Genomic DNA, 57,671 nt, shown 5'->3' on the forward strand with positions numbered 1-57,671 from the left:
AGAAGCAAAGAAGAACAAACACACTGCATAAGAAATGCGACCAACAATTTGATCGCATCATCTTATACATTTTTAATTATTTTACGTGTCTACTTGACAGGTGTCGGTTCAATTTTAGATGCTTTTTTTTAATGGCTTCTTCTTACACTTCTCAGCAATCTTTTTATCATATAAATTTTTTGCCTCTTTAATAACTTCATCATCGATTGTATACTTACATGTTCTTTCAAGTACCTCTAGTAAAATTACTTCGGGTAAACACGTAATCATTATATGCCTCCTTTGTTAATTTAAGTTAGTTATCTTGAACTTTATCTTTTGTTTTCTAATAATATATTAGATTAATATAAATATGCCCATCATAAATATTGTATCAGTTAATTGTAAAGATTGTGTTATCAACTTGTTTAGAATTAGTTAACATAGATTGAAAATAGCTGAAGATTTTAATCCTGCGCTATAATTATTTTTACTTTAAATTTATTGAAGTTATTTACATGGCTTTTAGTTATATTGGAGTCTGTTATAATATAATCAATTTTGTCAAGCGAAGCTATATTGATTGTGACATCCTTACCAAATTTTCTACTGTCAGCTGCTACAAATACTTCCTTTGATCTTTCTATAATAGTCTTTCTTATAACTGCTTCCTGCATGTTAAAATCAGAAATACCATTTTCGACTGTAATTCCACCAGCGCAAATAAAACTCTTTTGGATATTAAGTTGTGAAAAATTAAAGATATAGTCATAAGATACAATAGACCTCTCATTGTGTCGTACCTTTCCACCAATTATAATAATCTCATGTTCACTATTTAATAGTTGGTTTAAAACTGGAATGGAGTTAGTTATTATTGTTAATCTTTTTTTGTTTATAATGTGTTTTGCGATATGAAATGTAGTTGAACCGCTGTCAATAAATATACAATCGCCATCATTTATAAACTCACTGCATTTCTTGCCAATAGATTCCTTTTGAAGTAATTTATTAATCATTCTATTTTCCATAGTTGGCTCACCAAATGTTGGGTCTTTAAGTCTTGCCCCTCCATATACCTTCTCGATTTTATTCTGCTTTTCTAAAATAGATAAGTCGCGCCTAACTGTTTCAATAGATATGTCAAATTCAGAAATAAATTCAGAAATTGTAACCACGTCTTTAGTTGAAAGTAATTCTAAAAATTTATTTTGTCTTTCAATTGGTAGCATAATATCACCCTATCTTTGTTTTCTTTATTAGTATATAAATAATTTACCATAAATGATGACAATATACAAGAAAGTGTTAATAAATATATAAAGAAATTGTCATTGATATCTACAAAGTATGTCAAGATATGGTGAAGATATAATAAACACATAGTAAAGTTTACACATTCTTAACCTGTTCATAATATGGATTAACCTTTAAGACTGTATACTAAAGTTACAAAGAACTTAAAGGAAAAACATTTTGGAGGTGCACCAAATGCTAGAGCTCAGAAATATAACAAAGCAGTTCGATGGTAAAGTGATTTTGGATGGAATAAATTTAAAAATAGAAGATGGTGAGATTATTTCAATGCTTGGCCCAAGTGGGAGTGGTAAAACTACATTACTTAATATAATCCTAGGAATAACTACCATGGATAGTGGCTCTATTATATTTAATGATGTAGACATAAGTAATGTATCAATGAAAGAACGTGGATTTAATATTGTTTTTCAAGATTATGCACTATTTCCAAATCTAAATGCTTATAAAAACATTATATACGGTCTAAAGAATAAACCTAATTTAGTCAGTAGCGAGGAGCTTTACGAACTTATAGATTTTTTAGAGTTAAAACCTCATTTATACAAAAAAATACATGAGTTATCTGGTGGACAGAAACAAAGAGTAGCCTTAGCAAGAACGCTTGCAATAAAACCTAAGATACTACTTCTAGATGAACCACTGAGTGCTCTTGACGGAGTCATAAAGGAAACAATTAAGGAGAAAATCAAGGCTATTACTAAAGAATTTAAGCTCACAACTATTATAGTAACTCATGATCCAGAAGAAGCTTTAACTATGGCTGATAAGGTGCTCATTATTGATAAAGGTAAGATTTCACAATATGGGTCACCGTGGGAAGTAATACATGAACCTAAAAATAATTTTGTGGAAGAATTTATATTGCGACAATTAAAAATAAAAAAAGATAACATTTATAATTTATTTGGAGATAACTATGCATAGAAAAAAAATAGAAACTAAGGTTATTTTTATTATGATTGGTTTGTTATTTGTAACTTTTCTTTTTACACCGTTACTTATACTTCTAATGAATTCACTTAAAAGTGAAAATGGAATAGGATTTTCTAACTATTATTTTATCATTAATAACAAAGAGTTCTTAATAGCAATAGGCCATAGTATTAAGGTGTCGGTGATTACATCTATAATAACAACATCTTTGGCTTTCACTTTAGCGTACGGAGTAAACTGCACAAAAATATTCAGTCCTATAAAAAACATGATAAAAATAGGGATTTCAGTTCCTATGCTCCTGCCAACTATAACTTATGGTTTTGCAATAATTTATTCTTTTGGCAAGCAAGGGCTCCTTACTAAACTATTTGGGAGAGAGTTATTTCAAATCTATGGATTTAATGGGCTTTTAGTAGGATATGTAATATATACACTACCCTCTGCATTTCTTCTTATAAATAATTCTTTTGAGTACATTGATAAAAAATTTATTATTGTATCAAAACTTATGGGTGATAATTTTTTTAGAAGTTTTATAAATACAATCTTTCGTCCTTTAATAGGAACCTTAGGAGGAGCTTTTGTACTAAGTTTCATTTTAAGCTTTACAGATTTTGGTATACCAGCTTCTGTAGGTGGCACATATAGTGTGATTTCGACCCAGCTTTATGAGGTAATGCTAGGATCAATACCTAATTTTAATGGTGGAGCCGCAATAGCTATACTTATGCTTATACCCGCAGTTTTTGGAGTGCTTCTTCTAAATTACCTTGAGAAGTTTAATTTTAACTATGATAAATTTACTAAAATAGAATCCATTAAAAATAAGTTTCGTGATATTTCCTTTTTTATAGTATCAATTACTATAGTTGTAGGGATTATGTTAATATTTTTAGTAATGTTTATAGCACCTTTTGTTAAAAACTACCCTTATGATATGAGTTTTACTTCAAAGTTATTTAAAGATACTGCCTTGTCCAGTGATATTTTAGATGTATACCAAAACTCATTTTTAGTGGCCATTGCTTCAGCTATAATTGGCACGATAACTTGTTATAGTGCTGCTATAATTAGTGTACGCTGCAATATGAATAAAAACGTTAAGTTGACGATGGACATATTTTCAATGATAACTAATACAGTACCAGGTATGGTTCTTGGACTTTCATACCTAATGCTTTTTAATAAAAGTGATTTAAAAGGAACCTTCGCTATAATAATAATTTGTAATATAGTGCATTTCTTTACAACACCTTACCTCATGGCTAAGAACTCCTTATCAAAAATGAATCCTATGTGGGAAACAACTGGAGAACTAATGGGCGATAGCTGGGTAAAAACTATAATTCGAGTGATTATTCCTAATTCAAAAGTAACTATAGTAGAAATGTTTGGATATTATTTTATAAATTCTATGGTTACAATTAGCGCTATTATTTTTCTTGTTACTGCAAGAACTTCGCTTTTGACAAGCAAAATTAACGAACTTCAACATTTTCAAGATTTTAATAAAGTATTTGTATTATCAATACTTATATTTATAACTAATTTATTTATTAAACTTGGATGTACTTTAGTCAATAAAAAAATAGCTATACAGAAATAAAAATATATGAAAATAAAAGGAGATTATTATGAAAAAGTTATCTAAAATCCTCACTATTTCTTTAATGGTATGTTCTATGTTAGTTACACTTATAGGTTGTAGTCCTAAAAGTGCCCAAAAGGTTGTTATTTATACTAATGCAGATGAGGAGGCTGTAGCATCTATACAAAAAAGTTTAAATTCATCAGGATATGAAGGGAAGTATGTACTTCAGACTCAGGGAACATCTGAACTTGGTGGAAAATTAATGGCTGAGGGTGATGAAATTGAGGCTAATTTAGTAACAATGAGTTCTTATTTTATAGACAGTGCACAAAAAAAGAATGATATGTTTGAAAACTTAACTTTTGATCTTAAAACAGTAGAAAAGTATCCAAGTTATAGTGCACCAATACTTGCTAATACTGGTGCAATATTCGTTAATACAAAGGTTATAAAAGAGAAGGGTCTTGTTATGCCAAAATCTATAAAAGATTTAACTAAAGATGAATATAAAGGTTTAGTATCAATTCCTAATATAATGAATTCATCAACAGCGTGGCTTCTTATTCAAGCTATTATAAGTGAATATGGAGAAAATGAAGGTAAAATAGTCCTACAAAAACTTATTGTTAATTGTGGACCACATATTGAAACTTCAGGATCAGGTCCAATTAAAAAAGTCAGGGTAGGTGAAGTCGCTGTTGGTTTTGGTCTTAGACATCAAGCTGTAGCAGATAAAACTTCTGGAAAAGCTATTGATTATATTGATCCAATAGAGGGTAATTATTCACTTACAGAATCGATTGCTGTTGTTAAAAAGGAAGATACAGCTACAACAAAACTTGCAATGGAAATGGCAAAGGTTATAGTAACAAAAGCAAGACCTGAACTTATTAAAAATTATCCTGTAGCACTTTACGAAGGTGAAACTATAGATGATTTAAATAAACCAGAAAATTCTAAGAAGTTTGAAAAGCCATTAACAGTAGAATTACTTAAGGAACATCAAGAATTCTTTAAAGCTTCAAAATAAGTAATAGGGAGGGAAAATCGTTATGGAAAATTATAAACTGTTAACTCCAGGGCCACTTACAACCACAAAAACAGTTAAAGAGGAAATGCTCTTTGACCGGTGCACCTGGGATGATGAATATAAAGTAATAACTCAAAAGATTAGAGCGGAGCTTCTTGAAATAGCAGTAGCTTCTCCTAATTTATACACAACAGTGCTTATGCAAGGTAGTGGAAGTTTTGGGGTTGAGGCAGTGCTGCATTCAGCTATTGGCAAAGAAGATAAATGTCTAATAATTACTAATGGAAATTATGGAGAAAGAATTGTAACTATGGCAAAATGTATTGGAATTAACTATACTACCTATAGCGTAGAATATGATACTGTGCCTAAATCTTATGAAATAAGAGAAATATTAAGTAGAGACAAGGATATAACTCATGTTGCTATGGTCCATGTAGAAACTACAACAGGGATAATAAATCCAATTGATGATATAGCAAAGTTATGCAGAGAATATGATAAAACTTTTATACTTGATGCAATGAGTAGTTTTGGTGGAATACAAATTAATGTTGAGGAGCTAGGTATAGATTACTTGATTAGTAGCGCAAATAAATGTATTCAGGGCGTTCCAGGATTTTCATTTATTATAGCTAAAATTGAAAAAATTTCAAAGTGTAAAGGCAATTCAAAAAGTTTATCATTAGACCTTTATGATCAATGGATAAATATGGACAAGGATGGAAAGTGGAGATATACTTCTCCAACACATGTTGTTGCTGCTTTTTCAAAGGCTCTAGATGAGCTGCGAGGAGAGGGTGGGGTAGCTAGCAGAAATAAACGTTATAAAGATAACAATAACCTCTTAAGAAGAAAACTCGCAGCTATGGGTTTAAATTCATATATAAATGAAGAACTTCAATCACCTATTATAACTACTTTTCTTTTTCCAAGTGAAAATTTTAATTTTAGCAGTTTTTATAATTATGTGAAAGAGAGGGGATTTGTTCTATACCCTGGTAAGTTGACAAGAGTTGATAGTTTCAGAATTGGTAATATTGGTGAAATATATGAAGAGGATATTGAAATAGTATGTCATATAATTGATGAATATATAAGTGGGGGTAAATATGAATAGAGTAGAAGGAGTTATATTTGATTGGGCAGGAACCACCGTTGATTTTGGATGTGTTGCACCAGTAAATATATTTTTAAAAATATTTAAAGAATCTGGAATAGAAATAACTATGGATGAGGCTAGAGAGCCTATGGGAATGCTTAAAAGGGATCACATAAAGGCTATTTTAGAGATGAAAAGAATAAAGGAATTGTGGGAAGTAAAATATAATAGAGAGTTTAATGAAAAAGATATTGATGAATTGTATAGTTCGTTTAAACCACTACTTATAGCTTCCTTAAGTAAGTATACTAATCCAATTCCAGAAGTTATAGACACGGTAGAAATATTAAGAAATAATGGGATCAAAATTGGATCAACTACAGGATATACAGATGATATGATGAGTATAGTTAAAGATGGAGCTAAAGATAATGGTTATGAGCCAGATTTTTGTGTAACACCAGATTCTACAAATTCTATTGGTAGGCCATATCCGTACATGATATTTAGAAATATTGAAGCATTAAATCTATCAGCTTCATGGAAAGTGGTGAAGGTAGGAGATACAATATCAGATATTAAAGAAGGAATAAATGCAGGAGTTTGGTCTGTAGGAGTTGCTGTTGGAAGTTCACAGATGGGACTCAGTTATGACGAATTTAATACACTTAATGAGAATGAGAAGAATGAAGTAATAAAAAATACCCAGGAAAGCTTTTTAAAAGTTGGTGCAAATTTTACTATAAAAACTATGAGTGAACTTCCAGATTTAATCAAGAAAATTAACATCTTAATATCTGAAGGCAAGAGACCAAATGAAAAATAATGTGGGTCTAAATCGTGAAGGTGATGTTAATAATAGTTTAAATAGAGAAAACTGGATTAATGCTCTTGATAATAAAAGTAAAGATGTTTTAGAGGATGATGAATCTGTATTTATGAAACAATCTATGTCCACGCCATGTATGAATGTAATTGTAAATGCCCAGGGGTGTTACATAGAGGATATGTCTGGGAAAAAATATTTAGACTTCCATGGTAATAGTATTCACCAAGTGGGTTATAAGAATGAATATGTTATAGATGCCGTTAAAAAACAAATGGATGAGTTACCATTCATACCTAGAAGATATACTAATGATATTGTAATTAGGGCTGCCGCTGCACTTGTAAATAAGACTACTTCAAAAGATTATAAGGTATTATTCACCCCCTCTGGAACTGCAGCTGTAGGAATTGCACTTAAAGTTGCAAGAGTTTCAACGGGAAGACATAAAGTTATATCTATGTGGGAATCTTTTCATGGAGCAGGACTTGACTCTATTTCAGTTGGAGGGGAGTATGCTTTTAGGAAAGACATGGGTCCACTTATGCCTGGATGTATAAGGGCCATCCCCTATAATGGATATAGAAATCTTATTGGAAATACGGGTAGCAAAGATATTGCTAAGTTTTGCTTTGACTATATTGAATACATAATAAAGAATGAAGGGGATATAGGAGCAATATTATTAGAACCAATTAGAGCTACCGATACGCATATACCCCCTAAAAGTTATTTTAAGCAGCTTAGGGCATTATGTGATAATTATGGCATAATGTTAATCTTTGATGAAATTCCAACGGCACTTGGGAGAAGTGGAACATTTTACGTGCATCAAAATTTTGATGTAGAACCTGATATTCTTGTCCTCGGAAAGGGGCTTGGCGGAGGAATAATACCTCAAGCTGCTGTACTTGTAAAATCAAAGTATGATAGTGCGGGGGATATCTCTTTAGGACATTATACTCATGAAAAACCAGCAGTAGGATGTGCAGCCATTTGCGCTACTATAGATTTTATTGATGAAAACAATCTTCTAGAGAATTGCAATCAAATATCAAAGTATGTGAGAGATAAGGCGAATTCGCTATATAATACTCATGAGTGCATAGGAGAAGTTCGAATTTGTGGTTTATTAATTACGTTTGAATTTGTGAAAAATAGAGAATCAAAGGAAAAATATGAAGAACTTGCAGAAAAGTTGTTATATAAATCGCTCCAACTGGGCTTATCTTTTAAGGTATCAGCAGGAAATTGTATAACTTGGCATCCACCTCTAATAGTCACGAAGAACGAGATTGATATAGCTTTTAATATTTTTGAGAAGGCCATTAATTTAAGCTTAAATATATAAAATTCATGTTTACATTAAAAAGCATCCGATAATCGGATGTTTTTTAATGTAAACATACAGAAAACTTAACACAATGTTAATACAATATTAACGAATTGGTTATATTATGTATATAGATAATACATTATTAGGGGGATGTCTATATGTCTGATGAGTTAAGAAGAATTATTAGCAATAATAATTTAAGAAGTGTTTTTCAACCAATAGTTTCATTACAAACGGGGGATGTTATTGGCTACGAGGCATTAACAAGAGGGCCTGTTGATAGTAAATATATTAACCCGGAAATTCTTTTTGATGACGCCAAAACCCATGACCTGCTTTGGGATTTAGAAATTTTATGTAGATCAAATGCAATAAAGGCATATAGCAAGTTTATTTCTGATAAACTCCTGTTTGTAAATATAGATCCTGCTGTTTTAAAAGATGAACATTTTATTAAAGGATTTACTAAAGAAATATTAACGGAGCATAATATTAGCCCTATGTCCCTTATATTTGAAATTACTGAAAAAACTTCAATTGATAGTTATAAAAATTTTAATGAAGTAATAAATTATTACAAGAGTCAAGGATATAAGATAGCTATAGATGATGTAGGTACAGGTTATTCTGGACTTACAACAATTGCAAAGACAAGACCCAATTATATCAAAATGGATATGAGTTTGATAACAAATGTAACTAGGGATAGTTTCAAAAAAGCAATAATTAAATCATTTGTTGAATTTGCCAATACTACCAACACTAAGATTATTGCTGAAGGAATTGAAGAGGTCAGTGATCTTTATACTCTAATTGAAATAGGAGTTCATTATGGGCAAGGATTTCTAATAAATAAGCCAGCAGCGGACTTATTAGAAACACCTGAAATAATAAAAAAAAGAATTGTTGATAAAAATACAAGCCTTAAAAAATATAGATTTAGTTCAAGTTCAAATGTTGAAATTGGAGTAATTGCAAGGCAAGATTATTCAGTGCTACCAACAACAACATGTAGTGAATTAGACAAACTATTTAAGAGTAACCCGAATATAAAAGGAATGCCAATAGTTAGTAGTAATAATTTAATACTTGGTATAGTTATGCATTCGAATTTTTACTCTAAGGTTGGAACTCAATACGGATGGTCCATATATATGAAGAGACCGATACATCTAATTATGGATTCAAATCCACTCATTGTTGATTATTATACTCCAATGGATAAAGTATCTAAAATCGTTATTTCAAGGGAAGAGGATAAGTTATACGATTATATAATCGTAGAAAAGGATAGTAGATATTATGGAATTGTTCCTGTAATTTCATTACTTGAAAAAACAATGGAGTTTGAGGTTAATGTAGCGAAATATTCCAATCCTTTAACAGGATTACCAGGAAATGTAGTTATAGAAGATTCAATATCTAAATTAATTTTAGGTGATAAGAAATTTACTCTATTATATTTTGATCTAAATGATTTTAAACCTTTTAATGATACATATGGATTTGAGAACGGAGATAGAATTTTATCATTTACAGCAAGTGTTATTCAGAAACATACTTGTCTCTATAAGAACAGTTTTTTAGGGCATATTGGTGGAGATGATTTTGTTGCAATAATTCAAGGACATGACGCAAGTAATCTGTGCCAAGATATAATAAATGAATTTGATGATAATATATCAAATTTCTATAATGAAGAAGATAAGAAAAACGGATATATACAATCATTTAACAGAAATAATAATGAAGAAAATTATCCAATAATGAGTTTATCGATAGCAGTAGTTATGGACAAAGATAAGTCCTATACAAGTATATATGAATTAACTGAAGACGCAGCGAAAATCAAGAAAAAGTGTAAAGTAGAATCAAAAAAGATAATGAAAAGTTGTTTTTTAATATGATAATTGATTTACAGAGCTATTCCTACATATTTTACAAAGTAACAACTTTATGATATAATACAGGTTGTTACTTGAAAAACATTAGGAGGATTATAATTTGATTGAATTTAAAAATGTAAGCAAAAGTTTTAACGGTAGAAAGATATTAAAAGACATTAACATTACGGTGCAAGATAAGGAACTAGTTGTTTTCATTGGACCTAGTGGTTGTGGAAAAACTACAACTCTTAAAATGATTAATAAATTAATAACTCCATCAACAGGAGAAATACTAATTGATGGTATGCAACTTGCAGATAAAAACACTATAAAGCTAAGACGTAATATGGGTTACGTTATACAACAAGCAGGCCTTCTTCCTCATTTAACTATAGGAGACAATATTGGATTAATTCCATCTATTGAAAAGATGCCAAAGGATATACTAGCTGCTAAAGTAATTGAATTATTAAATTTAGTAGGTCTTGATCCTGAGATATATACAGATAAATACCCTAATCAGTTAAGTGGTGGAGAGCAACAAAGAGTAGGTGTTGCTAGGGCTCTTGTAATGGATCCAGATGTAATACTTATGGACGAGCCTTTTAGTGCACTTGACCCTATAACCAAAACTCAACTACAAGATGAGATATTTAATATTCAACAAAATGTTAAGAAAACTATAATATTTGTAACTCATGATATGGATGAGGCATTAAAACTCGCGGATAAGATCTGTATTATGAATGGTGGAGATGTGGTTCAGTTTGATACTCCAGAGGAAATATTAAAAAATCCTATTAATGACTTTGTACGTGATTTTGTAGGTAAAAACAGAATATGGAATCAGCCAGAACTCATTAAAGCAAAAGATATTATGATAGCAACTCCTGTTAAATCAGTTGGAGAGCGAACAATTCTTCAAGCAATTGAAATAATGAAATCTAAAAATGTTGATAGTTTACTTATAGTAGATAAAGCAAATATTTTATGTGGACTTATTACTCTAAAACATATTAGGACAACTCTTAGGGGAAATCCAGATAAAACTATAAAGATAAAAGATATAATGAAAAAGGAACTTATAACAGTTAATCAAGAGGACTCAATTATTGATATATTAGAAGTTATAAAGAAAGAAGATATAAATTTTGTACCAGTATTAGATGATGAAAATAAACTGTCAGGACTCCTCACAAAGTCGAGCCTTTTATCTATATTAAGTGACCAGTTTATAGATATGGAGGTAGATGTTAATGAATAGTTTTATGAATTTTGTAATTGAACGAAAAGATGAAATATTAACTAGATTTATGGAACATATACAGCTTACAATATTTGCGATTGTGATTGCTATAGCAATTGCTATCCCACTTGGAATACTTATAGTTAGGTTTAGAAAACTTTCAACACCAGTTATTGGATTTGCAAATGTTGTACAATCAGTTCCAAGTCTTGCATTACTTGGATTCTTAATACCATTACTTGGAATTGGAAGTAAACCAGCAATTATTATGGTAGTTATGTATTCACTCCTACCAATAGTAAAAAATACATTTACGGGACTCACTAATATAAATCCTGCACTAATTGAAGCTGCGGATGGTATGGGACTTACCAATACTCAAGTTTTACTTAAAGTACGTTTCCCGCTAGCTATGCCAATCATTATGTCAGGTATTAGAATATCTTCAGTTACAGCAGTAGGACTTATGACTATAGCTGCATTTATAGGAGCTGGAGGACTAGGATATCTTGTATTCTCAGGTGTCCAAACTGTTAACAATAATATGATTTTAGCAGGGGCTATTCCTGCTTGCGTTCTTGCTATATTCCTTGACTTTATTATAGGTAAAGTAGAAAATATAGTAGTTCCTGAGGGGATAAAAGATACTCATGTTAATAAAAACACTAAAAATAAAACGATTTTTGGAAGTAAAAAATTTAAAATATGGACTTCAGTAGTAGTTCTTGTAGTTATTTTATCCTCAGTAGGTATAAGCTTTTTTGGAAATAAAACTTCAATAACTATAGGATCTAAAAACTTTAATGAACAATTAATACTTGGAGATATGCTTGCATCACTAATAGAAGAAAAAACAGACCTTAAAGTTGAGAGAAAACTCAATTTAGGTGGAACTAATGTAGTGTATAGTGCTATGCAATCTGGAGATGTAGATATGTATGTAGAATATACTGGCACAGTTCTTGTAAATATACTAAAACAACCCGGGCTTACAGATACAGATAAAGTTTATAATAAGATAAAAAAGGATCTTTTAGCTAGAGATAATATAGAAGTATTGAATGATATGGGATTCAATAATGGTTATGTTATAGGAGTGAAAAAAGATTTTGCTAAAAAACATAATTTAGAGACTATTTCTGATTTAGCAAAAATAAGTCCTACTTTAAATGGTGGATTTACCATGGAATTTGCTAATAGACCAGATGGATTTCTAGGACTTAAAAAGGCATATGGCCTTAATTTTAAAAGCGTAAAAGGCGTAGATGGTGGACTTAGATATACTTCACTTGAAAAAGATGAAACACAGGTTGTTGATGCATTTACAACTGATGGGTTACTCAAAAAATTCGATCTTAAACTTTTAAAAGATGATAAACAATTTTTCCCTCCTTACCATGCAGTTCCTTTGATAAGAGCGGAAACACTTAAGAAATATCCAGAACTTAGGGAAGTATTAGCACTTCTTGATAATTCTCTTACAGATGACTCTATTCGAGATCTAAACTATAGAGTAGATAAAGGAGAACAATCGAGAGATGTTGCTGAAGAGTTTTTAAGGTCTAAGAACTTAATTAAATAAAAAAAGACAAGAGCCAGCGGATATTTATTTATCTGCTGGTTCTATTTTTTTATAATAAAATAAGGCGTTATTGTAGATTTGTATAAAGTATTTAGTTTAACAAATAATAATTATATAAATATAAAAACAAGTAAATAAAAAACATATGAGGTAGTGAGTAATAATGAATGGAAAGTGTGCATTGTGTGAAAGGGAAGGAACACAGTTAACGAAACATCATCTTCTGCCAAAAGAAGAAGGCGGAACAGTGGATAACATTGTACTTTTATGTGAAGCATGTCATAGACAAATACATGCATTGTATATAAATAAAGAATTATCTGTAAGGCTTAATACAATAGAAAAATTAAAGGTAGATAGTAAAATTAATAAATACATTAAATTTATTAAAAAACAACCTGCTAGTAAAAAAGTCAAAATATCTAAATCTCTAGAGATTAAATCTAAAAGAAGATAGGCGGATAAATTAGTTTGAAACAAAATAAAATATTTTGTAAAAATACTTGAAATATCATTTCAAAAATGTTAATATGAAGAAGATGAAACGTTTTCAAAAGAAAAAAATACCGATTAATACTGGAGGAAATATGGATAAATTAAATTTAAAGAAATTAACAACAGAAAGTAGAAATGAAAATACCATGGACATAGATTCAGTTTCAACTTTAGAAATGGTAAAAATGATAAATAATGAAGATAAAAAGGTAGCGCAGGCTGTGGAAAAAGAACTTCCTAAAATAGCAGAAGCTATAGATAACATAACTTTAAGAATGCAAAAGGGAGGCAGATTAATTTATATAGGTGCAGGAACTTCAGGAAGACTTGGAATTTTAGACGCTTCGGAATGTCCACCTACATTTGGAACACCAGAAGAACTTGTACAAGGGATTATAGCAGGAGGCAAGGAAGCAATTTTTAGAGCTCTAGAAGGAGCTGAGGATTCTAAAGAGCTTGCAGTACGCGATTTAAAAGACAAATGTATATCGAAAAATGATACTATAGTAGGACTTGCAGCATCAGGTAGAACCCCATATGTTATAGGGGGACTAGAGTATGCAAATGAAATAGGAGCATTAACAATATCAGTTACTTGTAATGCTAATTCAGAGGTTTCAAAGGCTGCAAAAATATCAATAGCACCAGTAGTTGGAGCTGAGGTTGTTACAGGATCTACAAGACTTAAATCAGGAACAGCTCAAAAACTAGTGTTAAACATGTTATCAACAGGAGTTATGATAAAGCTCGGTAAAGTATATGGCAACCTTATGGTAGATGTAAAATCAACTAACGAAAAATTAATTGAACGAGCTAAGTTAATAGTATGTCAGGCAACAGGAATCGAGATTGAAGAAGCAACAAAGGCATTAAATATAACAGATTTTGATGTTAAGCTAGCAATATTCATGATATTATCAAAGCTTAATAAAGAAGATGCAAAAATTAGATTAGATCATAATAGAGGATATATAGCAGAGGCATTAAAGGATAAATAGAAAAGGGGGAATATATTATGTTAAATAAAGAAATTGCTGAAAATTTGGTAGAGCTCGTTGGAGGGAAAAGTAATATAAAGTCTGCTGTAAATTGCATGACTCGTTGCAGATTAGAACTTAAAGATTTCTCAAAGGCAAAAATAGCAGAAATAAAGAAATCAGAAGGAGCACTTGGAGTTGTTGAGGCCGATGGACAGTTACAAGTGATTTATGGACCTGGAAAGGTAAATAAGGTAACAGAGGAAGTAAATAAAATTCTGGGCAAAAATGTACTAATAGGCGAAGATGCAGTAGCAGAAACTAAAAGTAAATTAAAACAAAAAAATGATACTAAATTTAAAAATGTACTTAAAAGTTTAGGAAACATATTTATTCCATTAATACCATTATTCGTAGCTTGTGGATTAGTCCTTGCAGTGAATAACATATCAGGAGTGTATTTTGGAGATGTATATAAGGCAACAACAGCAGCTAAAATAATAGGTCTTATAGGTGGTGGAGTATTCTCTATATTATCAATTTTAGTTGGTGTAAATGCAGCTAAGGAATTCGGTTCACAAATGCCAATGATGGGCGGAGTATTAGGTGGTATTTTATCATCACCAGCCCTTGAAAAAATAACACTTTTTGGAAATCCATTAACTCCAGGACGTGGAGGAATCATTTCGGTAATAATAGTTGTGGTTTTAGCTTGCTATATTGAAAAAACTTGTAGAAAATTTGTACCGGATGTTTTAGATTTATTTGTTACACCACTAGCTACACTTACAATTTCAGTTTTAGCAGCATTATTTATACTTCAACCAGCAGGTGGATTTATTTCTGATAGTATAGGAGTAGTAGTTGCTCAAACTATAGCATCAAATAATATAGTAGTATCAGTTATTTCAGGAGCTTTATCAGGAGCATTTTTCTTACCTCTTGTTATGACAGGTATGCATCAGGCCTTAACTCCAATCCATGCAGATTTAATAGCTAATGTAGGATTTACAGTATTACTTCCAATACTAGCAACAGCTGGAATGGCGCAGGTAGGCGCTACTATAGCAGTTCTTAAAAAAACAAAAAACGAGCGACTTAAGAAAGTAGCTAAAAATGGATTAGTACCAGGATTTTTAGGAATAGGAGAACCTTTAATATATGGAGTAACATTACCACTTGGAAAACCATTTCTTGGAGCTTGCCTTGGAGCGGCAGTAGGTGGAGCGGTTATGGCAATGTTTAAGGTTGGCGCAGTTGCAATAGGTGTATCAGGATTACCTCTTGCATTATTAATTGCAAATGGTAAAATGGGAGTATTCCTAATAGGCGTATTGGTTTCATATGCATGTGGATATTTCTTTACTAGTATGTTAGGTTTCGAGGATCCAGTGGATTAATAATTTTAAAGAGTGTAGAAAGACCCGCAAGGGTCTTTTTAATAATTGAGAATAAAAGGGTGAGCGATTATGGATGTATTACAGTATATAAAACAAAATTATGATAGCTTTACAGATAGTGAAAAATTAATAGCAGATTATTTATTAGAAACTAAGGAAAGCATTATAACAATGTCAGCTAAGAAGCTCGCAAGTATTACTAAAACATCGGCTCCCACAGTTGTTAGATTTGCTAAGAAAATAGGGTTTAATAGCTTAAATGAAATGAAGCTTAAGTTATCTATAAGTTTAGATAAGATGGATCAAGCTACTGAGTTTCAATATTTAGATAGAGATTTAGGAACGAGAAATATAATATATTCAATAAAGAATTCAATAGATTCTATCATGGAGCAGACAGTTAACTTGTTAGAAGAAGAAGAGCTTGATAAAGCAATAGAACTACTAATAAATGCAAAAGATATATATATCTATAGCGTTGGAGTATCAGCTTTAGTAGGGCAGGATTTTTATTATAAGTTAAGTAGAATAAATAAGAGATGTATATCACATATAGATACCCATTTGCAGATAACATCATCTGTATTAATGCAGCCAGGGGATGTAGCCATAGCAATATCATACTCGGGTGAAACAAATGAAGTTATTAGATGCATTGAAAATGCAATAAAAAGGAAAATACCAGTAATAGCGATAACTAAGGCTAGCATAAATAATAAAATAGCTGATCTCGCAGATGTGGTGTTACGTGTGCCAGCAGTAGAAAAATCCTTAAGGGAAGGTGCAATTAGCTCGAGAATATCACAACTAGCAATAATAGATATGTTATTTATAGGAATGGCTAGAAATAATATAAAAGAAGTAGAAGAACAACTAATTGAAACAAGAAAGGCAGTTAAGGAACTTTATATTTAGGGTCAGCAGATATATATTTATCTTCTGGCTCTATTTTTTATGTTTTTATATTGCTAAGAAAACTGGTAAGAAAAGTATGCTGATTAAAATAATACATATACCTGTAATGTTGGTGCCCAATAGTATATATTTAATACCTTTATTATCGTATTTATCATTTTTAAAACACCTTATGCCAATAAACCAAAATATTAATGCGGTAATTAGGATTAGAGTATTGATTCCAAAAATTATTTTAAACATTTCGCCCTCCTAAACTTCTATACATTTATAATACTGCATATTTTCATTTAAGAAATTACAGAAGTATTACAATTTCAATACATAATAGCTTTTCAACCCTTTTACTAAGTGTGAAAAAGTATTACAAAATAGTTACAATATTACTAGATACAATAATTGATAGTCTTATTATGTTATAATCATATCGGATATTATGGAAAGTAGAATGTGTTAAATATTGATTGCAATACATGAGGTGAGATTATGAAAAAAAGAGTGCTCATTATAGAAGATGAGGAATCTATTAGAGGGTTTATTAAAATTAACTTCCAAAGAAATGACTTTTTAGTATTTGAAGCTGTATCTGGAGAAGAAGGTTTAGAAAAAGTAAACAAGGAGAGCCCAGAGTTAATAATTTTAGATATAACGCTTCCTGGTATGGATGGATATAAAACCTGTGAAATCTTACGAAAAGATTTTCCCAATCTGGGGATTATTATGCTTACAGCTAGAGGACAGGATATGGATAAAATCATGGGCCTTGAGTATGGTGCTGATGATTACATGGTGAAACCATTTAATCCTTTAGAACTTATTGCCAGAGCAAATTCTCTACTTAGGAGAATGAATAATAATGAATCTAAAAATCTTGAGCAATTAATTTCTGGGTGCTTTACTATAGATATTCTTTCAATGAAGGTATATAAAGATCAGCAACTTCTAGATTTAACGCCTAAAGAATATTTGCTTTTGAAGACCTTTATGGAAAACGAGGAAAAAGCTTTTAGTAGAGATGATTTATTAAACTTAGTATGGAATTATGATTATTTTGGCGACTCTAAAATTGTAGATGTTAATATACGACGTCTTAGAGAAAAAATTGAAGATACTCCCTCTAAACCAAAATATATAGAAACGGTATGGGGGTTCGGATATAGATGGAAAAAGAGGTGATATTTTGAGAGGAATAAAAGCCAGACTTGTTTGGAGTTATCTATTAGTGATTGTTTTTACTGTAATAACCTTAGAAGTTTTTCTTACAGTTTCTATAGAAAAATATTACTACAAAAACACCGAGTCTTTGCTTACGAAACAAATTAAGGGGTCTGTTGACTTTTATAATAGCTACTTTTCTTCATCTAGCTTAAAGGAAAATGTTGAGAATAATGCAGATGTTTTTTGGAAAAACACCACAGCTGAGGTCCAAATTATTGATAACTCAGGAATGATGCTAATGGATTCTGTTGGTAATTTCATAGTGAAACCTATTAAAGACGATGATGTAGAAAAAGCATTACAAGGGGAACTGGGAACTTATATTAAGAAAGATAAGGATACAAAAGAAAATTTTATGTACGTTTCTTACCCTTTAAAATCTTCTAATAAAATCGAGGGTGTACTGCGGTTTGTTACTCCTTTAACTGAGGTAGATGATGTTATTCATAAGATAATATTTCTTTTATTAGGAGTTGGAGCTCTTGTAATTTTGATTTCAGGTGTTTCTAGTATTTTTATCGCTAATACTATTGTGGAACCTTTAGAGGAAGTAACAAGCCTTGCTAAAAAATTTGCTTCTGGGAATTTTAATGAAAGACTTCAAAAAAGAAGAAATGATGAAATTGGTGAACTATCTGATACATTTAATTTTATGGCAAAAGAAATTCAAAAAAGTCAAAAATTAAAAAATGAATTTATAGCATCCGTTTCACATGAACTTAGAACTCCACTGACATCAATAAAAGGGTGGGCATCAACTATTAGATCTGGTAGTTTAGAAGACAAGGAAGAAATTTTAGTTGGACTTACCATCATAGAAAAGGAAAGTGATAGACTTACAGGAATGGTGGAAGAACTACTAGATTTTTCTAAATTCATATCTGGAAAAGCACCACTTAAAAAAGAATATGTAAATATTCAAACTATTATAGCCTATATAGAAAAACAATTTATGCCAAAATCAATACGTCACAATATTAATTTTACTTGCAAAATACAAGAGGATTTATCTCCGGTTTTTGCGGATGAAAAAAGAGTAAATCAAGTTATTATTAACATTTTAGACAATGCCTTTAATTTTACAAAAGAAGGCGGAAATGTAACACTCCAGGCATTCATTGCTGGTAATGATATTTGCATTATTGTAAAGGATAATGGAATAGGAATTTCACCGGATGATTTGCCTAAAGTCACAGAGAAATTTTTCAAAGGGAGAACAAGTATGTCACAAAATGGAATAGGGCTTTCTCTGTGCAAAGAAATTATAGAAATGCATAATGGTAAACTTGAGATAACAAGTGAATACGGTGCAGGTACAAATGTTAAAATATTATTACCTTTGACATGAAAAACAATAAAGCGTAAATATATATAAGAGGTGACTCCAAGTGAAAAAAGCAATATGTTTATCTTTAGTTTTATTTTCTATTATAGTTTTTATATGGAGTCAATATGTGGGATTAACTTTAAACTCTCAAGTGGTAGATAAAAAGCAAACCGTGGTCCCTATAGAAGGGTGCTGGATAGTAGAAAAATATGTTTCTATTGGTGGCGCCACGATAGATGATAAAAAGGCAAAACAATTAATTGGAAAGATTGCTTATTTTAGTGGAGCCACGGTCGATTTTAATGGAGATACTGCTAAGGATGCAAAATATAAGGTTAAATCTGTGAACACTAAAAGTTATTTTTGGGATACTATAAAAATAAGTGCTAAAAGTTTAGGAATACAAAATGATGATGTACAAATTATCACCATTAATTCTAATGATATTTTTTTTGATGAGTACGTAAAGCTTGATGAGTCAACTTTAATAAAAAACTACAATGGTATTCTGTTATATTTTCATAAAACAAAAGATTCTAGTGATAAGCATTTATATAATAAAGATAAGGAAAATAATACAAAGGTATTAATTAGCAAGGCAGAAAAAGAAATAAGAGCTAAATCAGGATTATTACTTGGAATAAGGTATGAAAATCCTGAAGTAGAAGCTGGACAGAGCAAATATTTATATAAAACATTATGGATTAGTTCAGTAAATGCTAAAATTCTTCCCATTGTGGAAACTAAGGATTTGCTACTTCCAAGGCAAGATGGATTTTGGAAGGTAGGGACATGTAAGAAAATAGAAAATGGGTATGATAAGGATGTAATTTGGTCATATCCAATTAATTTAATTACTCCTACTAAACCCATAAATACAAAGTCAAAACAAATAAAGTATACTAAAACAGAAGCTAGTATGGCTATTAATTTTGTAGGCAGTAATTATATTTCCATTGATACCGCAGAGAATGCAAATAATATTGATTTAGAAAAGACTTACTCTGATAATCAGCTTAAAATACTTCCGATGGATAATCTAATGGGACATTCCATAAAACTTACAAGTCTGCTGGGAATAGAAATGGAAAAGTCTACTTTGCCAGGTACACTTTTAAATATACCTGATAACATTCAAGATGAAAAGCTAAAAAAAGTGGATACTAATTGGGGTGTGATAAGAAGGAGTGGACGATGGATACTAAGAGGAAGAATGGAAACTAAAATGAATAGTAAACATTCATTCGTAGATTTTGATATCCCTTATGCATCGCCTAAAGCATTAACTATGTATGATGATTTATTTCCCTCTTTTAATGTAATAAAAACAAAGGTGCCTAGTGCTATTGACGCTTATTCCTCTCCTAATCGAGACTTTGTAGTGGTTATAACCACTACAGAATTAAGGGTTTTTGCTATAGAAGGATATAACCTTGGAGAAAATTTATTAACTTTGAAGTTTAAAGCAGGAGAAATACCAATAATGTCTCATTGGGCTACAGGTAATTATGTGGATGATTGGCAAAAGAAAGTGAAATAAGTGCTAATGCGACTATCCGCATTAGCACTTATTTTATTGTTCTAAATTCATATCCTTGATATTTTAAATATTCTATAATTTGAGGTAATGCATTAGCAGTTTGTATTTTACCATAAGTATCATGCATCAATATAATTACTTTAGATTTTGTTCCAACCTGTTTTTTTAATATAGTAAATAATTCATCTGAACTTTTATTAGGCTTACCTGCTGCATCTCTAATTTCAACATTCCAATCTACACTAATCATATTTTTTTCTTTTAATATAACATCAAGCTCTGGTAGATTTGGATCTTTATAATATATTCTTGATACATATCCTCCTGGAACTCTTAGAATCCTTGTATTAAAATCCTGACCAAGAACAGTTTTTAATACATTATCGTTTTTCTTCACATCATCCATGAAAGTAGGCACATTAATTTTGTTGTTAGGAAACAACATATTCCATTTGTGAGAATAGGTATGATTACCTATGGCATGTCCTTCATTAAATTCACGTTTTACAAGTCCTTTGCTTTTTTCATTCTGCACTATATTTTTTCCAATCAAAAAAAATGTTGCTTTAACATTATAATCTTTTAGAACATCCAGTATTTTTGGGGTAACAGTAGTAGATGGACCATCATCAAAAGTAAGAAATGCTATTTTCTGACCGTCATTTTTTTCTTTGTAATTTACAATGGCACTTACTTTTTCAGCATTATAAGTATACTTTTTGCATTCTTCACTTACTGCATGATTTTTCGTTGATCCCTTACTAATTTCATTATTGGTCTGCAAAACATCATTAATTATAGTGGTAGTAGTAGTTGGTATAGTTACTGGTTCAGCTTTAACTTCTTCTTCTTTTGTAAGACATTTACCTATAATTATTGTACCAATTAAAATTAAAAAAATAAAGATAGACAATAATTTTATTTTTACATTTCTTCTTTTGATTCTCTTTTTTTTTGCGGCTTGTCCATATTTTGTAATATTATCATCTCCTATGTAGAATGCTGTCATATCTATACATTTATAATACTACAGATTTAAATTTTAGAGATTACAGAGTTATTACAATTTGATTACATATTTCTTTAAAGCGTTATATCTTTTGTGGTTGCCGTATATAACGGATGCTTATATTAAAGAGACTAAGGATTACTCGATTTATGATGAGGTTATACCATTTCTTGATGGTGAAGAAGCTACATTATATGAACACTGCAAGAGAGCTTTAGAGAGGTCCTTTTCAAATTTTATCCCTAGAGGAATTCCACTAATGGGAGATCATGATTGGAATGATGGATTAAGTGCAGTTGGAAATGACTTGAAGGGAGAAAGTTTTTGGGTAGGAGAATTTCTTTATATGATATTAAAAGATTTTATCCCTTTGGCAAAGAGATATAGTGATTTTAATTTTGCAAAGAAGTCCTCTGATGTTATGGAAAATCTTAAATATGCTGTAAATGAATATGGTTGGGATGGTGAATGGTATCTCCAAGCAACTACTGATGATGGATTAAAAGTTGGTTCAAAAGAAAATGAAGAAGGTAAGGTGTTTTTAAATCCTCAGATTTGGTCAGTTATAAGTGGTATTTCAAATGAAGATAGGTCAAAAAAGGCTATGGACTCGGTATCAAAATATCTTTTAAAGGAACATGGAACTTTACTTTTATATCCTGCTTATACAAAGGTTAGGACAGATATTGGTTACATTACAAGGTATGCTCCGGGATTAAGAGAAAATGGCGGGGTTTATACTCATGCTGCTACTTGGTCAGTTTGGGCTTACGCATTAATGGGTGATGCAGAATTAGCTTATGAGTCTTACAAGAGAATTTGTCCTCCTAATAGATCAAAAGATATAGATAATTACATGGCGGAACCATTGCTTTTTTGTTGTGATATTAAAGTTTTAAAGTAGGAAAGTAATTTATACTTAACTATGTTAAATATTAGAATAATTACATTAATATGTTGTATACTTGAATAAGGAATAAAAGATAAAGAATAAATTTGGGAGGAGTTCTTATGGGAAATTCAGAAAGTATAATATCGATTAAGGATTTATATATGAGTTATGGGAGCACGAATGTGCTTAATGGAATAAATTTAGAAATTCCTAGAGGCCAAATAATTGGATATATTGGGACCAATGGTGCTGGTAAAAGTACAACTATAAAAATAATGCTAGGAATATTAGAAGGATATGAAGGAAAAGTAGAAATATTGGGACAAGATATAAGTAATGGAAGCATAGAGTATAAAAAGAAAATAGGTTATGTTCCAGAACTTGCAGACATATATGAAAATCTAACTGCATATGAATATATAACTTTTTTAGGTGAAATATATGAACTAGAAGAGGAAAAACTTATAGAGCGAGTTGAGAAATTGATGGGTTTATTTGGAATGGAAGCGGTTATAAATTCTAGAATATCCTCATATTCAAAAGGAATGAAGCAAAAGCTTCTTATAATATGTAGTTTAATTCATAATCCAGATATATTATTTTTTGATGAACCTCTAAGTGGACTAGATGCTAATAGTGTAATGGTGTTTAAAGAGGTTATGCGGAGCCTTGCAAAAAGTGGGAAAACTATATTTTATTCTTCACATATAATGGACGTTGTTGAAAAGGTAAGTGATAGAATATTACTTTTAAATGATGGAAAAGTAGTGGCTGACGGAAGTTTTGAGGAGCTTAGCAACAATGATAAGAAAGGATCACTTGAAGAAATATTCAATCAGCTAACAGGCTTTAATGAACATGCCGAAATTGCTAAAGAATTTGTTTCTTTGGTTCAAGAGGTGTAATGATGAAGGATTTCGCCGTACTTAGGATACTCGATAAATTTAAAGTTTTATATGAAAAGTCAGGTGTTAATTACAAGAATATGAGAATGATACTCCAGTTAAAACTAATTATGGATGGTCGCAGAAGAAGTAATGTTATGAAAGGCGGTAAAAAAACAGATGACAATAAGGAAAAAAACAATTATCTAGGTCTACTTATGTTAAATGCTTTTATGAGTATTTTTATTGGATTAATAATGACAGGTAGCATGTCATCAATGAAATCTGTCAATATTGTAATAGGTATAAATCTTTTTATGATGATATCACTTATGATATCGGATTTCTCAGCAGTTTTACTAGATGTTAAAGAGAAAAATATATTAATGCCAAAACCTATTGACAGTAAGACATTTAATGCAGCGAAAACCACTCATATATGTTTATATTTAGCTGGTTTATCATTGTCAATAAATTTAATCCCATTAGTTATTGGCACAATAAAATATGGGGTTTTGTTTTCGGTGATATTCTTTATAGAAATAGTATTTTCAGTATTAATAGTTATAACTATAACATCTTTATTATATACTTTAGTTTTAAAGTTTTTTGATGGAGAGAAATTAAAGGATATTATCAACTATTTTCAGATATTCTTGGCCTTTGTATTTGCTTTTGGATATCAATTGGCTATTAGAATTTCTAATGTTACAAATATGAATACGGAGTACATACCTAAATTTTGGCATGCACTATTTCCATCTATGTGGTTTGCATCAATTTTTGGAATATTAATAGATGGGGGTAAAGAACCTTTTCTGTTGGATTTATCATTACTTGCAATAGTAGGTCCTATTTTGTTAATTACACTCTATATTAAAAGTGTAGTACCTTATTTTGAAAAAAATCTACAAAAATTAAATGAAAATGGTGGAACGATAAGCAGGAAAAATGAAAAGAGAAAAGAATTTATTGCAAGACTTGTGTGTAAGGATAAGATTGAAAGAAGCATGTTCAAATTCACTCAGAGTATGATTGGTACGGAAAGGAATTTGAAGATCAAGGTATATCCAACACTTGCAATGGCAGTATTTATGCCAGTTCTGTTTATATTTATGGATACAGATGGTAAATCGTTTATGGATAATATTCAATCAGGATTTGGTGGAAAAATTCATTTGTTAATGTATATTAGTATAGTTTTGTTATGTTTTTGTACAGGCTTTATTAGTAATAGTGATTCTTATAAGGGAGCTTATATATATAAGGTATTACCAATAAAAAATCCTGGAGTACTATTAAAAGGGGCAATAAAGGGAACTATATTTAAGCTAATAATACCATTATATATATCAGAGGGTGGAGTATTTTTAATATTAAAAGGAACATCTATAATTCCAGATTTAATAGTAATGTTTTTAGTGCTTTTAATAGTAACGCTAATGTATTTTAATATATCAAATAAGGCAATGCCATTTAGCATAAAGTTTGTTACAGCAGATAGTGGTAAACTTGTAGAACCAACATTTATTGCAATAGCCGTGGTTGGAGTATTTGCTGTGATTCATATAGCAATTAGAAGTAATATTATATTTGTTTTCCTTTATGCTATGGCGCTTTTAATAGCTAATGTAATTATTTGGAGAGTTAGTTTTAAGGTGGAATGGAAGGATATAGAAATGTAGCAATGTAAAATATGTTGTATTTAGCAAAATTATCAGTATAATTTTATATAGGAAGGTCGATAATGTAAGCGAAGCAAATATCGTTTTAAGTCGTGACCTCGTAAATCTATAAAACCGTTGAGAGGAGTGATCTAATGAGAAACATAATAGAAGTTAAGGATTTTGTAAAGAAATACGATAAATTTACAGCAGTTGATAATGTTTCTTTTGAGGTAGAAGAAGGAAGCATCTTTGCATTCTTAGGCCCAAATGGAGCAGGTAAAAGCACAACCATCAATACATTGTGTACCATATTTGACAAGACATCAGGAACACTGACTATTGACGGAAAAGACGTTTCAAAAGAAAAGGATGCAGTTAGAGGTGTCATTGGAGTTGTTTTTCAGGAACCAACACTTGATAATAAAATGACCGTTCTGGAAAATCTAATTATGCATTGTCATTTTTATAGTATTCCCAAAAATGAGGCTGATGAGCGTATTCAATTTGTTTTAAATTTAGTGGATTTACTAGAATGGAAAAAAGCAATGGTAAGTAGTTTGTCCGGTGGTATGAAACGGCGTGTGGAAATAGCAAGAGCATTACTGCATTACCCAAAAGTATTGTTCTTAGATGAACCAACCACAGGCCTTGACCCTCAAACAAGGGCCCACATGTGGGAATACATTGTAAAGCTACAAAAGGAGAAGAATATCACCATTTTTTTAACAACGCATTATATGGAAGAGGCAGAGATTTGCAGTAAAGTTGCAATTATGGATGGTGGCAAAATCATTGCATTAGATACACCTTACCATTTGAAACAGCAATATACAAAGGATAAGGCGAATATTACAACCACAGACGAGCAAGGTCTGGAGACACTGTTAGATGACTCAGGGTTTATTTATAAGAAAAAAACAGGTTATTACTCAGTTGAAGTTAATGATTTATCAAAACTTATGGAGATAATAAGCGAGCATAAAGCTGCGATAACAGATTTGGAAATTAAAAAAGGCACATTAAATGACGTATTCTTAGAAATTACCGGAAAAGATATAAGAAAGTGAGGAATTTATGGATATTATATTAGCTTTATGGTTTAGAAATATAAAAATTTTTGTAAGGAATCGTGTTCAACTTATTTTCACGATTATCATGCCATTCTTCTTTTTATTTGTGTTCAGTTCGATATTTAAAAATGAAAATATTGAAAACCCAGTAAACTATATGCTGGCCGGTATTGTAATAACCACCGTATTTCAAACCGCTCTTACCGTTGCCACAAGTACAATTGAAGATATTGTTTCGGGATTCATGAAGGAAGTTCTTGTAAGCCCAGTTAAACGAATCCAGATTGCAGCAGGTCAGCTATTATCAGCAGCAACTATAGCAACTTTGCAGGGTATTATTATTTTATTCATTGGCTATTTTATAGGGCTTAAGTTTACATCATGGGTAACTCCATTTGAGGTAATTGCTGTGATGATTATGGTTGGACTTGTATTTTCCGGACTGGGATTGTATATAGCGACTCTGGTTAAGAATTCACAAACGTTTCAAGTTGTAATAACTGCGATAACAATGCCACTTACATTTCTTTGTGGTGCATATATTCCGCTTTCATTGTTACCAAAGGTATTGCAATATATTGCTTATCTCAATCCCATGACATATACAACAGCATTTTTTAGAACTATTATACTGGAAAAGACATCTTTAACAACAGATCAATTGATAGCAGAGCAGCTTGCTTTTAAAATAGGAAGTTTTGTAATTACGCCGGTTATCAGCATGGTAATTGTAATCATCTTCGGACTTATATTTTTACTATTATCAACTTATGTTTTCTCAAGGGTGGATTTTTCAACGATTAATCGCTCGAAAACTAAAGAAGGCGATATATTTAGTTAATAATATAAGAAATGAGTATTAGCTTATCATAATTATAAATATTAAAATAACACAATGTATAAGCATCTTATACATTGTGTTATTTTTTTCTCAAAACATGTAAATTATGAAAATAGAATATAGTAAAATTAATCTTGATCTGTAATCCTTGCTGAACGCTCATTAAATTTTTTAGTTTCTTCAGGTGAACCATAATTAATGTTACTAGATAGATTACTCAAATTATAGGGTTTGGCTGCAGTAGCTTGTTCATTACTTTGCTCTTTTTTTGAACCAACAGTAAAACCAGGGGATTCATTACTTGCTTGTAAAGGAGCACCAGTAATGCTGCTCTTTACATTAGCAGTTGAATTAGTGCTTGAATTTTTATTGTTTTTATTCATAAGTTTCTCCCTTCAACTAAATATATTACACTTTATGTATTCAGTGTATAATATAGTTTACCCAATATTAGAAAATATATTTAGGAGGGCTATTTTAGTTGTAACATTTTAATGATAACCAGTATATTATATACTAACAAATGAAGTATTAATGGGACAAACTTAAGAAAGATAAATTCAATAATTTTTACCTTAAGCGAGGTGAAATACGTATGTGTTGTTGGTGGATAATATTATTATTGATATTTGACAATAACAATTGTTGTGATAATAATTTTAATAATGGTTGTTGTTGTAACAATGATTTTGATAATGATCGCAATAGATGTTGTAACAATGGTAGAAACAATAATTCTAATAATGTCAGTGATCCTTGGTGTGAACCTTGGTGTGATCCATGTTGCTGTAATCATCATCGTCGTAATTGCCATAATAATTAATGAGACGATTGTAAATATAAAACAGAGTTGTTTTTTAACAGCTCTGTTTTCTGATTTTAGACTCATTTGCCATGGCATAGCTTATCACCTCTTATTAATAGTATATTCACTGTTAACATAAGATGGAACAAATGTTACCTCCAAATTAACCCACATAATAATTCAAAGAGTTCTAACAAAATTTTTGGATTTTTTCCTGTCAATTGTTTTATTCTATCTAGCCTGTAATTTAAGGTGTTTCTATGTATATTCAGGCTGCTGGCTACTTTATTAATATCGCCATTTTGTTCAACATATGATTGTATAGTTTTAATGAGTTCTAGTTTATGGCCAGATTTATCAAGATTCAAAAATATAGAAATTAATGATTCTTTATTATCATAAGATAAATGAATAAAGAATTTTAGATCATCATAGTTATAGATTAAAGCTGATGGCTTTATCTTAATACCGAATTCCATTGATAACTCCGCATTTTTTAGTGAAACAGCAGCGAAATGTTCTTCGCCGCCCAAACAAATTTTATTTATGTCTGCACTTTTTTCTATATCGTTTAAAATAAATATAGTATTATAATCACTTGTACTAAAAAAAACTACTTTATTATCATCTACATCATAATAATGAGAGAATTTATTACATAATAGTCTAAAAGCACTTGAATTCACATTGGTATATACAAGAATAGCCTGACACTTCTTTGTGAGATCAAGACCATAACTTTTAGCTCTCTCATGAAATTCATCATCATACTCCGATGTTCTATGCGCCAAATCTTGATAAAACTTCTGTGAATTTAACAGTTTATTCTGCATTTCTTCATTAATTATAGATTGTTCGATTAAGAGAACTGCGGTTACACGAACCAACTTACTAAATTTTATTACCTCATCAGTATTTCCTGTAATACCTATTACACCTATTATTTTATCATTTATTATAATAGGTTCATTTATCCCAGATTTAATTTTCTCTCCATTTTCATGAATTTCATTTCTAAGTTGATCATTTATTGCTATTCTAGCTCCTTCATGAATGTTGCCAATACGATTAACATCTCCACTACCAATAATAATTCCATTTTCATCCATAACATTTATATTATAAGGAATAACATCCATCATTTCCGATACAATCTTTTGTGCTATATCTTTAGATAATTTAATATTACTCACACCCTTTAACTGCTTAATATATAATATAGTTTAACCTATATAATCACAAAAACACAGTTAAGAATGTAACTTATAATAAACCATATATTATAGTTGCAGTAATTGCCATAGATCCACCTACTATAGATTCATATGGAATAAGTTTCATACGGTTTTTAATTTTCATTTTTACAGATTCACTTGTAGCATGAAAGAAATTTCCATGTGGTAAGTGGTCAATAACTGTAGCCCCTGTATGAACCATAATTGCTGCATTTAATGGGGGTACGCCCATAGATAATATTGCTTTTCCAAAGCTTCCAGTTGCTAGAATTGCTCCGGTAGCTGTAGATGAAGTAGCTCCTGCCATGAGTATTCCGGAAATTGGAGCTAAAAATACTCCTGAAATGCCTACTGATTGAATAAATTTTACAACTACTTCACTTAAGTTAGAGTTAGAAATTATACCTGCTATTGCACCTGCACCGATTAGTATTATAGCAGTACCTGTCATTTTATTTAAGCCAGAAGTAGTGTATGGGATAATTTTATTAAATTGACCCATTGCGATTAATCCTATTAATCCAGCAACTGGAAGTATGATCATAGAATCAATTTTAATATTCGCTAAAAATTGTATATGAAGTATATTTCCTATTGGACTTAGTGATAACAATAGGATTGCTACAATTGGTGCCACCATTGATTTTACAAAAGTCGGCTTTTCTTTTGTGCTAGTTACAATTATATCTGACTCTTTAATTAATTCACCTTTTTTACTTAGAAATGTAGCAACGAAATATGTTACTATGAGCCCTACTATTGCGGGAATAAAACCATTGATCATTACTTGTGCTAAATCTAAATTAAAACCTTTAGCTATTGCTATTGTATTTGGATTAGGGGAAATTATGTTTCCAGCCTTCCCTCCGCCTATCATCGCTAAAAGTATTGACGATTTAGTAAGTCCAGCTTTTCTACCTACTGATAATGCTATTGGTGCAACTATAATAACTGAAACTGCAATAAATACACCTACAGCAGTTATGACCATCGTTGATATGGCTATTGCTAAAAGAGCCTTTTGTTCGCCTAGTTTTTCCACTATAGTTTCTGCAATTTTCTCAGCTGCACCAGAATCAATTAAAATACCAGCGAGTATACCTGCTGCAAGAACTCGAACCACTGCTCCCATTACGCTATTGGTACCATTAATAACAATTTGTGTTGTTTCTGCCAAACTAGCGCCGCCAACCAATCCACCGATTATTGCACCAAAGAAAAGTGCATATACAGGACTTAACTTTTTAAATATCAAAATTATTGCAATTATCAAACCAAATATTGCGCCACCCCAATTAATAACAGCCATTTAATTCCTCCTTGTCGTATACTGTAGTTGTTGTTATTGTTTATTACTAAATAAAGTTTTCGTAGCTTATATATTAATGATAGTATATTTATAAATCCATTGATATTGGTTACTTAACATTTTCTATAGTTCATTTGCACAATAACTCTTCTGTTTCAATTTGGTAGAGGTATATCTATGAAATTATTATGGTTATAAAATCCAAAATGCTGCCTAATAAATTAGGCAGCATTTTGGAGTAAGATATTAACGTATGAAATTGGTTCCAATTCTCTGTTCTGCTTCTGGTAATGTAACACCTGACTTTTTACCTGCGTTTATGCAGTTTAAAAGCCATGCCATATTGTTACCTAATACTCTCATTGTTTGCATTCCTTCTAAATCTTGTTTTACTTCATCAGGCGTATTTCCATGTACCATATTCCAATATTGAGACGATACAACAGGCATATTTGATATAGTGAAATATTTATTTAATTGTTCAAAGGCTGCTGTTGAACCACCGCGGCGGCAACTTACAATTGCAGCACCAGGCTTATATTGAAAACCGTCTCCAGCATAGAAAAATCTATCTAAAAAAGAAGTTATTTGACCAGATGCACTTGCATAATGTACAGGTGAGCCAAAAATAAAACCATCAACTGATTTAGCTTTTTCTAAAGCAATATTTACAGTATCATCATTAAATACGCATTTGTGAGAATCGTCTTTAGAACAACCACCACAGGCCATGCAACCACGAATAGGTTTAGTTCCAACATGAAAAATTTCTGTTTCAATATTTGCTTTTTCTAGCTGCTTTGCCACCTCGCATAGAGCAGTATAAGTACATCCGTTAACTTTTGGACTTCCATTAATAAGTAAAACTTTCATTGTAATACCTCACTTTAATTTTATTTTATCTTGATAATATTTATATATAATAAGAATTATTTATAGTTCAGTAGATGTTTTTTATTGTACGGATCTATTTTAGTATATAAGTATTATTAATACAAGTACGCACTTATTTATCCTATAGTAACTAAATAGTAACTGAACAAGAGAATTCTGCTTAAAATTCAAATCATATTATGCTATAATTATAATGAGGTGGATTACGGATGATTACTATATTATCACCAGCGAAAACTTTGAAAATGGAAAAGGCGCTTAATACTAAATTATATACGTTGCCTACATTTGTTAAGGAAGCAAGTAGCTTAATTAAAGAACTTATAAAATATTCCCCGGAAGACTTGGAAGGATTAATGAAGATAAATAGTAAACTTGCAGAGCAGAATTTCAAAAGGCATATTATGTGGGAAAAAAATCATGATTTGTCTAATGGTAAGCAAGCGTTATTAGCATATGATGGCGCTGTATATCAAGGAATAAGTGCAGGGGATTTAACTCAGCAGCAGTTAGATTTTGCTAATGACCATTTAAGAATATTTTCCGGGTTATATGGTGTACTTAGGCCGCTTGATTTGATTCAACCCTACAGATTAGAGATGGGAACTAAAATTAAAAATAGGAGAGGTAATAATTTATATAGTTTTTGGAATCATAAGCTTACTACATATATCAAGAAAGAATTAAAAAGCCAAAATGATAATATAATAATAGATTTAGCCTCAAAGGAGTATTCTACAGTAATTGATATGAGTAAAATTAATGTAGATGTAATAACGCCAGTATTTAAGGATTATAAACATGGAATTTACAAGGGAATAACAATTTACACAAAAAGGGCAAGAGGACTTATGAGCAAGTTTATTCTAGAAAATAGTATTATTGAGCCAAGTGGGTTAAAAGAATTTAATGAAGAGGGATATAGTTTTAATGAAAAGCTATCCTCAAAGGAGGAATTCATATTTACAAGATAAAAGGAGTTATAGTGAGGAATATTATTGAATATTGGAGGTTGATTAAATGAAAAAATCCCTATTGGTTTTAATAAGATTATTTGTAGGTCTTTTTATCTACTCACTTGGTATAGTATTTACTATTAATGCAAATTTGGGATTATCTCCTTGGGATGTTTTTCACCAAGGTATATCCAAACTTACGGGAATTACAATGGGTCAAGCAAGTATCATAGCAGGATTATTTATTGTAATACTAGATTGGGTACTAGGCGAGAGAGTTGGTATAGCAACAATATGTAATATGTTGTTTATAGGTATATTTATGGATTTGCTTATGCTAAACCATCTGGTTCCTGTTTTTAATAGCATGATAATAAGAGTAATAATGATGCTTATAGGCATGTTTATTATAGGAGTTGCTAGCTATTTTTATATTGGTGTTGGTTTAGGTTCTGGTCCAAGAGATGGATTAATGGTAGCTATTACAAAGAAAACTGGAAAATCAGTTAGATTAGTTAGGAATTGTATAGAGTTTGTAGTATTAGTTATTGGTTATTTTTTAGGAGGAGCTGTAGGTTTCGGAACACTAATTATGGTAGTTTGTGGAGGTTACTTTGTACAATTTGCTTTTAAAATATTTGATTTTGATGTTAGGAAAGTCAATCATATATTTATTAACGACTATGTGGATTTTATAAAAAATATGGTTAAAGAAGATAAAAAAGACTCAACTGTTGATTAGTATATTTAATAATAAATTAATATAAGTCATGGTGAAAATTAGATGAAAGATTAAATTCATTTTAACGTTTACATATTCTATAAATCGTGGTAAAATGACTATGGATGTTTCGTTTTATCAAAACTTTAGGAGGAAAACAACTTATGAAAAAACTAATGAATAAATGGAACCAGATGAGCCTTGTAAAACAAATAATTATAGGACTAATTATTGGTATTATCCTGGCCGTAACAATTCCACAGCAAGCAAAACCAATCGTCATCTTCGGTTCTTTATTTGTGGGTGCTTTGAAAGCAATTGCACCAATGCTAGTATTCTTCCTTGTTATGTCTGCCATCTCTCAACACAAGAGTGGTCATCAAACTAATTTAAAATCAGTTATCGGACTTTATCTTTTAGGAACATTTGTAGCTGGACTTGTTGCGGTTGTTGCAAGCTTTATGTTCCCTGTAACTTTAACACTTGCAGAGGGAGTTAAGAATGCGACCCCACCTGGAGGCGTTGTGGAGGTTCTTCGCGCATTACTTCTTAATGTTGTTGATAATCCAGTAAAAGCACTTTATAATGCCAATTATATAGGCATATTGTCATGGGCATTACTTCTGGGCGTTGCACTAAAAAATGCGCCTGATACTACAAAAACTATGATCGACAATGTTTCAGAAGCAGTAACCCAATTGGTTAGATGGGTAATAAACTTTGCGCCACTGGGTATTATGGGTCTCGTATTTGACGCTATTGCTACAAATGGAGTTGAGGCATTACTCAGTTATGGACAATTACTTGCACTTTTAATTGGGTGTATGATTTTTGTGGCACTTGTTGTAAATCCGATCATTGTGTATATAAATATTCGCCAAAATCCATATCCACTTGTATTTAAGTGTTTAAGGGAAAGTGGTATTACTGCATTCTTTACACGTAGTTCTGCTGCAAACATTCCTGTAAATATGAGCTTATGTGAAGAATTAGCTTTAGATAAAGATACCTATTCGGTGTCCATACCTCTAGGAGCTACGATAAATATGGCAGGAGCTGCTATTACTATTACAGTTTTGACGCTTGCAGCAGTTCACACACTAGGAATTAAAGTGGACATCCCTACTGCATTTATTCTTAGCATACTAGCTGCAGTAAGCGCTTGTGGTACTTCAGGAGTAGCAGGTGGTTCAATACTGTTAGTTCCTCTAGCAGCTAGCTTATTTGGAATTCCAAATGAGATTGCAATGCAGGTAGTAGGAGTAGGCTTTATAGTAGGAGTATTACAAGACTCTTGCGAAACCGCACTTAACTCGTCAACAGATGCACTTTTTACAGCAACTGCTGAATATGCTAAGCGTCGCAAAGAAGGAAAAGAAGTTATTATTAACAGATAGAAAATAAATAATGCTTTTGTTATACAAATTTATTATGAATAAAATTTAGAGAGCCAGCAGATATTTATCTGCTGGCTCTCATTTGTTAAAGTGTATATTCTATTTTATAGATTTAAAGCATTAATAACTTTATCGCAAGTGGCATCCATTCCCATTTGAGTTACAAATGCTAAACCTGATACAACAGGTATGTCTAACTTAATGTTATTAGGTCCTATCAAAACAATAACATCTGGGTTTATAGCTTCTATATTAGCGGTGTAAACATTAGCCCCTTCTACATCTACATCAATGGCTTTTTTCTCACAATATTCCTTAATATAGTTTACTGCAGCCTCTAATTTATGTTGCGAAGTTCCAGTTGCAACTAGTATTTTCTTCATAATAATAACCTCCATCATCTTTTTATCGTTTTGGTGATTTAAATGATACTATTTTTGATATCCTTTACAGAATAACATTATAGCTCTTATTTGTAAAACTAAAGTTATAGTGAATTAAATAACACTTATTTATTTGTATTACTAAATGAAATTAGTTCTGAATAGAAATAAAGAAATTAGGTATACAGAAAAGTTTAATTCAGTCGATAACTATATAGATAATTAATATAGAAATAGACTGAAGGAGTAGATGGAATTATGAAAGATGTAAGAGTTTTGATTGTTGATGATTCACCTTTTCAAATAGCATTATTAGCAGATATTCTAACCGAAAGTGGATTTGATGTAGTTGGTGAGGCAAAATGCTTAGAAGAAGTTATTGAGGAAGTTAGCAGAATAAGACCCAATTTAGTAACTATGGATATGACTCTTCCAGGAACAGATGGATTTGAATGTACAAGAGCAATACATAAAATTGATAAAGATATTAAAGTGATAATTGTTAGTTCGATGATGGATGATGAACTTATAAGAAAAGCAAAGAAAACTCATGTATGTGGATACATTCAGAAACCTGTTGATTCAGAAGAGTTATCATTATTAATAAATAGAGTTATGGCAGATGAAGAACTATATTTAGAGCTAGAAAAATTATATCCAGATGTATTTAAAGAGGCTTTATTAAATATTTTCAATAAGCTTACAAAAACAGTGCCGGAAATTACAAATGAAAGTAATGATAATCTTGCTATACATAGTGAAGGTATATCAATAGTTATGGGGATTACAGGTAAATATTCAGGTAGACTAATTTTGGATATGTCATCAGATACTGCAACGAGCCTTGCAACCGTTTTATTAAAAAGAGAACCTAAAACTAATGAAGAATTACTAAATGTTATGTCAGAAATAGCTAACATGTTTGCTGGAAATGCATGCTCAATGATAAACAAGAAAAATAAGTTGTTTGGCCTAAGGGTTGCACCACCAACTATATTTCATGGCGAGTCAATAAATATATCAAAAGCAGAACTTGAGAATACTTTCTCGGCTATTGTTGAATCTCAATTCGGAAATTTGTCAATAAATATAGGGTTTAATAGAGGTGATGGGGAATGGATGTCAATCATATAAATCCAGTTTTGGAGGCATTTAATATTATAATGCCACAACTAGGGTTAAATAATATTCAGAAAAATGGAGTTAGCGTAAAGGGTAAATATATAAAAAGCATTGGTGTTGTCATTATTATTGGAATTATTGGTGATGTTAAAGGTAATATTATCTATGGAATGAGTGTAGATACTGCAAAAAAAATAGCTTCAGTAATGATGATGGGTATGCCTGTAGATAACTTTGATGAGTTACCGCAAAGTGCAATCTCTGAACTGGTTAATATGTTAACAGCAAATGTTGCAATGAATTTCTCAAAAGATAATATAGATGTAGACATATCTACACCTACCCTTATTGAAGGTGATTTTACTGCGAGTAGTAATGCTGATAAAATTTTGTGCGTTGAAATGAGCGTAGATGGAATGATTATTGAGGTTAATATATCTTTAGAAAAAAATAGAATATAGTTATAATTAATTGAGAGCCAGTGGATATTTATTTATCTGCTGGCTCTCTATTATAATGTATAATATTATTTTTTCTTAGGTATCTAAGGGGTATATTGTCCTACTACTTTAACAATTACATCATGTTTGGTATAGATATAGCATAAGATTTGTGGATACTTATTTGAGACACTTTTTAAAGTATTATAGGAAGCAGAATGGTTATTAATATCATTTTTAATAGGGTCAATCAAAAATCCCAAAAGGTTTAGTGAGGCATTAGGATCTATAACATAGTTTTTTTTCACTTTATTATTATTAATTATATAGTAATCATCATCAACATAATATTCGCCATTTTCATATATAGCAGTCCCATTTTTTTTTGCTGCTTTTATAGCAGCATTTCCTTTTAGAAATTTAACATCGTCAAATCTTAAATATCTCTTGCCACTTTCTTCATATACCATAGATATATAACCAATTTGTTTAGAGTTATCTAATATATTGTTTTTAATAAAATAGACTGTAGATAGTAAAATAACTACGCAGGCTAATATAATTCTTACTTTGGGTTTGTATAAATTAGTATTCATAATTACCCACCTTTTATAATCAAATTTAAATAATTTATAATATATTTTATATCTTTTGTATTATTCATATCTTAACCTAAATTTAGTTTTATACTTAATAATTAATATTTAACGTCAGTAAATTTATAACAGTAAAAGAGGAATATAACAACAAATGTAGAATAATGAAATTGTATAGGTAAATTTAGGGTAAGAATATAGGAAGGCGGGAAATTATAATGGTTAAATGTTCAAGTTGTGGAGCGGAAATTTTAGGGGGACAGAAATTTTGTATAAAATGTGGCGCAAAGGTTAGTGTAGAAAATATAGGAGTACAGAACCAAGATCAATCTTCACAAAGTCAAAGTGTAGATGAAAATCATGCAGATCAAACCCAAAAGGTTAAGTTGCCAAAAGTTAATTTTAATCTTACTAAAAAGAATAAAATCATTGCAATTGTTACAGTAATTACTGTTGTTTTATTAATAATTGCCGGTAATGTAGGGAAATCGTTAACAAGCAGGGAAAAGGTTGTTGAAAAGTTTAATCAGGCTTTAGCTTCCAAAAACTCTTCGAAATTAGCTAAATACATAGATTCTACAGATGTAAATCAAAAGATTGATGGTAAAGGTGTTGATGGGTTATTAAGTTATATTAAAAAAAATCCATCCTATGAAAATGAAATTAAAACATCAATAGAGGATCAATCATCAAAAATTGACACGGCTTCTAAATCAAAAGAGAGTGCGCAGGAGCTTTTGGAGCAGTTGGCTTTAGATTTTGATACAACAGATGATTTATTTACATTGAAGAAGAAAGGCAAGACTTGGCTTTTTTACGATAAATATGTTCTCGAATTCAAACCTGTTTATATTAAGTTGGAAACAAATTATAAAGATACGCAGATTTTTTTAGATGATAAGCTGATTGCTACTGCAGACAAAGAAAAATATGAAAAAGAAGTAGGACCTTATATGCCGGGTTTATATAAAATGAAAACTTCACTTAAAGGGAAATACTCAAATATTGAAAAAACCGAAGATGTGGATTTAGTAAAAGCAGGCAGTTCAAGCGATGGAAATCAAAGGGTTGCATCAGTGGATTTAAATATGGATGCATATGAAATATCAGTTGAGTCTGATTTTGAAGATTCAAAGCTTTTTGTAAATGCTAAGGATACAGGGATATTAGTCAAGGATGCAAAACAATTTGGTCCTGTTTCTAAGGATGGATCAGTCAAACTATACGCACAGAAAGAATTCCCTTGGGGCATAGAAAAAAGTAAAGAAGTAAAAGTTACTGGAGAGAACACGATTACTTTGAATATAGCTGGAGCGAATGATAAAGTAACAGCAACATTAATGGATACAATAAATGTGTATAAAAAAGGTTGGGCTGAATCAAGAACATCACGTGATGTATCAAAAATTCTAAATGTAAGTGAAAAGAGAAAGAAAATCTCTATTGAGGCTATAGAAGATATGATTAAAAACAAGGATTTAACTATTTTTAAAATGAAAACATCACTTTTTGATTTGGATAGTATTATTGTATATCAGAAGGATAATAAATATTATGCTGAAGTGGACGATTTCGGAAAAGCTGATTATATAGAGTATAAAGAAGCAGGCACGGTACCTACGGCTGTAGAGAAACAATGTGAATTTAAGTATGTATTGATTTATGATGAAACATCGAAAAAATGGCTAGTGGATTCCGTTGATGATTTATATGGCACGCCATCAGAAAATACAAAAGAATTTACTTTTTAATTCTAATTAATATTTAAATATGTAAATGGGATTGTATAACATCGGTAGTAATAGTTGTTATGCAGTCCTATTTAGTCATATTAGTAGAATGAATAGAATATGTTGAGCTTTTATGATATAATTGGATTTAATAACAAATTATATATTTAAATGTAAAAAAAGGGGAGAACTTATGTCTTTTATGAATAATTTATCAAGAATTGCTAAATCTGTAGGCGATAACGCAAGCAATATGGCAAAGAAATCTGGAGAAATGATTGAAATTACAAAATTGAACATAGCTATTCAATCACAAGAGGACAAAATAAAGATTGCTAAAAATGAAATAGGGGCTACTATTTTTTCGAAATTCGAAGAAGGAGAAGCTGTAGATCCTGATATTTTGCAGTACTGCAACTCAATAAATCAAGTTAAGAGTGATATATTGGACATACAACTTAAGATTTCTAAATTAAAAAATGTGATCAGCTGCGAGAAATGTGGACAAGAGATTGCTTTAGATACTGATTTTTGCCCTAATTGTGGTGAAAGGCATGTTACTCAAGAGGCGTCTACACCTAAGGTAGATATTGAGTTTGAGGAAAACAAAGAAAATATTGAATAGCTAGGGGGGATTTATTAATGAATACATACGAAAATATAAGTAAAGAATTAAGATCATACTTTTCAACCAATACTTTTTTTAGATTAGCATTACCATTCGATATGTTCGTTGTTTATGGTTGCGCGGGAGTAATGATTATAAATAGATTTATTAGCTTAGGTTCTTTACTTGGTTCAATTGCTTTTTATGGTTTTATAATTGGATTACTTCTTAGTTTTGCTAATGATAATAAAAAAATAATGTATCGTGGTCTTTTTGCATATGCAGGATTACATGTGTATACAGTTCTACTATATGTAATAAAGTTTAGAATTGTTGATTTTAGTTCGCTTATGGACCTTCTTGTTTTTGGAGGAATTGGTTACTTAGTATTTAAAAAAAGATACAGTTAGCGGCATTATTTCTAATAATAAAAATGCACCAATAAATTAATATAAAAAATGTATACTGGAGTAAGATGATGATTTCTGTAATATTGACAGAAATCATTTTTTATATTAAATAAATAACGGTACATATAATTTAAAAACATTTCGACAATAATATATTAAATTAAGTCTATTTTTCGTAAAAAACTAATATGAATCAATTTACAATTAAAGAGTACAAATAAGCAAAGCCATTTATTATATAACAACTATAATTTTATGATTTAGGTGGAAGCTTTGCATAAAAGAGAGTAATTTGATGAATGAAAAAAAAGGGGAAATAAAGGAAATTTATAATTTGCATAGAAGTATGTTAAATACATGAATTATATATGAAGAATTTATGAACAAACTAGAAAATTTAAATGCTAATTTTTCTAAAAGGAGTGGTTGTTTTGGTAAAAATAAAACTTGTTATTGCGGATACTGACGAGATATATGTAAATAGGCTAATTAATTTTTTTAGCGGTAGTTATAATGATGAATTAGAAATGTATTCATTTACTAACATGGACACATTAAATGATTTTATATCAAACAATAAAGTTGATGTATTAATTGCAACTGAATCATTTGGAATCAATATTAAGGAGATACCTGAAAAAATTGCTTTTGCTTATTTTTCTGATTCAGTATCCATAGATACAATAAGTGGAGTTAGAACAGTATGTAAATATCAAAAGGTGGATTTAATTTATAAAGAAATTCTTAGCTTATATTCTGAGAAGACAACAAATGTTATTGGATATAAATCGGAAAATGGAGAAATCACTAAAATACATACGTTTTTGTCTTGTAGTGGGGGCACAGGAACTTCAACTGTAGCTGCTGCTTATGCGATAAACATGGCCCGTAAGGAGAAAAAAGTACTTTATCTTAATTTTGAATTGCTAGGATCTACAAATGCATTTTTTAATGCAGAGGGGCTTTTTAATTTCAGTGATGTTATTTATGCAATTAAAAGTAAAAAGTCAAATTTAATATTAAAGCTTGAGAGTACTGTTAAAAAAGATCCTACAGGTGTATTTTTCTATGATGCTTGCAAGATGCCCTTTGATGTTATGGAAATGAGTAAAGAAGATATAAAAAAATTGTTAGACGAACTGAAAATTGCCGGAATATATGATTACATAATTATAGACACAGATTTTACATTAAATAAAAAGATGAACTTAATTATACAATATTCTAATTCACTGGTTTTTGTTTCAGATGGTACAGAAGTTGCAATAGCAAAATTTAAAATGTCCTATGAAGCATTAAAGGTTTTAGAGGAAGAACAGAAGATAAGTTTATTCTCAAAGATATCTCTTATTTATAACAAGTTTAGTAGTGAGAATGGAAAATATATAGATGATGAAAGCATAAATGTACTTGGAGGTACTCCTAGATATAAGAATGCTACAACGGTTCAGATAGCTCAACAAATATCTGAAATGGGTATCTTTAATAATATTAAATAATATAACTATTTAAAGAGGTGAGTTAGATGAATGAAGAAAAATTACCGGAATTCATATTAGGGATTAAAAAACACATAATTGATGATGTATCAATTATGAATCTTACAGATGAAGAACTTGAAAATCAGATAGAAAAGATTGTTCTAGAAAGAATAGGCGGACAATATTTGCCTATGGAGCAGAAAATTGCAATTGTTGAGGATATTTATAGTTCTATACGTGGGTTTGGATTATTAGATACTATTATTAGTGATGATAGTATAACTGAAGTAATGATTAATGGGGCTGATAATATCTTCATTGAGAAAAGCGGAAAGCTGATAAAGCTAGACAAAAAGTTTGAAAGTCAACGTCGACTTGAAGACATTATACAAAGGATAGTTGGGCTTGCCGGTAGAGAAATTAATCAAGCTAGTCCTATTGTAGATACGAGATTACCAGATGGATCCCGAGTAAATGTTGTTTTGCCTCCGATATCTTTGAGTGGACCAATAGTCACTATTCGTAAGTTTTCAAAAACTCCAATGACAATGGAAAAACTTTTAAAGTACGAATCTTTAACTCCGGAGGTAGCACAGACACTCCAAATGTTTGTTGAAGCAAAATATAATATTTTTATTAGTGGCGGTACAGGATCTGGTAAAACAACCTTCCTTAATGCACTGACAAATTATATACCAAGGGGAGAACGTATTATAACAATAGAGGATTCTGCTGAATTACAAATAACTGGAATTGATAATTTAGTTAGCCTAGAAACGCGAAATGCCAATACATCAGGCACAGGGGAAGTTACAATTAGGGATTTAATTAAATCTTCACTCCGTATGAGGCCAGAAAGAATTGTTGTTGGAGAAGTCAGAGGTGGGGAAGCACTTGATATGTTACAAGCCATGAATACGGGTCATGATGGTTCACTTTCAACTGGACATGCCAATTCCACAGAGGATATGCTTAGTCGTTTAGAAACAATGGTGTTAACAGGCGCTTCTGGGTTGCCTCTTGATGCAGTTAGGCAGCAAATAGCTTCTGCAGTTGATATAATAATACATTTATCAAGACTTAGAGACCATTCAAGAAAAACCATGGAGATAACTGAAGTTCTAAAATATGAAAATGGTAAAATACAATTAAACCCTCTTTATATATTTGAAGAAGACGATAATAGTACTATGGAAAAAGTTTCTGGAAAATTGGTAAGAACAAAAAATCCACTTCAAAACAATTTAAAACTTAAATTGTCTGGTATGAAATCAGAGATATAGGGGGGTGAGGTAATGGCACTATTCAAAAAAAAGATTAAAATTGAACCTAAACATTATTTATTTCCTGATGCTAAGGTGTACTTTGAATATAATTTGAGTATAAAAGAAAAAATATTATATTTTTTAATTGCTTTTTGTGTTGGAAGTATAGTTGGATACATATTCTATTCAAAAATTGTCATAGCAATAATTGCAGGTTTGGTAGCTGGGTATGCTTTTATACCAATAAGAAGAAAGCAAATTATTAATAATCAAATTAAAAAATTAAGAATTCAATTTAGAGATTTGTTAGAAACACTCTCCACATCTATTAGTGCAGGTAAAAACATTATAGATTCATTTATTGCTTCATATGATGATTTGAAAGGACAATATTCGGAGTCAGCAGACATGGTATTAGAAGTTAAAAATATCGTAAGTGGAGTTAATAATAACGTTAATATTGAAGATTTGCTACTTGATTTAGCAGAGCGTAGTGGTGTTGAGGACATTATTAGTTTCGCGGATGTATTCGAAATTTGTTATCGTAAAGGCGGTAATATTAAGGAGATAATCAAGAATACATATGAAATTATTGATGATAAGATGCAAATTGATATGGAGATAGAAACAATGGTTACCTCTGCAAAAACAGAACAAAAGATGATGCTTGTAATGCCCATATTATTCGTATTTATTATGAAATCTATGGGTGGAGGATTAAGTGGGCAAGGAACTCCAATAAGTATTGTAACAACAACAATAGCATTATGCCTCTTTGCACTAGCATATTTTGTTGGTACAAAAATTATGGCTATAAAATTATGAGGTGGTTTATTTGAATTTATTATCTATTATTATGCTTAGCATCGGAACGATTTTATTTGTTTTATACATAATTATTTTGAATATAGGAAGTAGTAAATATTCAGAGTATATTGATAATTTACCTGATAAAGAACATTTTTTAAAAGGTATGTACCCAGTTGGATTTTATGTTTTAGACAAAATAAAGTATAGATATTCTTCAAAATTGGATAGAAAAAGGCTAAAAGAAACCACTGTAATATTTGGAGAGAAATATGCAAGATATTACTTGAACTTAAACTATGCACAAAAAGTATCTGTAGGTTTATTTATATTACCATTTGGATTTTTATTTTATTCGTTGGTAAATAATGGAGTGATTTTCATTTTGGATTTTGTATTTATGGCTTGTGCCTTTTGGTATTACGACATGTTAATTACAGATATAATCTCTAAAAGAAATAGCGATATAGATAGAGATTTACCAAACATAATCTCAAAACTCACACTGCTTGTAAATGCAGGAATGATTTTATCAGAGGCTTGGATAAAAGTGAGCACTACAGGAAATAGCACCATTTATGAAGAAATGAGAAAAACTACAATGGAAATTCAAAATGGAACTTCTGAAATAGAGGCATATATGAATTTTTCAGATAGATGTATGAAAATGGAAGTAACAAAGTTTATTTCAACTTTAGTTCAGAATATCACTAAGGGAAATAAAGAACTGGTAACTTACCTTAAAGACCAAACTAAAATAAGTTGGGAAGAAAAGAAACATAATGTTAGACGGCAAGGTGAAAAAGCTTCAAGTAAATTACTTATTCCAATATCAATCACTTTTATTGGAATATTAATTATGATAGTTGTGCCTATATTTGCTAATTTCTCAATGTAAATTGAGATGTTATATAGATGAAAATAAAAAAATATTAAAAACGGGGGAGAAATAAAAATGTTAATGAGAGTAAATGAATGTTATTTTAGCGCAAAATTTAAATTAGAGGATTTTATGAAAAAGGAGAAAGGTAGTTCTGAGATTATAGCAATGGTACTAATTATAGCAATGGTACTTGTTTTAGCAGGAATATTTTGGGACAAGCTTTCAGAATTCTTCGATAAGTTATGGGCAAATGTTATAGCCAACGATCCAACTGGAGATATTAAGAAATAAAAATTAATTTATCAAATTAGGTCATTAAATATGCATACCACAGAGTGTGCATATTAAGGGGTGTTGTTATGAGGGAAAATTTCAAGAGATTTGTTAAGCAGGAAAAAGCATCAGCAACGATTTTGGAATATACAATAGTGTTACCTTTGGTTATGGGAGTTGTGTTTATGCTAGTTTTCACTGGGCATATTCAACACCAAAAGACTGTGCTGCAGTCTGCAACTAATAGAGGTGCAATACTTGCAAGTAGGTCTATCACTGACCCGAATTATGATTCAATAGTAACTACGAATTCAGGAAAAGATGGAAATGATATAACAGCAATATTGATAAATGATGCAACTTACAACAAGACAAAACCATATAGGTATCTGTTTAGATCAGGTGGGGTTATTCCTAGAGCTGAAAATGATGTTGATAATATTATTAGAATTAATTCATTATTTCCTGATGGAGTACCTGTGGTTGAAGCTAAAGAGGTACCAGGTATTTTTAGAAAAGTAATTGTAACTGCAAAACAGGACTATAAAGTTCCTGTTCTACTGCCTGGGTTTGATATACCTAGTTTTTTAACATTAGAATCAGAAAGTACAGTGTATGTTAATCAACCAGCAGAATTTATTAGAAATGCAGATTTTGCAATTGATTTAGTTCAACCTTTAGTTGATAACGTGGTTACAGAAATCAACACTATATTCAAAGAAGTTTCATTTTTCAATAAGTAAAATAGTAAAGATAGAGGTGTAATGAACAGTGAGCAGAAAGACTAAAAAACGAATAGAAGGCTCAATATCTATTTTCTTGGTTATTATTCTTGTACCTATGATATGTTTATCTGGGCTGATTGTTGATGCATCAAGAGTGCAACTTGGCAAATCTATGGTAGCAAGTGCTGGAGATTTAACAATGAATTCTGGGTTAGCTAATTATGACACGGTGTTAAAGGATGTATATGGGCTATTTGCGGTTTCCCAAAATGAAGATGATTTGTCTGCAAATCTGGAAAAATACTTTACAGATACACTGATAGCGAATAAAGTGGTTGGATCAGCAGAGGAAATTGACGCTCAACCGATCTTAAAAAGTATTAGTGATGAATTTTCAGGGAAGTCGTCTAACCTGTTAAAAATGGAAGTGGAAGACTTTACTGCAACAAAAGTACCAGGGAGTGACCTTGCAAGTCCTAACATTCTTAAAAATCAAATAGTGGAATTTATGAAATATCGTGCCCCTGTAAATGTGGGACTTAGTTTTCTTGATTCAATGTCAGCTTTTAGCAGGCTTTCTAAGCAGGCAGATGTAACTAAACAAAAGGTGAATGTGGATGAAAAGGCAGCTGATTTTAACGATGCCTGTGGTAAATTATATAAAAAACTAAACGAATATAATGAAAAGATTAAGACTGATAATCCAAACTTATGGAAAGCAAGTTATGATAAGTATGGGACAAGTTATGAAACTATTAATAAAACTGTTATAATTTTGATGAGTGATATACCTGTAGCGGATGTTTTTGTAAAAAAGAATGAAAATGCGGACTATCCGTATTACATAGAAGGACTTTTCCCTGTAATTATAAATGAAGTAACCATCGAGGCTCTAATAGCAAAGAGAAAACAGATAATGGCAGAAGTAGATACTACTGATTTTAATATGAATTATATTAAAAAACTTATGGATGTTGTGAATAGCAAAAGTAGTTTGACCTTAGGTGAAAAATCACAATATCTAATATTGTACGAGAAATATATAGAAAAAATTGCATTGTTAATAAGATATGATGAAAAATGCAAAGAAGTTTCTGGGACTCAGAGTGTTCTAGATCCTAAAAGCAATAATAAATTAAAAGATGCAGTGGCTATTTCAGAAATGGCTAAGTCTATTAATGGTGAAATTGTTAAAGCAAAGAATGAAAGTGACATTTTATGCAAGCAAGCTCAAGCGGATATAACAAAAAAAATCACATTCATAACTGATACTGAAACTTTAATAAATGATTCTATAGACAAAATGGGAAAAGCGTTAGATGCTGCGAAAGTTGTTGGTGCTGCCAATAAGACATTTAAAGGTTCTGTTGATACTTACAATACTGGTGGAGGTGAAGATGCTTTTAGTTCCGCAATGGGTCAAGAAACTAAATATAATGAGAAAGCCTTTGATGAAAAATCAGTTGAAGAACTTAAAAAGCAGCTTGAAGCTCACAAGAAATTTTTAGACACTTTAAAACCAATATTAGCAAGCGTTACATATGGTGGGACATCAATAAAAGATATTGGTAGCTTTGAGGATGCAAAAAAGGTATTAGCAGGTGCCAAAGATCCTTCAGGAAAAACCTATAAGCAAAAGATAGAAGAGGCAACTCCATCAAATGTTAATCAAGCATTTATAGATGGAATATACAAAAATGCATTTAAACAGGAAATCTATCCAGCACAAACATCACTAACTATAGGTGAGCTAGAGGGTGGATTTTGGAAGTATCTTGTAGCTGCATTTTCTGCTAATGAAACTAAAGCGGATGAAGAAACAAAAATAAAGGATGAGATAGGTAACATGGCTAAAACGGACTCCAATAATATAAATGAGGGGGAAGTGACTGGCATTCCGGCAAGTTCATATAAAAATTTGCCATCTGGGCCTGTAGAGGGTGGTGCCAATAGTACAAAAGTTGATTATCAAGTAGGTAAAAATAAGGGTTTTTTTGATTTACTTGGAACCATGAATGATACGGTTAAAAATCTTTTAAGTCCTGGCGGGTTTGAAAATGTTTTAACAACTGGAAGAGATAATCTTTATGTAATGGATTATGCATTTAATATGTTTTCCTTTCATACACAGAAAGCTGAATATACTAAAGATAATAAGGAATCAACTAACCCAGAGGATATAAAAACATTATCAAATATTAAAATAAATTCATCAAATAATGCAATGTATGGTGCAGAAGTAGAATATCTTCTTTACGGAATGGGAACCCCAAAACAAAATGTGGATAAAGCAAGAGGAAATATTTTTGCTTTAAGATTCATTGCAAATTCAGGGTATGCTCTAACAAATGCAGAAATAAGAGGTATCACATTGCCACCAGCTTTAGCAATACAAACAGCATCAGCTGGGTTTATACCCTATAAGTTGCCACAAGTAGTTATGCAGTTATGCCTTGCTTTAGCAGAATCTGCTGCAGATCTTTCTGCAATGGAAGCAGGAAATAAAATAGCTATTTTAAAGTCAAATGAAACCTGGGTAATGTCTCCCAAAGGTGGCATGAATTTGGCTAGAGATATTGTTAAAGATAAATCGGCAACAACTATAAATACTGCGGCTGGAAGGGTAAAAGGTGCATTAAGCGATTTAATTGATAATACAGGGAAGAAGGTAACCGTAAAAGCAACGGATTTAATTGAGGATGTAAGAATAGCTACCACTGCAAAAGCAACGGAAGCAGTGGGGGAGTTATTTAGTATTTTTTCGGAAAAAATGTTAACATCCTTAGACCAAACGGTGAAAGACGTTAAAGATGGTAAAACCCCACCGCAAGCTGCCAAACAAATCACCGATGCTGCCTTGGCTGAAGTTCAAACTTATATCGACGGACAAGCAGATGGTATTATTAAAACTATAATGCAAGAATATTTTATAAGTATTGAGAAGATAGCCACAGACATTAACAAAGAGTTAGAAGCAGCAATTGGTGATTTATATAATAATTCGTCAGCAGATTTACTTATGAACGTTGAAAAAAAGGTTGCAACTCAGGTTGAGGCTGGTATAAAAATTTTAACAGATAAAATTGGTGGTAAGTTGGAGAGTACTATGACAGAATATGAAAATAAAATAATTGGATATGGAGAGGGAAATATAGATAAAACGGCGGATAAGGCAATAGAAGCAACAAATGAATTTTTTGACAAAACATTTGCTAAATATACTGATAAGTTGCCTGATGTTTCAGGAAAAGTTGATCTAGCTAAACCAGATAAAAAAGGTAAAAATAGTTCCATAATAACTATGCTTAAATTTGGATATAGCGATTATTTGAAAATGTTTATGTTTGGTAATATTACTTCAAACGATGATTTAGTTGTTCGAAGAATAGCTGACGTTATTCAAATAAATGTAGGTAATGGTTTCACGGATACTACGCCATTATATACCCATAAAAAAGGTGCTGGGTTTAGAATGAATAAGGCAAATACCTATATTGAGATTAATGCTACAGTCAAGCTATCAACTATGTTTATGGCACTACCTATGTTAACAAAATCAACAAAAGATTCAGAAAAAAAAGCAGTAGAATATTTTCCTATAAAATATAAAAGTGCATTAGGTTATTAATATAAATTCAGAGGAGTGAAGTTTTATGAAAAAAGTAAAAATAATTATATCAGCAATTTTAATTACAGGACTATCTATGTCTTTAATAGGTTGTGGTAAGGATAATGCAGAAACAAAGAGTGGGGACACAACAACTGAGCAGTCAACGAAAGCAGATACCAAAACAACAGATGATAAACATGATTTCCAGAAGGATCCATCTTTACCACTCACATTATCTGTAGAATTAGATACACAAAAATATAGTGTAGATTATCCATGGGGTATAGCAAGTGCTAGAAGTGGGGCTTTTTCTGATACTGAGGGTATGTATGTTATTTATGATCAATTTGTACCAAATCTCTCAGATGTAGATTATGGGGTTGATCCTACTAAAATTACTAAAGCAGATCAAGTTATAGAGGGAATGAAGGATCAGTTCAAAAATACTGCAGCATCTAAATTGCCTTTATCTAAAGCCGAGAGCTATAAAATAACTAAAAAAGAGAATGTTACAATAAATGATTGGGATATGTGTAGGTATGAAGGAGAGTTTACATTAAAAGATACAGCAATAATTACTTTAAAAGACAAAAAGGCACCTTTTGTGGCTTATGGAGTTATAAAAGATGCACATCCTGTTTACTTTATAGTTGTTGATGAATCAGACAATCATGATAATATTAAAGAAATAGGTGTGCTAGCAGATAAGATAGCTAAAACTTTTAGAGACCTTGACAAGGAATAAATCTTAATTTTGATAATATTTTAATAAATATTAAATAAAAAATAAGGAAGTCGATAAAAATGGATTTAAATACGGATAAAGTAAAAAGTACTGACAAATTTAACTTGAATATTAATGAATCAGTGGAATTAAACGAGGAAGAAGAAGTTGAATTTTATAAGAAAAATGGAGTGAGTCGAGAAACTTTTAAACATATGGGTAAAGATATGCTTCAAGGCAGTATAGACAGCTACAAGCCTAAAAATATGATTACAGGATTTTTCACAAATGTTTTTATGGGTGTGTGTATTATATTACCGCCAGTAGGACTCGTACTATCTCTCTTTAAGTTGAAAAGCTCTGAAAAGGAAACTAGATATATAGGTAAAATAGGTATTGGGATATCAATAGGAGCATTCGTAGTTTGGAGTATGATATTATAGGGTAATGATTTAATGACATTCACATGGAAAGTCACCCACTTTTAAAAGGGGGTGATTATTTATATAGTATAAACGTTAATATTGAAAGTGTGGTGATAGTATGAAAAGACTAAAAACACAAAGAGGATCAGCAAGTATAGAGGCGACGGTATCCTTAACAGCATTTATATTTGTAATTATGGCTATCTATGCAATTGTTAATTTTTGCATAGTTCAGGCGAAGATGGCCACTGCAATAAATAGCACTGCAAAGGAGATATCTCAGTATTCATATATGTACCATGCGTTAGGTGTACAGGAGTTAGACACAAAAGTAACAGAGGGTAAGAAGCAGGCGTTAGATGCATATGATGCAATATCTGCATTAATTGAAAATCCAGATGTTGAGGCTAAAGCTGGAACTGGTGATGGTACCGGCGATTTAGCTAAAGTTATAGATGATAAAAAAATACCTGTTGATGGAGAACTTGCTAAAATGCAAGAGGCACAATCGGCAATCTCGGGAGCTGTTAAGGATCCAGCTGCATTTGTGAAAAGCATAGGCGCACTTGGTGCATCTGTAGTTATTGATAAAGTTAAATCTCATCTTATTGCAGCACCAATAGCTAAGGGACTTTCGCAGAGGCATTTTGGAGAAACTTCAGCAGAGGCTAACACGTACCTTGAAAATCTTGGGGTAGTTGGAGGTTACGATGGAGTAAATTTTGATATGTCTACCATGTTAGTTTCTGGTAATCCACAGGATATTCAAATTATAGTTTATTATAATATAGGTATGTCATCAATATTCCCAGTTGATTTAAAGATTACAATGTGTCAAAGAGCTTCCGCGAGAGCATGGCTTGGGGGAGATTTAGAACCCAAAAATGTTGTAGTTGAAGCAGATAAACCGCAGAATGAGGCAGTTGAAGTAGTTAAACCAGGGGATGAGGCAGTTAAAATTGGGACTGAAGTTGATAAATTGGGGATTATGCTTAAGTCTGCATCTGGGCTTAGCGAGGCACTTAGTCTAATTAGTAAAGTGGATTTTGCAGGAGTGGAGGATGTAAAAATAAAGACATTATTCAGCACTATTGATGAATCATCAATGTCGAAATCAGATAAAGTTACTGAAAAAGCAACACTTTTTAGAAAAATCTTGTCTCAGGGAGCTAAATCTAATGCTATGGTTGTTGCTGATTCTACTTACATTGATGTTATTACGGGAGATATTAAATGGCCATCAAATCCTCCAGGCGGATTCGCAATTAATAATCCACCTTCAAAGTCATTAATGGTGGGGACAATTATAGACAGGTATGGTGATCCATTAGGTTCATATATGTCACCAGTCGGAACACCTTATGGTGAACGTGCATTACCTTACATAGAGAATCCTAATGCATATCATAAATATAGAGTTATTAAACAAATCGATAATGTGAAATATGGTAAAATTGCGTCGGTATTTAATCAACCAGGAGGAGGTATTCAATATAAACTTCCAGATATAGTTGATAATCTTTTGAAAACAGATAATAAATATTTAGAAGAAATATTTAATTAAAACCAGGAGGAGACAGCATGAAAATTATAGATTTAGTACAAAAATTAGAAGCTAAACAAGTCCCAAAACATTTGTACCAGGTTGGAAACTATGGGATTACTGATCAAAAATTATGTTTAAAAAATGAAAATAATAGATGGATTGTTTTTTATAGTGAGAGAGGGGATAAATTAGCTCTTGCTACTTTTAATACTGAGGAAGATGCTTGTGAAGAATTTTATAGTAGAATTGTGTCAAAAGCAAAGTTATAATAGATGATTTAGTATTGTTGCAAGGAGTATTACCAGTTGATTTAAAAATTACAATGTGCCAAAGAGCCTCAGCGACAGCATGGCTTGGGGGAGATTTGAAACTACCGTAGGAGGAAGCACGAAAATGAAATATGTAATAGTGTTAGTATCAGTATTATTTGCAGTTTTGGTTGGTATATGTTTTATTATATATTTTAAAGCTCAAGAGGTTAATCAGCAGCTATATCTTAAGGGAAAATTGCAAACTATTTTCAAGTTGGATACAAAAACAATATTAGTAATAATATTTCCAATAATAATTGGAATCATAAGTTTTTGCATAGAATATTTTGTTTATAAAAAAAATATAATTTTATGTTTCAGGTGGCAACTTACAATAATGATGATGTTTCCAATTGGATATATTGATTTAAAAGAAAAGATAATTCCTAACAAACTTTTAATTATTGCTCTTGCTTTTACCTTGCCTTTACTTATATTGCAAGGCACTTTTTTTCCGGATATGATATTTACAATTCTTAGATCTAGTATTGCGGGAGCTTTACTTGGGGGAGGAATTTTCTTTAGTACGTCATTAATCGTAAAAAATGGTATTGGTGCAGGAGATACAAAAATGTACCTAGTCTTAGGACTTATGGTTGGTTTTGTTCCAATCTTCAATATATTGTTATACTCAATGATAATCGGTGCAGTTACTGGTATAGTATTAATGATTTTAAAAAAGAAAAATTCTAAAGATAGTTTGGCACTTGCACCTTTTACGCTGGTAGGCGTGATTTTGGCTGTGCTGATAGGTGTATAGGGGGGGAATAAATGAAAAGTAAAGTGAGCGTAATAGCTTTAATTGTAATAGTTATAATAGCTTCTTGGGGAATTTCTTTTAATAATCAGCATAAAAAAGCAGAGAGATTAAGCGCGATTAAGCAAGAAATAAAAACAAATGAGAAATTGGGTGTTTACAAGCGTGTTATATCACTGTATAAAGAACTAATTACATTAGATGATAAAAATATTGAACTATATTCTAAATTGGCAAATTCATATAAAAATGTTGAACAAAATAAAAATTATGAAGAAACCTGTAATGTAATAATAAAAAAGTTTCCGAATAATATTCGCGGGTATCTTGAACTAGCAAAATATTATGCAAAAGACGAACGTCACGATGTAGTAATTGAACTTCATAATAGGTTGCCCGAAAGTTTAATTAACAATAAGGAATTTATTGATATTTATAAAAATAGCGAATATAAATTTATATATTTGTCTCGTTCTTATCAAGATATTAGCCAATTTACTAATGATTTTGCAGTTGTTGAACAAAAGGATCTATATGGTTATGTTGATAAAGGCACCTCAGAGGTAATTGATCCGAAATTTACTAGCGCTAAAGCCTTTATAGAGGATAAAGCAGCGGTTTTCAATAAAAATGAATGGTACTTTATTGACAAAGAAGGAGATAAAATTCTAGCAACTTCAGAAAAAGTAGAAGATTTACATTCTATAAGCGAGGGATATGCATCAGTAAAGATAAATGGAAAGTATGGATTTGTTGATGAAAAATTCAATAAAGTAAAAATTGATTATGATTATACAACAAATTTCTACAATGGAGTAGCTGCAGTTAAAAAAGGTGATAAATGGTCAATTATAAGTAAAGATTTTAAAGCTGTAACTGGCTATATTTATGAAGATATTGTTTTTGATGACTCTAATATTTGTAGTAGAAATGGAATTATTTTTGCGAAAAAAGATGGGAAATACAGTATGCTAGATTTAACTGGGACTAGTATAACAAAGGATACTTATGAAGCAGTAAAAATGTTTGCATCGGCTGAGCCGGCAGCTCTTAAGAAGAATAGTAAATGGGGATTTGTTAATAGTAAAGGTAAGGTCATAATTGATTTCAAATATGACGATGCTGATTCTTTTAGTTTGGGCATTGCCCCTGTATCAATAAATGGAAAATGGGGATATATTAATTTAAAGGGTGAGATTGTAATTCCAAATGAATTCGATGGAGCGAAACCATTTTATAAGTCTGGGGTGGCTTCTGTGAAAGTCGAGAGTGTATATAGATTTATAGAGCTTATTAAATATAGATAATATTAGGAGGATGTAGCGAGTGATAGATTTAGCTTATGAAAACCAAGGTACAAATTCATTTCTGGTATGTAAATTAGATCCACAAGAAGTAGTTGATACAATGAGTATGGGAATGATATCAAATAATAAAATATTTGGTGTTATACCATTTTCTTATTCACAAAATGATAGTGAAAGAGTTTTTAAATATAATATATCTTCAAAAATAAATTTGAAACAGTATTTTTCTGGACAAGTTAAAAAGAGATCTTTGCTCAATGTTTTTTCAAGTATAGCTGCATCTATATTTAATTCAGAAGAATATATGGTGGAACCTAATAAGTTTATGATTGATATTGAATATATATACGTGGATGTAAGCACAGCGGAGGCGGCGCTTATATGTTTACCTATTATTAATGAAAAAGAAATAAATATTGATATGGGTAAGTTTTTTAAGGATATAGTTTATAGCATACAGTTTGATCAAAGTGAGAATTGCGATTATGTTGCTAGGATTATTAGCTTTTTAAATAGTAATACTAATTTCTCTTTGCTTGATTTTAAAAAAATTGTAGATGGTCTAATAAGTGAAAATATAACGCATTCACAAATAGCATCAAGCGTTTTAGTTGAGAAAAAGCCTATTATAGTTAAGCAGGCGCCGTTATCTACGCCTCGTCCTACTCAGATACCTAAAGTGTCAACTCCACAAGTACCACAAGTGGTACAGCTTAAAAAAGAGTCTAAGAAAGATGTTAAGATTAAAAAAGAGAAAAAAGGGTTTTTCTGTTGGGGAAAAGGAAAAAAGAAAGAAATTCCTACACCTTTACCAAAACAACAACCGATATATGCAGTTCCTGGTCTAAAATCGGTTAACTCAAATGAAATCACAGAAAGTCCAAATTTAGAACCATCTTTGAAAGTCAATCAAAATTCACAACAGAATTTTGGTGAAACTACAGTGCTCGGAGTTAGTAATGCTGGAGAAACTACAGTACTTTCTGAATTAGACATACAAAAATCAAATGTCCCATTTATCATAAGAACAATAGGTGGAGAAAAAATCTCCCTAAACAAACCTGTATTTAGAATTGGGAAAGAAAAGAGTTATGTTGATTACTTTATAGCTGATAATACAGCGGTAAGTAGGAGCCATGCTGACATAATTGCAAGAGATGGTGAATATTTTGTCCTTGATAACAATTCTACCAATCACACATATGTAGACAATGAAATGGTTCAAAGTAATATTGAAATAAAAATTACAAATGGTTCAAAGTTGAAGTTTGCAAATGAGGAATTTGAATTCAAATTGTCGTAGTGAGGAAGTGATTGATATTAATTTTTTAGTAGCAGCACATACAGATGTGGGAATAAAGAAAAATACTAATCAGGATTCCTTGTGTATTAAAACGGCAAACACCAATTTGGGAAAAGTAGTCCTTGCAGTTATTTGTGATGGGATGGGTGGATTATCAAAGGGCGAGCTTGCTAGTGCAACTTTAGTAAAAGCCTATTCAGACTGGTTTAAGGATTCCTTTCCTCAACTTCTATACAATGGATTATCAGATGATATATTAAAATCTGAATGGGAAAACATCGCGTTTACTCAAAATGAAAGAATAATGAGGTACGGAGAAAGTCAAAGAGTGAATTTAGGAACTACTTTAACAGTGCTTCTTATGGCAAAAAACAGATATTATGTTCTTAACATTGGTGATAGTAGGGCATATGAAATAAGTGATACTATATTCCAAATAACAAAGGATCAGACAGTTGTGGCTAGAGAAATTGAAAGAGGTAATATGACACCTGCTCAAGCAAAGGTTGACCCTGGTAGAAATGTGTTACTTCAATGTGTTGGTGCATCAAAAATTATTGAACCGGATTTCTTTGCAGGTGAGGTTAAAGAAAATGCTGTTTACATGCTTTGTTCAGATGGATTTAGGCACGAGATAACGCAAAAGGAAATTTTCACAAGCTTTAATGCAGATATTCTTACTAATGAAGATATCATGAAAACTAAAGCTATTTATCTAGTTGAATTAAATAAGCAAAGACTAGAGCAAGATAATATATCTGTTGCATTAATTAGAACCTTTTAGTTTGGAGGTGTAGTATGACTAAGATTGGAACAATTATTGATGGAAAATATGAATTACTTAAAAAAATAGGTCAAGGCGGCATGAGTGTTGTTTACCTTGCAATGGATAACAGGTTAAATAAGCAGTGGGCGATTAAAGAGGTTCGAAAAGACGGAGTTAAAGATTTTGAGATTGTAAAACAGGGATTAATGGTAGAAACTAATATGCTGAAAAAATTTAGTCACCATAATCTTCCAAGGATCGTAGATATTATTGACGTGGATGGAAATTTTTATATTGTCATGGACTATATTGAAGGTCAACCTCTTGCCACTATGCTAAATGAATATGGAGCTCAACCACAGGAATATGTCATCGAATGGGCAAAACAACTTTGTGATGTACTTGAATATCTACATACAAGAAATCCACCAATTATATATCGTGATATGAAACCTGCTAATGTAATGCTCAAACCAGATGGTGATCTAATTTTAATTGATTTTGGAATTGCAAGAGAGTATCACAAGCAAAATCTTGCGGATACGACGTGTTTAGGAACACAAGGATATGCTGCGCCAGAACAGTTTGGAGGGCAGGGGCAAACAGACCAAAGGACAGATATATATTGTTTAGGTGCCACGCTCTATCACCTAGTTACAGGGCATAATCCCTGTGAACCACCTTATGAGATATATCCAATAAGACAATGGAATCAATCATTATCAACTGGACTTGAAAAAATCATTCTAAAATGTACTGAGCGTAATCCAGATGATAGATACCAATCTTGTGCTGAGCTTATGTATGCATTTGAACATTATGATGAGATAGATGATACATATAAAAGGAAGCAAGTAAAAAAACTCATTACATTTTCTATATCATCATTTTTATGTATTATAGGAATGGTTGTATTTCTATTTGGTTATTACGGAATAATTAATAAAAGAATGTCTGATTATAACAGTAGAATTAACGATGCTATTACATCAGTAGCAGATTCTGTAGCTAAGGGTGAGTTCACTAAAGATGCCGTAGATAAATATAATTTGGCTATAGATATAGATCCCTCAAAAAAGGATGCATATATTAAACTCCTTGATTATTATACAAGAATGGGACAAACAAAGAATGGATTGGACACGTTGACATCAATGATTGCTAGCAATGATGGTGGATTAAAGAAAAACAATGATGTATTAATGTATGTAGCAAGACTATTTTTTAATGGGAACCCCAATGATTCTTCTTTTGATGTGGACTATGAGAGTGCAGCAAAATATTTTGGGATGGTGGATGATAAAGTACTACCAGAGGCCACTTATTATAAATCAATTTCAGTATCGTTATCAGAATTTAGTGCAAGAGTTGACTGGAAATCAGTATTAAACAATCTTAAAAAGTTTGAGGTATATAATGATAGCCAGAATATTGATAATACACAAATAGAAAATTATTTATCACTTTCAAGCGTTTATATTGCAAATAAAAGTTATATAAGGCAGGTAGAAGCAGATCCGTTTACGGCAGCTATTAAAGTAATAGGAAAGGCACAAAAATCAGTTGAATTTTTAAAAGATCAAAATACTACAAATGTTTATCAAACTGATATAATGCGGCGTTTAGGTGATGCTTACTATTTAAAAGCGGCTTTTAATGATAGTAATAAAATTCAGGCTAACCTTGATTATGATATAGCAATAGCAAAATATTTAGAATTAATACCAATAATTACAAAAGAAGATACAAAAATAAAATTAGAACAGTTAATAGCAGAAATGTATAAAGCAAAGGGCGATTTTGCAACCGCAGCA

At 31.1% G+C, this 57,671-nt stretch carries 56 protein-coding genes (1 of these 56 running past the window's edge); 46 read left to right on the forward strand and 10 right to left on the reverse strand.

Features of this window, described 5'->3' with window-relative positions:
• Positions 1 to 114: 114 nt before the first annotated feature.
• Positions 115 to 270, reverse strand: a complete 156-nt coding sequence (locus tag KPL55_RS12275; RefSeq protein ID WP_216307024.1) for a hypothetical protein — start codon at positions 268 to 270, stop codon at positions 115 to 117.
• A gap of 176 nt (positions 271 to 446) precedes the next feature.
• Complete coding sequence (locus tag KPL55_RS12280) at positions 447 to 1,211, reverse strand: DeoR/GlpR family DNA-binding transcription regulator (RefSeq protein ID WP_216307025.1); 765 nt, start codon at positions 1,209 to 1,211, stop codon at positions 447 to 449.
• A 259-nt stretch (positions 1,212 to 1,470) separates the two neighbouring features.
• On the opposite strand from KPL55_RS12280, the gene KPL55_RS12285 reads away from it, so the two are divergent.
• From KPL55_RS12285 to KPL55_RS12340, 13 genes are all read left to right on the forward strand, one after another.
• On the forward strand, positions 1,471 to 2,223 hold the full coding sequence (locus KPL55_RS12285; protein ID WP_216307026.1) for an ABC transporter ATP-binding protein: 753 nt from the start codon (positions 1,471 to 1,473) through the stop codon (positions 2,221 to 2,223).
• On the forward strand, positions 2,216 to 3,841 hold the full coding sequence (locus tag KPL55_RS25985) for an ABC transporter permease subunit (RefSeq protein WP_246599445.1): 1,626 nt from the start codon (positions 2,216 to 2,218) through the stop codon (positions 3,839 to 3,841). The genes KPL55_RS12285 and KPL55_RS25985 overlap by 8 nt, the downstream gene beginning before the upstream one ends.
• A 28-nt stretch (positions 3,842 to 3,869) precedes the next feature.
• Positions 3,870 to 4,856 (forward strand): extracellular solute-binding protein, encoded by a 987-nt coding sequence (locus KPL55_RS25990; protein WP_246599446.1) that lies wholly within the window; start codon positions 3,870 to 3,872, stop codon positions 4,854 to 4,856.
• Between the two features lie 22 nt (positions 4,857 to 4,878).
• Positions 4,879 to 5,976 carry a 2-aminoethylphosphonate--pyruvate transaminase gene (gene phnW, locus KPL55_RS12295; protein WP_216307027.1) on the forward strand — a complete coding sequence of 366 codons (1,098 nt, stop codon included), beginning with the start codon at positions 4,879 to 4,881 and terminating at the stop codon, positions 5,974 to 5,976.
• Positions 5,969 to 6,784, forward strand: a complete 816-nt coding sequence (phnX, locus tag KPL55_RS12300; protein ID WP_216307028.1) for a phosphonoacetaldehyde hydrolase — start codon at positions 5,969 to 5,971, stop codon at positions 6,782 to 6,784. The genes phnW and phnX overlap by 8 nt, the downstream gene beginning before the upstream one ends.
• Complete coding sequence (pbfA, locus tag KPL55_RS12305; RefSeq protein ID WP_216307029.1) at positions 6,774 to 8,135, forward strand: (R)-1-hydroxy-2-aminoethylphosphonate ammonia-lyase; 1,362 nt, start codon at positions 6,774 to 6,776, stop codon at positions 8,133 to 8,135. The genes phnX and pbfA overlap by 11 nt, the downstream gene beginning before the upstream one ends.
• A 143-nt stretch (positions 8,136 to 8,278) precedes the next feature.
• The gene (locus KPL55_RS12310) at positions 8,279 to 10,027 is read left to right on the forward strand and encodes a GGDEF domain-containing protein (protein WP_216307030.1); all 1,749 of its coding nucleotides are present in this window, start codon (positions 8,279 to 8,281) and stop codon (positions 10,025 to 10,027) included.
• 97 nt (positions 10,028 to 10,124) lie between these two features.
• Complete coding sequence (locus KPL55_RS12315) at positions 10,125 to 11,270, forward strand: ABC transporter ATP-binding protein (RefSeq protein ID WP_216307031.1); 1,146 nt, start codon at positions 10,125 to 10,127, stop codon at positions 11,268 to 11,270.
• The gene (locus KPL55_RS12320; RefSeq protein ID WP_216307032.1) at positions 11,263 to 12,834 is read left to right on the forward strand and encodes an ABC transporter permease/substrate-binding protein; all 1,572 of its coding nucleotides are present in this window, start codon (positions 11,263 to 11,265) and stop codon (positions 12,832 to 12,834) included. The genes KPL55_RS12315 and KPL55_RS12320 overlap by 8 nt, the downstream gene beginning before the upstream one ends.
• Before the next feature lie 163 nt (positions 12,835 to 12,997).
• On the forward strand, positions 12,998 to 13,291 hold the full coding sequence (locus KPL55_RS12325; protein WP_216307033.1) for an HNH endonuclease: 294 nt from the start codon (positions 12,998 to 13,000) through the stop codon (positions 13,289 to 13,291).
• 130 nt (positions 13,292 to 13,421) lie between these two features.
• Positions 13,422 to 14,327, forward strand: a complete 906-nt coding sequence (gene murQ / locus KPL55_RS12330) for an N-acetylmuramic acid 6-phosphate etherase (RefSeq protein WP_216307034.1) — start codon at positions 13,422 to 13,424, stop codon at positions 14,325 to 14,327.
• A gap of 17 nt (positions 14,328 to 14,344) precedes the next feature.
• Positions 14,345 to 15,706, forward strand: coding sequence for a PTS transporter subunit EIIC (locus tag KPL55_RS12335; RefSeq protein ID WP_216307035.1), 1,362 nt, complete (start codon positions 14,345 to 14,347; stop codon positions 15,704 to 15,706).
• 69 nt (positions 15,707 to 15,775) lie between these two features.
• Positions 15,776 to 16,621, forward strand: coding sequence for a MurR/RpiR family transcriptional regulator (locus tag KPL55_RS12340; RefSeq protein ID WP_216307036.1), 846 nt, complete (start codon positions 15,776 to 15,778; stop codon positions 16,619 to 16,621).
• Between the two features lie 45 nt (positions 16,622 to 16,666).
• Here the strand turns inward: KPL55_RS12340 and KPL55_RS12345 are convergent, their stop codons facing one another.
• A complete protein-coding gene (locus KPL55_RS12345) occupies positions 16,667 to 16,864 on the reverse strand; it encodes a hypothetical protein (RefSeq protein WP_216307037.1) in 198 nt (65 codons plus the stop codon).
• Positions 16,865 to 17,107: 243 nt separating this feature from the next.
• Between KPL55_RS12345 and KPL55_RS12350 the strand changes: the two genes are divergently transcribed.
• From KPL55_RS12350 to KPL55_RS12360, 3 genes are read left to right on the forward strand one after another with little or no spacing between them, the layout of a single operon-like run.
• Entirely contained in the window at positions 17,108 to 17,797 is a 690-nt protein-coding gene (locus KPL55_RS12350) for a response regulator transcription factor (RefSeq protein ID WP_216307038.1), read from the forward strand.
• Positions 17,798 to 17,801: 4 nt separating this feature from the next.
• A complete protein-coding gene (locus KPL55_RS12355; RefSeq protein WP_216307039.1) occupies positions 17,802 to 19,187 on the forward strand; it encodes a HAMP domain-containing sensor histidine kinase in 1,386 nt (461 codons plus the stop codon).
• A gap of 40 nt (positions 19,188 to 19,227) precedes the next feature.
• Entirely contained in the window at positions 19,228 to 20,706 is a 1,479-nt protein-coding gene (locus tag KPL55_RS12360; protein WP_216307040.1) for a hypothetical protein, read from the forward strand.
• Positions 20,707 to 20,734: 28 nt separating this feature from the next.
• On the opposite strand, the gene KPL55_RS12365 is transcribed toward KPL55_RS12360, so the two are convergent.
• Positions 20,735 to 21,715 (reverse strand): polysaccharide deacetylase family protein, encoded by a 981-nt coding sequence (locus KPL55_RS12365; RefSeq protein WP_216307041.1) that lies wholly within the window; start codon positions 21,713 to 21,715, stop codon positions 20,735 to 20,737.
• A gap of 58 nt (positions 21,716 to 21,773) precedes the next feature.
• On the opposite strand from KPL55_RS12365, the gene KPL55_RS12370 reads away from it, so the two are divergent.
• The 5 genes from KPL55_RS12370 (at position 21,774) to KPL55_RS12390 (ending at position 27,069) form a co-directional block, all read left to right on the forward strand.
• Positions 21,774 to 22,619 carry a GH36-type glycosyl hydrolase domain-containing protein gene (locus KPL55_RS12370; RefSeq protein WP_216307042.1) on the forward strand — a complete coding sequence of 282 codons (846 nt, stop codon included), beginning with the start codon at positions 21,774 to 21,776 and terminating at the stop codon, positions 22,617 to 22,619.
• A gap of 107 nt (positions 22,620 to 22,726) precedes the next feature.
• Positions 22,727 to 23,512, forward strand: coding sequence for an ABC transporter ATP-binding protein (locus KPL55_RS12375; RefSeq protein WP_216307043.1), 786 nt, complete (start codon positions 22,727 to 22,729; stop codon positions 23,510 to 23,512).
• Entirely contained in the window at positions 23,512 to 25,176 is a 1,665-nt protein-coding gene (locus KPL55_RS12380; RefSeq protein WP_216307044.1) for an ABC transporter permease, read from the forward strand. Before KPL55_RS12375 ends, KPL55_RS12380 begins: the two co-directional genes overlap by 1 nt.
• A gap of 134 nt (positions 25,177 to 25,310) precedes the next feature.
• Entirely contained in the window at positions 25,311 to 26,225 is a 915-nt protein-coding gene (locus KPL55_RS12385) for an ABC transporter ATP-binding protein (RefSeq protein WP_216307045.1), read from the forward strand.
• Positions 26,226 to 26,232: 7 nt separating this feature from the next.
• Positions 26,233 to 27,069 carry an ABC transporter permease gene (locus KPL55_RS12390; RefSeq protein ID WP_216307046.1) on the forward strand — a complete coding sequence of 279 codons (837 nt, stop codon included), beginning with the start codon at positions 26,233 to 26,235 and terminating at the stop codon, positions 27,067 to 27,069.
• A 128-nt stretch (positions 27,070 to 27,197) separates the two neighbouring features.
• Here the strand turns inward: KPL55_RS12390 and KPL55_RS12395 are convergent, their stop codons facing one another.
• Positions 27,198 to 27,452: a hypothetical protein gene (locus tag KPL55_RS12395; protein ID WP_216307047.1), complete on the reverse strand. Its 255-nt coding sequence runs from the start codon at positions 27,450 to 27,452 to the stop codon at positions 27,198 to 27,200.
• A gap of 239 nt (positions 27,453 to 27,691) precedes the next feature.
• Between KPL55_RS12395 and KPL55_RS12400 the strand changes: the two genes are divergently transcribed.
• Positions 27,692 to 27,892 (forward strand): hypothetical protein, encoded by a 201-nt coding sequence (locus KPL55_RS12400; RefSeq protein WP_216307048.1) that lies wholly within the window; start codon positions 27,692 to 27,694, stop codon positions 27,890 to 27,892.
• A gap of 134 nt (positions 27,893 to 28,026) precedes the next feature.
• On the opposite strand, the gene KPL55_RS26555 is transcribed toward KPL55_RS12400, so the two are convergent.
• From KPL55_RS26555 to KPL55_RS12415, 3 genes are all read right to left on the reverse strand, one after another.
• Positions 28,027 to 29,067 (reverse strand): CdaR family transcriptional regulator, encoded by a 1,041-nt coding sequence (locus tag KPL55_RS26555; RefSeq protein ID WP_312887283.1) that lies wholly within the window; start codon positions 29,065 to 29,067, stop codon positions 28,027 to 28,029.
• A 70-nt stretch (positions 29,068 to 29,137) separates the two neighbouring features.
• A complete protein-coding gene (locus KPL55_RS12410; RefSeq protein ID WP_216307049.1) occupies positions 29,138 to 30,418 on the reverse strand; it encodes a GntP family permease in 1,281 nt (426 codons plus the stop codon).
• 246 nt (positions 30,419 to 30,664) lie between these two features.
• Positions 30,665 to 31,291, reverse strand: coding sequence for a flavodoxin family protein (locus KPL55_RS12415; protein ID WP_216307050.1), 627 nt, complete (start codon positions 31,289 to 31,291; stop codon positions 30,665 to 30,667).
• Between the two features lie 230 nt (positions 31,292 to 31,521).
• Here KPL55_RS12415 and yaaA point away from each other — a divergent pair, with 230 nt between their 5' ends.
• From yaaA to sstT, 3 genes are all read left to right on the forward strand, one after another.
• A complete protein-coding gene (gene yaaA, locus KPL55_RS12420; protein ID WP_216307051.1) occupies positions 31,522 to 32,286 on the forward strand; it encodes a peroxide stress protein YaaA in 765 nt (254 codons plus the stop codon).
• Between the two features lie 46 nt (positions 32,287 to 32,332).
• Positions 32,333 to 33,010, forward strand: a complete 678-nt coding sequence (locus KPL55_RS12425) for a YczE/YyaS/YitT family protein (protein WP_216307052.1) — start codon at positions 32,333 to 32,335, stop codon at positions 33,008 to 33,010.
• Between the two features lie 143 nt (positions 33,011 to 33,153).
• Positions 33,154 to 34,386, forward strand: a complete 1,233-nt coding sequence (sstT, locus tag KPL55_RS12430) for a serine/threonine transporter SstT (RefSeq protein WP_216307053.1) — start codon at positions 33,154 to 33,156, stop codon at positions 34,384 to 34,386.
• A 104-nt stretch (positions 34,387 to 34,490) separates the two neighbouring features.
• Here the strand turns inward: sstT and KPL55_RS12435 are convergent, their stop codons facing one another.
• Positions 34,491 to 34,769: a PTS sugar transporter subunit IIB gene (locus KPL55_RS12435; protein ID WP_216307054.1), complete on the reverse strand. Its 279-nt coding sequence runs from the start codon at positions 34,767 to 34,769 to the stop codon at positions 34,491 to 34,493.
• A gap of 258 nt (positions 34,770 to 35,027) precedes the next feature.
• Between KPL55_RS12435 and KPL55_RS12440 the strand changes: the two genes are divergently transcribed.
• The gene (locus KPL55_RS12440) at positions 35,028 to 35,903 is read left to right on the forward strand and encodes a response regulator (RefSeq protein ID WP_216307055.1); all 876 of its coding nucleotides are present in this window, start codon (positions 35,028 to 35,030) and stop codon (positions 35,901 to 35,903) included.
• Positions 35,885 to 36,352 (forward strand): chemotaxis protein CheX, encoded by a 468-nt coding sequence (locus KPL55_RS12445; RefSeq protein WP_216307056.1) that lies wholly within the window; start codon positions 35,885 to 35,887, stop codon positions 36,350 to 36,352. Before KPL55_RS12440 ends, KPL55_RS12445 begins: the two co-directional genes overlap by 19 nt.
• 83 nt (positions 36,353 to 36,435) lie before the next feature.
• On the opposite strand, the gene KPL55_RS12450 is transcribed toward KPL55_RS12445, so the two are convergent.
• Positions 36,436 to 36,927: a hypothetical protein gene (locus KPL55_RS12450; RefSeq protein WP_216307057.1), complete on the reverse strand. Its 492-nt coding sequence runs from the start codon at positions 36,925 to 36,927 to the stop codon at positions 36,436 to 36,438.
• Between the two features lie 218 nt (positions 36,928 to 37,145).
• Between KPL55_RS12450 and KPL55_RS12455 the strand changes: the two genes are divergently transcribed.
• The 19 genes from KPL55_RS12455 to KPL55_RS12545 all read left to right on the forward strand — a co-directional run.
• A complete protein-coding gene (locus tag KPL55_RS12455; RefSeq protein WP_216307058.1) occupies positions 37,146 to 38,678 on the forward strand; it encodes a zinc ribbon domain-containing protein in 1,533 nt (510 codons plus the stop codon).
• A 172-nt stretch (positions 38,679 to 38,850) separates the two neighbouring features.
• Positions 38,851 to 39,282, forward strand: a complete 432-nt coding sequence (locus KPL55_RS12460) for a hydrogenase/urease maturation nickel metallochaperone HypA (RefSeq protein ID WP_216307059.1) — start codon at positions 38,851 to 38,853, stop codon at positions 39,280 to 39,282.
• A 17-nt stretch (positions 39,283 to 39,299) separates the two neighbouring features.
• The gene (locus tag KPL55_RS12465) at positions 39,300 to 39,674 is read left to right on the forward strand and encodes a hypothetical protein (RefSeq protein WP_216307060.1); all 375 of its coding nucleotides are present in this window, start codon (positions 39,300 to 39,302) and stop codon (positions 39,672 to 39,674) included.
• A gap of 431 nt (positions 39,675 to 40,105) precedes the next feature.
• Positions 40,106 to 41,173 (forward strand): AAA family ATPase, encoded by a 1,068-nt coding sequence (locus KPL55_RS12470; protein WP_216307061.1) that lies wholly within the window; start codon positions 40,106 to 40,108, stop codon positions 41,171 to 41,173.
• Between the two features lie 26 nt (positions 41,174 to 41,199).
• On the forward strand, positions 41,200 to 42,438 hold the full coding sequence (locus KPL55_RS12475; protein ID WP_216307062.1) for a TadA family conjugal transfer-associated ATPase: 1,239 nt from the start codon (positions 41,200 to 41,202) through the stop codon (positions 42,436 to 42,438).
• Between the two features lie 12 nt (positions 42,439 to 42,450).
• Entirely contained in the window at positions 42,451 to 43,245 is a 795-nt protein-coding gene (locus KPL55_RS12480; protein ID WP_216307063.1) for a type II secretion system F family protein, read from the forward strand.
• 10 nt (positions 43,246 to 43,255) lie between these two features.
• Positions 43,256 to 44,125, forward strand: a complete 870-nt coding sequence (locus KPL55_RS12485) for a type II secretion system F family protein (protein WP_216307064.1) — start codon at positions 43,256 to 43,258, stop codon at positions 44,123 to 44,125.
• Between the two features lie 57 nt (positions 44,126 to 44,182).
• The gene (locus tag KPL55_RS12490; RefSeq protein ID WP_216307065.1) at positions 44,183 to 44,401 is read left to right on the forward strand and encodes an archaellin/type IV pilin N-terminal domain-containing protein; all 219 of its coding nucleotides are present in this window, start codon (positions 44,183 to 44,185) and stop codon (positions 44,399 to 44,401) included.
• Between the two features lie 68 nt (positions 44,402 to 44,469).
• Positions 44,470 to 45,126: a TadE/TadG family type IV pilus assembly protein gene (locus KPL55_RS12495; RefSeq protein WP_216307066.1), complete on the forward strand. Its 657-nt coding sequence runs from the start codon at positions 44,470 to 44,472 to the stop codon at positions 45,124 to 45,126.
• A gap of 28 nt (positions 45,127 to 45,154) precedes the next feature.
• Positions 45,155 to 48,736, forward strand: a complete 3,582-nt coding sequence (locus KPL55_RS26560; RefSeq protein ID WP_216307067.1) for a DUF5702 domain-containing protein — start codon at positions 45,155 to 45,157, stop codon at positions 48,734 to 48,736.
• A 25-nt stretch (positions 48,737 to 48,761) separates the two neighbouring features.
• Entirely contained in the window at positions 48,762 to 49,463 is a 702-nt protein-coding gene (locus tag KPL55_RS12505; protein ID WP_216307068.1) for a hypothetical protein, read from the forward strand.
• Positions 49,464 to 49,522: 59 nt separating this feature from the next.
• On the forward strand, positions 49,523 to 49,885 hold the full coding sequence (locus KPL55_RS12510) for a hypothetical protein (RefSeq protein ID WP_216307069.1): 363 nt from the start codon (positions 49,523 to 49,525) through the stop codon (positions 49,883 to 49,885).
• Positions 49,886 to 49,985: 100 nt separating this feature from the next.
• Positions 49,986 to 51,431 carry a TNT domain-containing protein gene (locus tag KPL55_RS12515; protein WP_216307070.1) on the forward strand — a complete coding sequence of 482 codons (1,446 nt, stop codon included), beginning with the start codon at positions 49,986 to 49,988 and terminating at the stop codon, positions 51,429 to 51,431.
• 17 nt (positions 51,432 to 51,448) lie between these two features.
• Positions 51,449 to 51,682, forward strand: coding sequence for a hypothetical protein (locus KPL55_RS12520; RefSeq protein WP_216307071.1), 234 nt, complete (start codon positions 51,449 to 51,451; stop codon positions 51,680 to 51,682).
• Between the two features lie 124 nt (positions 51,683 to 51,806).
• Positions 51,807 to 52,484 carry a prepilin peptidase gene (locus KPL55_RS12525; protein WP_216307072.1) on the forward strand — a complete coding sequence of 226 codons (678 nt, stop codon included), beginning with the start codon at positions 51,807 to 51,809 and terminating at the stop codon, positions 52,482 to 52,484.
• Between the two features lie 11 nt (positions 52,485 to 52,495).
• On the forward strand, positions 52,496 to 53,788 hold the full coding sequence (locus KPL55_RS12530; RefSeq protein ID WP_216307073.1) for a WG repeat-containing protein: 1,293 nt from the start codon (positions 52,496 to 52,498) through the stop codon (positions 53,786 to 53,788).
• A 19-nt stretch (positions 53,789 to 53,807) separates the two neighbouring features.
• Positions 53,808 to 55,091 (forward strand): DUF6382 domain-containing protein, encoded by a 1,284-nt coding sequence (locus KPL55_RS26565; protein ID WP_216307074.1) that lies wholly within the window; start codon positions 53,808 to 53,810, stop codon positions 55,089 to 55,091.
• Complete coding sequence (locus tag KPL55_RS12540; RefSeq protein ID WP_216307075.1) at positions 55,063 to 55,875, forward strand: PP2C family protein-serine/threonine phosphatase; 813 nt, start codon at positions 55,063 to 55,065, stop codon at positions 55,873 to 55,875. Before KPL55_RS26565 ends, KPL55_RS12540 begins: the two co-directional genes overlap by 29 nt.
• A gap of 14 nt (positions 55,876 to 55,889) precedes the next feature.
• Positions 55,890 to 57,671 carry the 5' portion of a serine/threonine-protein kinase gene (locus KPL55_RS12545; RefSeq protein WP_216307076.1) on the forward strand. 201 nt of this gene lie beyond the right edge of the window, so the window shows 1,782 of its 1,983 coding nt (coding positions 1–1,782); it begins with the start codon at positions 55,890 to 55,892; its stop codon lies beyond the right edge, outside the window.

The organism is Clostridium lacusfryxellense, from assembly GCF_018861735.1.
Classification (GTDB): domain Bacteria; phylum Bacillota; class Clostridia; order Clostridiales; family Clostridiaceae; genus Clostridium_AD; species Clostridium_AD lacusfryxellense.

Excerpts from the sequence above, each read along its gene's own strand:
- KPL55_RS12275 (WP_216307024.1), bottom strand. The coding sequence starts at position 270 with ATGATTACGTGTTTACCCGAAGTAATTTTACTAGAGGTACTTGAAAGA.
- KPL55_RS12280 (WP_216307025.1), bottom strand. The coding sequence starts at position 1,211 with ATGCTACCAATTGAAAGACAAAATAAATTTTTAGAATTACTTTCAACT.
- KPL55_RS12285 (WP_216307026.1), top strand. The coding sequence starts at position 1,471 with ATGCTAGAGCTCAGAAATATAACAAAGCAGTTCGATGGTAAAGTGATT.
- KPL55_RS25985 (WP_246599445.1), top strand. The coding sequence starts at position 2,216 with ATGCATAGAAAAAAAATAGAAACTAAGGTTATTTTTATTATGATTGGT.
- KPL55_RS25990 (WP_246599446.1), top strand. The coding sequence starts at position 3,870 with ATGAAAAAGTTATCTAAAATCCTCACTATTTCTTTAATGGTATGTTCT.
- phnW (WP_216307027.1), top strand. The coding sequence starts at position 4,879 with ATGGAAAATTATAAACTGTTAACTCCAGGGCCACTTACAACCACAAAA.
- phnX (WP_216307028.1), top strand. The coding sequence starts at position 5,969 with ATGAATAGAGTAGAAGGAGTTATATTTGATTGGGCAGGAACCACCGTT.
- pbfA (WP_216307029.1), top strand. The coding sequence starts at position 6,774 with ATGAAAAATAATGTGGGTCTAAATCGTGAAGGTGATGTTAATAATAGT.
- KPL55_RS12310 (WP_216307030.1), top strand. The coding sequence starts at position 8,279 with ATGTCTGATGAGTTAAGAAGAATTATTAGCAATAATAATTTAAGAAGT.
- KPL55_RS12320 (WP_216307032.1), top strand. The coding sequence starts at position 11,263 with ATGAATAGTTTTATGAATTTTGTAATTGAACGAAAAGATGAAATATTA.
- KPL55_RS12325 (WP_216307033.1), top strand. The coding sequence starts at position 12,998 with ATGAATGGAAAGTGTGCATTGTGTGAAAGGGAAGGAACACAGTTAACG.
- murQ (WP_216307034.1), top strand. The coding sequence starts at position 13,422 with ATGGATAAATTAAATTTAAAGAAATTAACAACAGAAAGTAGAAATGAA.
- KPL55_RS12335 (WP_216307035.1), top strand. The coding sequence starts at position 14,345 with ATGTTAAATAAAGAAATTGCTGAAAATTTGGTAGAGCTCGTTGGAGGG.
- KPL55_RS12340 (WP_216307036.1), top strand. The coding sequence starts at position 15,776 with ATGGATGTATTACAGTATATAAAACAAAATTATGATAGCTTTACAGAT.
- KPL55_RS12345 (WP_216307037.1), bottom strand. The coding sequence starts at position 16,864 with ATGTTTAAAATAATTTTTGGAATCAATACTCTAATCCTAATTACCGCA.
- KPL55_RS12350 (WP_216307038.1), top strand. The coding sequence starts at position 17,108 with ATGAAAAAAAGAGTGCTCATTATAGAAGATGAGGAATCTATTAGAGGG.
- KPL55_RS12365 (WP_216307041.1), bottom strand. The coding sequence starts at position 21,715 with ATGACAGCATTCTACATAGGAGATGATAATATTACAAAATATGGACAA.
- KPL55_RS12375 (WP_216307043.1), top strand. The coding sequence starts at position 22,727 with ATGGGAAATTCAGAAAGTATAATATCGATTAAGGATTTATATATGAGT.
- KPL55_RS12380 (WP_216307044.1), top strand. The coding sequence starts at position 23,512 with ATGATGAAGGATTTCGCCGTACTTAGGATACTCGATAAATTTAAAGTT.
- KPL55_RS12385 (WP_216307045.1), top strand. The coding sequence starts at position 25,311 with ATGAGAAACATAATAGAAGTTAAGGATTTTGTAAAGAAATACGATAAA.
- KPL55_RS12390 (WP_216307046.1), top strand. The coding sequence starts at position 26,233 with ATGGATATTATATTAGCTTTATGGTTTAGAAATATAAAAATTTTTGTA.
- KPL55_RS12395 (WP_216307047.1), bottom strand. The coding sequence starts at position 27,452 with ATGAATAAAAACAATAAAAATTCAAGCACTAATTCAACTGCTAATGTA.
- KPL55_RS12410 (WP_216307049.1), bottom strand. The coding sequence starts at position 30,418 with ATGGCTGTTATTAATTGGGGTGGCGCAATATTTGGTTTGATAATTGCA.
- KPL55_RS12415 (WP_216307050.1), bottom strand. The coding sequence starts at position 31,291 with ATGAAAGTTTTACTTATTAATGGAAGTCCAAAAGTTAACGGATGTACT.
- yaaA (WP_216307051.1), top strand. The coding sequence starts at position 31,522 with ATGATTACTATATTATCACCAGCGAAAACTTTGAAAATGGAAAAGGCG.
- KPL55_RS12425 (WP_216307052.1), top strand. The coding sequence starts at position 32,333 with ATGAAAAAATCCCTATTGGTTTTAATAAGATTATTTGTAGGTCTTTTT.
- sstT (WP_216307053.1), top strand. The coding sequence starts at position 33,154 with ATGAAAAAACTAATGAATAAATGGAACCAGATGAGCCTTGTAAAACAA.
- KPL55_RS12435 (WP_216307054.1), bottom strand. The coding sequence starts at position 34,769 with ATGAAGAAAATACTAGTTGCAACTGGAACTTCGCAACATAAATTAGAG.
- KPL55_RS12440 (WP_216307055.1), top strand. The coding sequence starts at position 35,028 with ATGAAAGATGTAAGAGTTTTGATTGTTGATGATTCACCTTTTCAAATA.
- KPL55_RS12445 (WP_216307056.1), top strand. The coding sequence starts at position 35,885 with ATGGATGTCAATCATATAAATCCAGTTTTGGAGGCATTTAATATTATA.
- KPL55_RS12450 (WP_216307057.1), bottom strand. The coding sequence starts at position 36,927 with ATGAATACTAATTTATACAAACCCAAAGTAAGAATTATATTAGCCTGC.
- KPL55_RS12455 (WP_216307058.1), top strand. The coding sequence starts at position 37,146 with ATGGTTAAATGTTCAAGTTGTGGAGCGGAAATTTTAGGGGGACAGAAA.
- KPL55_RS12460 (WP_216307059.1), top strand. The coding sequence starts at position 38,851 with ATGTCTTTTATGAATAATTTATCAAGAATTGCTAAATCTGTAGGCGAT.
- KPL55_RS12465 (WP_216307060.1), top strand. The coding sequence starts at position 39,300 with ATGAATACATACGAAAATATAAGTAAAGAATTAAGATCATACTTTTCA.
- KPL55_RS12475 (WP_216307062.1), top strand. The coding sequence starts at position 41,200 with ATGAATGAAGAAAAATTACCGGAATTCATATTAGGGATTAAAAAACAC.
- KPL55_RS12480 (WP_216307063.1), top strand. The coding sequence starts at position 42,451 with ATGGCACTATTCAAAAAAAAGATTAAAATTGAACCTAAACATTATTTA.
- KPL55_RS12490 (WP_216307065.1), top strand. The coding sequence starts at position 44,183 with ATGTTAATGAGAGTAAATGAATGTTATTTTAGCGCAAAATTTAAATTA.
- KPL55_RS12495 (WP_216307066.1), top strand. The coding sequence starts at position 44,470 with ATGAGGGAAAATTTCAAGAGATTTGTTAAGCAGGAAAAAGCATCAGCA.
- KPL55_RS12505 (WP_216307068.1), top strand. The coding sequence starts at position 48,762 with ATGAAAAAAGTAAAAATAATTATATCAGCAATTTTAATTACAGGACTA.
- KPL55_RS12510 (WP_216307069.1), top strand. The coding sequence starts at position 49,523 with ATGGATTTAAATACGGATAAAGTAAAAAGTACTGACAAATTTAACTTG.
- KPL55_RS12515 (WP_216307070.1), top strand. The coding sequence starts at position 49,986 with ATGAAAAGACTAAAAACACAAAGAGGATCAGCAAGTATAGAGGCGACG.
- KPL55_RS12520 (WP_216307071.1), top strand. The coding sequence starts at position 51,449 with ATGAAAATTATAGATTTAGTACAAAAATTAGAAGCTAAACAAGTCCCA.
- KPL55_RS12525 (WP_216307072.1), top strand. The coding sequence starts at position 51,807 with ATGAAATATGTAATAGTGTTAGTATCAGTATTATTTGCAGTTTTGGTT.
- KPL55_RS12530 (WP_216307073.1), top strand. The coding sequence starts at position 52,496 with ATGAAAAGTAAAGTGAGCGTAATAGCTTTAATTGTAATAGTTATAATA.
- KPL55_RS12540 (WP_216307075.1), top strand. The coding sequence starts at position 55,063 with ATGAGGAATTTGAATTCAAATTGTCGTAGTGAGGAAGTGATTGATATT.